Here is a 57671-nt window from a genome sequence, read left to right as displayed (position 1 = left end):
CCAAGCGGATGTTGAGGAAGCCGGGTCCGGCGATCTCGGCGGATTCGATTCCGTCGGCAGCGGTGAGGGCTTCGGCGATCCAGCCCGCCAGCTCGCGGGGATTCGTGCCGACCTTCTTGGCTACCTGCATGGCAATGTTGGTGGCGTAATCGCCGTGCTCGGGGTTGCGTGGTCGCTCGACGGTGAGGGTTTCGGGTAGCACGGATACGTCGAGGCCACGATCGGCTAGGACGCTCGCTGCGGTTCCGCGGAGCAGTTCGGCAAGGTCAGCTGGAGTCACAGGTATTCATCCTATTGCCTGTACACCGGAAGTGGAGACTCGCCTCACGCCTCACTCACCGTAAACCTGTCCGAGGCCGCTGTGGCGTGTCGCACGCCACTCTCAAAGTTTGCCCTCAGACTCGGAAAGTACAGTGGTAATGCCCGAGCTACCACCGCGTACCTTCATGCGCGGGCGCGCTACACCTCAAGCCCACACACCGAAAGAGCCCAATCGATGCCAAGCGGTTCCGATAGTCGCGGTCCCAACAAGAACTCCGGGGCCAAATCAGCCAAGGCCATCAAGGCCGCCAACAAGAACAGTCGGCCGGCCAAGAAGGGCAAGGGTGGCGTCCCCGCTCCCCGCCAGATCCCCTGGCTGTCGATCGGTGCCGGTGTGGCTGTGCTCGCACTCATCGCCGTGCTCGGTATCAATCTGTGGCCCAAGGTCGAGGAGCGGCAGGCGCTCGAGCCGTACAAGTACAGCTCGGAGAACAAGGATCCGTCGGACAAGATCGACGGCGTCCTCAAGATCGAGTACCCGGCCGGCCAGCACGTCGATTCCACTCAGCGCGTGGCGTACGACCAGACTCCGCCGTTCGGTGGCCCGCACGACGCCACCTGGGCTAACTGCACCGGAACGGTGTACGCCGACCCGATCCGCACCGAGAACGCCGTTCACTCGCTCGAGCACGGCGCCATCTGGATCACGTACAACCCCGATCTCGTCGACCAGGACCAGATCGACAGCCTCGCCGGACGCGTCAACGGCAAGTCCTACATGCTGATGTCGCCGTTCCCCGGCCAGAGCAGCCCCATTTCTCTGCAGTCGTGGGGCCATCGCCTCGAGATCGACAAGGCCGACGACGATCGCATCGATCAGTTCATCACCGCGCTGAACCAGAATCCGAACGTCTACCCCGAGGTCGGCGCGAGCTGCACCAACCCACTGTTCACTCCGTCGACGTCGCCGTTCGATCCGACTCCTCCGGGTCCCGACGCCATCCAGATGGACGGCACGGGCGCTACCCCGGCCACCGACGAACAGATTCCCGCCGGTGGATAGTCCGGTGAACAGTTCAGAGACCACCGATCAGTCTTCGAAGCCGAGTCAGCGCACCGCACTGCTGATCATCGGTCTGATCGGCGCGATCGCCGTCGGTTTTGCGCTCGGCGCACTGACCAATCTTCTGGGACCCGACGCGAAGTCGTCCCTGACGGTTCCGGCATCGGATTCGGTGGACGTCGGCTTCGCGCAGGACATGAGCGTGCATCACAGCCAGGCTGTGGACATGGCGTCCATCGCCCTGACGAAGTCCACCGACAACGACGTACGCACGCTGGCGTTCGACATCTTGACCACGCAGCAGAACCAACTCGGTCAGATGCAGGCGTGGCTGACCATGTGGGATCAGCCGCTGTCCAAGGTGGGTCCGTACATGGAGTGGATGTCGTCCGATTCGGGCTCCGGCCACGGATCGCACGGGACTTCGGCCACGATGGACATGGCTCATTCCGGTCCGGTCGACACCATGCCCGGCATGGCATCCCCCGAGGATCTTGCGGCTCTCCGCGCGGCGGAAGGCCTGCAACTCGACACATTGTTCCTGCAGCTGATGCTTCGTCACCACGAAGGTGGGCTTCCGATGATGGAGTACGCAGCAGCCGACGCCACCGAGGGTCCGGTGCGCAGCCTGGCACAGACCATGGTCAACACGCAGCAGAGCGAGTCCAAGCTGATGACCGACATGTTGGCAGCTCGCGGCGCGGCGCAGCTGCCCATGAATTGAACTGAGAACTCGGACCCGACTGGGCCTGGTCCTGAATTTTCAGGACCAGGTCCAGTTTTCTACCTCCGGCATGTCTTCGAGGTGCTCGACGATGTAACGCGAGTGCTTTTCGAGCTGTGTGCGGCAGAACTCCGCCAACTCGGACGCCCCGGCCGGCCGACGCTTGGAGCGTCGTAGCGCCTCGATCACCAGGTGGTAGCGGCTCATCTTGTTGAGGACAACCATGTCGAACGGTGTTGTGGTTGTTCCCTGTTCACTGAATCCGCGAACGTGGAAGCGCTCGGGACTCGGACGCCCGTGAATCAGTTCGTGCACCGCACGCGAGTACCCGTGGAATGCGAACACGACGTCGGTCTGAGCGGTGAACAAATCGAGGAAGACCCGCTCCCCGAATCCGTGGGGATGCTCGGTGGGGGTCAGCAGGGCCATCAGGTCGACGACGTTGACGACACGGGTGATCAACTCCGGCGTGTGATCGCGCAGCAACTGTGCAGCAGCCAGGATCTCCTGTGTCGGTACGTCTCCGGCCGCGGCCAGGACCACGTCCGGTTCCTGTCCGCGAGCTTCGGTTCCGGCCCATTCCCAGACCGAAGCGCCCGCCGCACAGTGCTCGTGCGCTTGCTCGAGCGTGAGGTATTGCAGGTGCGGTTGCTTGTCCACGACTATCAGGTTGACGTGGTCGGTACTACGCAGGCAGTGATCCGAGATCGAGAGCAAGGTGTTGGAGTCCGGCGGTAGCCACACGCGGATCACACTGGGGGCCAAGGGAATAACGGCGTCGATCATGCCGGGTCCCTGATGACTGAATCCGTTGTGATCGTTGCGCCAGCACGTACTGGTCAACAGCACGTTGAGCGAAGCAACGGATGCCCGCCACGGCAGGTCGACAGAATGTTGGAGCCACTTGGCGTGCTGGATGAGCATCGAGACACTCACCATGGCAAACGCTTCGTAGCTCGCGAACATCCCGTGTCGGCCGGACAGCAGATAGCCCTCGAGCCAACCCTCACAGAGGTGCTCACTGAGGACCTCCATGACACGACCGTCCGCGGACAGTCCGTCGTCGTAGTCGGTGATCGGCAATTGCCAGCAGCGATCGGTTGTCTCGAACACGGCCCCGAGTCGATTGCTCGACGTCTCGTCCGGACAGAAGAGTCGGAAGATCCCGCCGCTGTCCTCGGTTTCGGTGGCGGCGTAGATGTCGCGCAGAAGCTCGCCGAGCACTCGCGTCGTCTCGTGGAAGGTCGAGCCCGGGGATTGAATGGGAAGCGCGTACTTTTCGAGCGGCGGCATCGGGAGATCGACGCGAAGTCGTCCACCGTTCGCGTAGGGAGTGCTCCCCATGCGCTTGTCCCCCGCCGGCGAGAGCGCCGCGAGTTCCGCGACCAGTGATCCGTTTGCGTCGAACAACTCGTCCGGACGGTACGACCGCATCCACTCCTCGAGTTGCCGCAGATGTGATTCGTTGGTTCGCACGCCGGACAACGGCACCTGGTGCGCACGATGTGTGCCCTCGACCAGGATTCCGTCGACGGTGTGTGGACCGGTCCATCCCTTCGGCGTTCGCAAGACGATTGCCGGCCACGAACCCGACCACTCCTCGCCACGGCGTGCGGCACCCTGTCTCTCGCGGATCTTCTCGTGCGCCTGCGAGATCGCTTGATACAACTGAGGAAACACCGCGTCGGGATCATCACCGGAGACGACGATCGGCGCCCACCCCTGGCCGCCGAGGTAGGCCTGGATGTCTTCGTCGCTGCTGCGTCCGTACACGGTCGGGCCAGCGATCTTGGCGCCGTTCACGTGCAGGATCGGCAGCACCGCGCCGTCGCGTCGTGGATTCAAGAATGCCGGTAGCTTCCACGAGCCGGACAACGGCCCGGTCTCCGCTTCGCCGTCGCCGATCACACAGGCCACCACGAGATTCGGATGATCGAAGGCAGCACCGGCCGCATGGGCAAGGGCGTAGCCGAGTTCGCCGCCTTCGTGGATGCTTCCGGGTGTCTGCACGCTCACGTGGCTGGGCACCCCGCCGGGAGCCGAGAATCGCCGACACATCCGATGGATGCCCTCGGCGTCGTCCGAGACTTCCGGATAGATCTCCGAATACGTTCCCTCGAGATACGTCGACGCGACCAGCGCCGGTCCCCCGTGACCCGGACCGGTGACGTACAGCCAGTCCGCATCGGTGGCGACGATGTGCCGATTGAGGAGCGTGTAGATCATCGACAAGCCGGGGCTGGTCCCCCAGTGCCCGAGCAATCGAGGCTTGATGTGCTCTGCACGCAACGGTTCACGCAGAAGCGTGTTGTCCTTCAGATAGATCTGCGCAACGGTCAGGTAGTTGGCCGCTGCCCACCACTTCAGGTCGAGCGCGAGCTGGTCTTCGGAATAGTGGTGATCGGTCATCAACGACTCCCGTACCTCACGAGGGTGCCCGAGCAGTCCGCCCGAGCCTGTGCTCAGAGCCGAGCCTAGGCGTAAAAAGCATCCGAGTCAGTCGGTACAGATGATTCGACGACCATGGTCCCCGGTCGCATCCTCGACTGCCTCCCGCGACGACGCCATGCCGAGACGGGGACCGGTTTGGTCTTGTCCCCCCGTGATGCGCTACGCTAACGCAGCCCAATCGGCACACCGAGTATTCGGTGCGCCCCCGTAGCTCAGGGGATAGAGCGTTCGCCTCCGGAGCGAAAGGTCGCAGGTTCGAATCCTGCCGGGGGCACCACGAAAACGCAGGTCGGCGACAGATTTTCGACCTCGTTACGGTGCCATACCAACAGATCCAGAGTCTTCTCCCCGACTACTGTCGATCTCATGCCTCGCGTCGATCCCGCTCCCACGTACACGATGCGTCAGCTGGCTGCGTTTGTCGCGGTGGCCGAGACCGGAACGATCAGTGCCGCAGCCGAGCGCCTGCACCTCTCTCCTTCCGCCCTGTCCTCGGCGCTCACCGAACTCGAACGCGCGCTCAAAGTTCAACTGTGCGTTCGCCGTCGCTCATTCGGCATTCAACTGACCCGCACCGGCGAATCCGTTCTGGTGCGCGCCCGCGCGCTACTTCAGCAAGCCGGGGAACTCGAGTCCGACGCACTCGGAACCGGCGGAAGCGTGTCAGGGCCCATTGCGATCGGCTGTTATCCCGCTCTGGGGCCGACGGTTCTGCCGTCGATGATCGCCGGGTTCACCCGTGAGAATCCCGACGCGCAGGTGGAGTTCCGCGAGGACACTCAGAATCGACTCCAGACACATCTCGAGAACGGCGAGTTGGACCTCGCGATCGCGTACGACCTGGACCTCTCGCCACAATTGCGCACGGTTCCGTTGGCCGTCCGCGAACCCTTGATCGTCCTGGGTGCCGAACATCCGCTCGCGCGGTCCGAGCGACCGATCCATCTTCCGGACCTCGCGGAACACCCGATGGTTCTCCTCGACGCTCCGCCGAGCACCAAACACGCGCTCGATGTCTGTCGCGCAGGCGGATTCATCCCGAAGGTTGCCTACAGAACCGCGAACTTCGAGACGGCGCGAGCATTTGTCGGGCGCGGACTCGGCTGGACGCTGTTACTCCAGCGCCCCAAGATGGACGTCACGTACGAGGGGCTCGAGGTGGTCGTCAAGACCATCGCTTCCCCTGTCGTGCCGTCGGTGCACGTAGTTCTCGCGTGGCACCAGAACACTCGTCTCAGCCGCGTAGCACGCGCTTTCATAGAATTCGTTTCACCCACGGAACCTGCCCAATAGTCCCGCTACCACGCAGCAGAGCTGGTTCCACGTATTTTCCGTGCAAGAACCTCCAATTCTTTCGCTTTTCAATTGTTGTGGCGCACGTCATTGTTTCTTCAAGCCACATTCATCTCGAAAGGCACTTCATGACCTCCATCGCCTCACCGACCGCTACGCGCACCGCCGCGACGGTCAAGGCGCGCAAGGCCGCCCTCGGCAGCTTTGTCGGCACCGCCATCGAGTGGTACGACTTCTTCATCTACGGCACCGCCGCCGCGCTCGTGCTCGGCAAGCAGTTCTTCCCCGGCACGTCCGATCTGGCCGGCACCCTGGCCGCCTTCGCCACCCTCGCCGTCGGATTCGTCGCGCGACCCATCGGCGGAATCGTGATGGGACACTTCGGCGACCGCATCGGACGCAAATCCATGTTGGTCACCTCGTTGATGCTGATGGGCTGCGCCACCGTTGCCATCGGCCTGCTACCCAACTACGCCGCCATCGGCGTCTTTGCCCCCATACTCCTGGTGGCTTTGCGATTCGTTCAGGGACTCGGCGTCGGCGGCGAGTGGGGCGGCGCAGTTCTGGTCGCCACCGAAAACGCACCGGAGGGCAAGAAGGGGCTGTACGGCAGCGCACCACAAATCGGTGTTCCCGCAGGCGTACTGGTGGCCAATCTCGTCTACCTCCCCCTCGCCGCCTTCATGGACGACGATGCATTCAACTCCTGGGGATGGCGAATCCCGTTCCTGCTCAGCGCAGTTCTCGTAGGTGTTGCGATGTGGATCCGTCTCGGCCTCGAGGAAAGTGACGAGTTCACCGCTTCGAAGTCCGAAGCACCGGCGGAGTCCATGCCGATTCTCGAGGTTCTCACCAGACACTGGAAGACAGTGCTCCTCGCCGGCGGAACCTTCATCGCCACCAACGGAATTGCGTACGCGTACATGGTGTACGTCCTCAAGTACGGCGAGACCGAACTCGGCTTCGGCAAAACCACGATGCTCTTCCTCCTCATCGCATCCTGCCCGTTCTGGATGGCGGGAATGGCTTTCAGCGCTCACAAGTCGGACACTCTCGGACGCCGAACCGTCTACATCCGCAGTTCGACCGCGCTGGTAGTGGCGGCAGCGGTGTTCTTTCCGCTGATCGACACGGCGATCGTCCCGGTGATGCTCGTATCGATGATCGCCCTCGGCTTCACGCTCGGCTGCTGCGCCGGGCCACAAGCGGCACTGTTCGCCGAGTTGTTCCCCGCACATATCCGCTACAGCGGAGCGTCACTCGGATACCAGATCGGCGCAATCCTCGGCGGCGGTCTGGCCCCGATGATCGCCACTGCGCTCTACGCCGCCTTCGACACCTCGTTCGCCATCACCGTCTACTTCGTGATCATTGCCGTGATCAGCCTGGTTTCCATCCTGCTACTCCCGGAACCTCAACTGATCCCGAAAACCACTGCCGCACAGAAAGCCTCGTGACCATGTCGACCTACTTTCATCCGAAGAAGTACGCACCCGAGGATTTCGCTTCCACGGTGCCTTCGGCCGACGCACTTCCCGTCGTGATCGTCGGAGCCGGCCCCGTCGGCATGGGCGTAGCCATGGGCTTGGCACAGCGCGGCATTGCCGTCACGATTCTCGAAGCGGCCGATCAGGTCTCGTTCGGCAGTCGCGCGATTTGCGTGTCACGGCACAGCCTCGAAGTTGCCGAGCGTCTCGGCTTCGGCGCCGAACTGGAAGACATCGTTCTGCCGTGGGTGGGTGGCCGGAGCTACTACCGTGATCAGGAAGTGCTGCACTTCCGCATGGCGTCCGCCGATCACGACGCACGCGGTCCGATGGTCAACGTGTCGCAGTCCGAGTTCGAGCAGATCATGACGGACAAGTTGCTCGCTCACCCTCTGGTGAACTTCCACTGGTCGTCGTCGATCGCGGGCATCGTGGCCGGCGATGACGAGGTGACGCTGACCGTCGACACCGCGTTCGGAACTCGCGAACTGCGTGCGGCCTGGGTCGTTGCCGCCGACGGTGGCCGTAGCAAGATGCGCGAACTCAGCGGAATCCGCTTGCAGGGCAACAGCTACGAGGGCAACTACGTCATCGCGGACATTCATTGGGAATCGGAACTACCGGCCGAGCGTCTGGTGTGGTTCGACGCGCCCAGCAACCCGGGGTCCACGATCATCATGCACCGCCAACCACGGGACATCTGGCGCATCGACTACCAGCTCGACGCGTCGGACGATCCCGAGGCAGAGACGCAAGAAGATCGCATCCGCGACCGCATCACCCGCCACCTCGAATGGCTGCAGAGCGATATCCCCTGGACCCTGGAATGGTTCGGTTTCTACCGCGCCCATGCACTCGCCCTGGAAGATTTCACTCACGGCCGTGTGCTCTTTGCCGGCGACGCCGCGCATCTTGTTCCGATCTTCGGTGTTCGCGGCCTCAACTCGGGTATGGAAGACGCCGAGACCTTGGTGTGGCAACTGGCCGCCGTCATCAACGGAGCTGCCGATACCGCCATCCTCGACGCGTATTCGAAGGAACGTCGCAGCGCGTGGCAGCAGAACGTCGACAACGCAGGCAAATCGACGCTCATCATGTCGCCCGGCAGTCACGGCTACCGAACCACCCGCGACGCCGTACTCGAACTCGCCACCAAGCGAAGCGAATTCGCGCACCTCATCAACCCGCGCCAGTCGAGTGCAACGCACGCCCGTCTCTCGCCGCTGACGTGGCCCACAGCTGCGGGCACCGAGGGCGTCCTACCCGGGGATCCGCTGGAAGACAGGATCGTCCAGGTCTCGGCGGACGGTTCGAAAACCTCCTTGAACAGTCTACGCGGTACTGGATTCGGCCTGCTGGCTTTCGGACTGTCAGCTGAGCTGGTATCCGAACTCGACACGCAAGCCGAAATCCTTGGTCAGGCGATTGCTCCGGAAACCGTACGGGTGATCACTGCGGGAACTAACGACTCCACGATTCGCGATGCCGAAGGCAATCTCGCATCTGCCCTCGATGCTCGTGTCGGCGAGATCATCGTGATTCGGCCCGACGGATTGGCGCTCTGCCGCATCAGCGATCCCACGCAATTGAACGACGTGGCCAAGCACCTGACGGCCGGTACTGCGCCCACGCACTTCGATGCAGCACCGTCGGCGACTACTGCGGTGATCGACGACGAGGGCCGCCGCGAACACGTCTGGTTGGCACTGTCGAACGCACTCGATCAGGCTGATCCGTCCGACCGCGAAGCCATGTTGGTGCGGCTGGCGCTGATTCTCGGTTCGCAAGCTACGTCGACAAGCTTCGATGCGGCCTTGAAAGACGCAGCCCCGAAATCTGCTGCTCGCTAGTTCAGACACAGCAACTCGGCCGCGCAGGATTGTCTCCTACGCGGCCGAGCGCATTCGCGGATGAAGCGAGTATTCAGTTGACCTCGGCCAATTCCTTTTCTTCCTCAGCGCGCCTGTCACTCGCCGAGTTTCCCCGCAGCGACCTTCCACGTACCAGCGGCGAGACGGTGATCGCCAAGCCCACCAGCGCGACTCCGGTAACCAGGATCAGTCCGGGATGGAACTGTTCGAATCCGGCGGTACCGGCACCGGATGCGGTGTGCGATCCGGCGGTCACGAGGGCGGTAGTCAGAGCGAGCACGAGCGCCGCACCGACCTGAGCGGACGTGTTCACCAGCCCGGACGCCAAACCCTGCTCCGAATCGTCGACGCCGGAGGTGGCCTGGGCCATGATCGAGGTGTACCCCAAGGCGAATCCGAGTCCGAGCAGGATGACGCTCGGCAGAATCGCCACGACGTACGACGGTGAATCGCTGCCCGCGAAGAGGAACCAGAGGTACCCGACGCTGAGCGACGTCAGTGCCGCGATGATGAGCTTGGCACTGCCGTACAGGTCGACCAGCCGTCCGACGAACGGCGATCCGAATGCGACGATGATGCCCGCGGGGAGCAATGCCATCGCCATCTTCAGGGGCGACCAGCCGAGGGCCGACTGCAGGAAGATCGTCATCATGAACTGGAAGCTCAGGTAGGAACCGAAGAGAGCGATGATGGCCAGATTCGCACGAACGATGGTGCCGACGCGCAGAAGCCCAAGTCGCACAAGTGGATGAGCCACCTTCTTCTCCACGAAGAAGAACGTCGCAAGAAGCACGGCTGCGACGGCGAACGAACCCAGCGTCGTCGGGTGTGCCCACCCACGGGTCGGAGCCGAGACCATCGTGTAGACCGTGAGAAGCATTCCCGTCACCAGGGTTACGGCGCCGACGAGGTCGTGTCCCCCGGTATCTGCGGGACGGTCCCGCGGAATGAGGAAGTACCCACCGATCAGTGCGATGACGGCGAACGGAACCGGCATCAGGAACGTGAATCGCCAACCGGCACTGGTCAACAGCCCGCCAAGGATCAGGCCCGACGAGTAACCACTGGCACCGAACACTGAGAACACCGACAGCGCACGGTTACGGGCCGGGCCCTCTTTGAACGTCGTGGTGAGAATGGACATTGCGGTCGGAGCGGTGAAGGCCGCAGCCAACCCCTTCACGAATCGTGATGCGATCAGCAGTGTTCCGTTGTCGACAAGGCCACCTACCAGCGAGGCGATGGCGAACACGGTCAGTGCGATCAGGAAGACCTTCCTGCGTCCGAGAAGATCGGCGGTACGTCCACCGAGTAGCAACAAGCCGCCGAACCCGAGGACGTAGCCGTTGATGATCCACTGCAGCGAAGTAGTGGACAGGCCCAGTTCATTGCCGATGGACGGTAGAGCGACGCCCACCATCGACACATCGAGACCGTCGAGGAACAACACGAGGCAGAGCACCGCGAGGATGCCCCACAGCTTGAGGGACCAGCCCTCCCCTGTGGCCGGGTCCGTGGATTCCGTAGAACCCGGGGTTTCCGGCGAATCGAATGGTTTGAGTGTCGAGTCTGTGCAAGTCACGTCAGCGAGAATAGATGCACATGCACATAATGCACAAGCATTTAATGCAATTGCACGTAATCGAGTCTTCAACTAGAATGCGGTCGTGACGTCGGAATCCGAATTGCGCAACACCTGGCGCTCGCTGTCGACCAGCTACAACGACATCGCGTGCGAACTCGATCGCCAGATGCAGTCGGCGCATGGGCTGAGCATGAGCGACTTCGAGGCTCTCGACCGGCTCATGGACGCCACGTGCGAACGTCCACGCATGCAGGAGCTTGCCTCGGAGATGTACCTGAGTCCCAGCGCGCTCTCCCGTAGCGTGGCCCGTCTCGAGAAGGCCGGACTGGTTCAGCGAGCACTGTGCGAAGCCGACCGGCGCGGGGTGTTCGTCGACGTCACCGACAAAGGACGTCAGGTACACGCGGACGCCAGCAAAATCCAACTGGCCGTATTGGATTCACGCCTGCGCGAGCAATAGCCGTACGGCGGAGGAGCACCGCACCGCGCCCGGCCACCGGGCCCGGACCGTTCCGGACTAGACTGAGCACATACCGACGCGCCTTTCTGTTGCCGTCGGCGATCGACAGCAGCGCAGCCGGCACGCTTTCACGCGATCCTGGCCGAGGCAATCTGCCAGCGTTCCTGCGGCTTCTGCTAGTCCCTCAGGCGCCTGCCTGACATCTCTACCTGCTCCTATCGAGAGATACACAATTGAACAACGCACGCACCCTTGGAGTCATCGGACAGTCGAGCAAACCGGCAGAACGCCGGTTGCCGATCCATCCTGCGCATTTCGATCGCATCGATGCCGAACTACGTTCTCGGATCTACCTCGAAGAAGGCTACGGCCACCCCTTCGGTTACTCCGACGACTACCTCTCGCGCCTGGTGGCCGGAATCCGCACGCGCAAGCAGATTTTGGCGGAAACCGATGTGGTTCTGCTACCGAAGCCGTTGGTGCGTGACCTCGCCGAACTCCGATCGGGTCAAGTGCTCTGGGGCTGGCCCCACTGTGTCCAGGACACCGAGCTGACACAGATCGCGATCGACAAGAAACTGACCCTCATCGCCTTCGAAGCCATGAACTTCTGGCACAGCGACGGATCGTTCAATCTGCATGTGTTCCACAAGAACAACGAGTTGGCCGGCTATTGCTCGGTACTGCACGCCCTGCAGTTGATCGGTTCCACCGGAGACTACGGCCGCCGTCTCACTGCTGCCGTGATCGGTTTCGGTGCCACAGCGCGCGGCGCCGTCACTGCACTCAAGGCGCACGGTATCCATGAAGTCGACGTACTGACTCAGCGCGGCGTCACCGCCGTCAGCTCCCCTATCCACTCGGCGCGCATGGTTTCTTTCGACAACGACAACGGTGACGTCCGCGGCAGCCACGTCATGCTCGACAATCACAGCGTTCCGGTGCCGGGTTTCCTGGCCGAGCACGACATCGTCGTCAACTGCGTACTGCAGAACACGGATGCCCCGCTGACGTTCCTGACCGAGGAAGATCTCATGGACTTCCAACCGGGAAGCCTCATCGTGGACGTCTCGTGCGACGAAGGCATGGGGTTCAGCTGGGCTCGTCCCACCTCGTTCGCGGATCCGACCTTCATCGTCGGCGACAACATCACTTACTACGGCGTCGATCACAGCCCGTCGTACCTGTGGAACTCGGCGTCATGGGAGATCAGCGAATCACTTCTTCCCTACTTGCCCACTCTGATGGCAGGAGAGACGGCTTGGAAGGCAGACGAGACCGTCGACCGCGCCATCGAAATCCGTGACGGCGTCATCGTGAATCCCGCCATTACGCGTTTCCAGCACCGCTCGGCGGACTACCCGCACGCTGTCATCGCGGAGTAGGCGCCTCGATCAGGCCTGGCCGGCTGCCGCGTTGATCGGCGCCATGTCGAAATAGTCGCGCCAGGCACTGATCTTTCCGTCCTCGACTTCGAATACCCCCATGACCGGGAGTGCTACCTCGGCACCGTTGATGGTGAAGACGTCGACGCGCTCGTTCATGACGGTGTTGCCGTCCGCAACCTGACGCTTGATCTGAAAGTCGATGTTGCCGAAGGCACCGACAAATTGCTCGATGAACGCCCGGACGGCCTCGCGACCGACCACGGGCTCCATCGGGATGTTGTGATAAACGACGTCATCGGTGAAGTGCTCGACGATCTTCGCGACGTCGGCGTTCGCCCAGAGTGCACAGAATTCGGTGATCAGCTTGTCCGGTGTCATTGTGTGCCAGCCTCTTTCGAATCGTTTTCGTGGGGTTCGATGATTGCCAGGATGCTTTCGATCTCGCCTGCCGGTATCCCGAAGTACTCGGTGACGAAAACCGTACTGGCCGGGGCTTGGCCAGGTTTTCCGAGGTCGAGCAGGTACCGCGCCACGACGCTCTCGCCCCACTCACGCAGCGCGAGCTCACGTATCGCCACGATTCCGCGATATTGCTGCCCCTGTTCGAGTTCGTTGCTGATGAAAGCGCCGGTATCACCCGTTCGCTGACCGTTCTCGACCCGCCAGGCGTCGGCGGCGAATCGGACCTTCGTTGCGTCGTGAGTGAGCAATGCGTTCACGTATTCACGCGCCATGGCGACGCGTCCGCTGACCGCAGACTCCGTGGAGTGCTTGGCAATTGCGCCCAGGATCGACTCTGACAACTCCGGTCGGCAGATCACGAGATCCGGTAGGTAGGGATGTGATTCGTTGTAGAGCAGCGGCGAACCGTCGATGCGGCTGCAATGCAGTCCCGCCGCCTGCGCAACTCCGACCGGTGCCGCCGAATCCCATTCCCACTGCCCACCGGCGTGCAGGTACGCGTCGACCTCTCCGCGCACCACCGCCATCGCCTTGGCGCCGGCCGATCCCATGTGCACGACCTCTGCGCCGAGTTCGGCCGCCACGGCTTCGGTGAATGCGGGCGGTCGCGAGCCACTGACGACTACTCGGAGCGGCGAGTTGGCAGCAACCGAGACTGCCTCGTCGCCACTGGAGTACACCGCTCCGAGCGCCGGCTGCGACACCGCCGCTGCGGTAATTCCACGACCGCGTTCCCAAAGCGCCACGTGCACTGCCCAATCCGCATGATCCGGCAGGCCGTATTCCTTGGAGCCGTCCAGCGGATCGATGATCCAGACCCGGGATGCCTCCAGACGATTGCGATCATCGGCCGACTCTTCCGAGAGCACGGAATCTTCCGGCCGCTCGGCGGCCAACCTGTCGAGGATGTAGGAATCCGCTGCCTTGTCGCCTCGTCGGCCCAGCTCACGACCGTCGTCGACACCCAGGCCCTCGGCTCGGATCCCCAGGAGGATCGCACCAGCGGCCTGCGCCAATTCCGCCGCGAGTGCCTCGTCGGCGATTCTGCTGTGTGTGGATTCGCTCACCGGTCCAACACTTCCATAATTCGCAGCGCAAGTTCGGTAGGCGTTCCGTCTTCGGGTCTGATCACCAGCTCGGGGCTGGCTGGAGCCTCGTAAGGATCGTCGACCCCGGTGAAACCCTTGATTTCCCCGGCCCTGGCCTTGGCGTACATACCCTTGGGGTCTCGGGCTTCACATTGCTCGATCGGGGTGTCGACATAGACCTCGACGAACTTCAGTCCAGCAGCCTCGTGGGCCGCCCGAACTCGATCGCGGTCCTCGCGGTACGGACTGATCAGGCAAGCCACTGCCACTGCACCTGAATCAGCGAACAACTGCGCCACGGCGCCGACTCTGCGAACGTTTTCCGCTCGGTCCTCGGCACTGAACCCGAGATCCGCATTCAGGCCGTGCCGGAGGTTGTCGCCGTCGAGGCGGTACGCCGGGATACCCGCGGCCACCAACCGGCGCTCGAGTTCCACCGCGATCGTCGACTTACCCGAGGCCGAGAGTCCGGTGAGCCACACAGTCCCACCGGTGGTCGCACGCTCCTCGCGAGAGACCTCCGAACTGTGCCAGACGACGCGCGACTCCTTGAGCGTCGGACCGTTGATCATTCCAGCAGCAACGGTATTGCCCGTGGTCTCGTCCACGAGAATGAAGCTGCCCGTCACCCGGTTGCGGCGGTAAGGATCGAACATCAACGGTTGCTGCGTCTTGATCGAGATGCGTCCGATCTCGTTGAGGGACAGAGATTCTGCCTTCTCGTCGCGGTGCAGAGAATTGACGTCCAGGCGATAGTCGAGCTTGACGATCTGCGCTTTCGTGGAGCGCGTGGTGTGCAGCAACGAGTAGCGGTTGTTCTCCGACAGGGTGGTCTGTTCAGTCAACCAACAGACCATCGCATCGATTTCCTGCCCGACCTGCGGCCGGTTGTTGAGCCGACACAATTGGTCCCCGCGGCTGACGTCGAGATCGTCGGTCAGCTCGATACATACGGCCGACGGCGCAAATGCCTCGTCGATCACGTCACCGCCCGGCCCGTGGACTGCCTTCACCGTCGAGGTGAATCCTGAAGGTAACGCCACGATTTCGTCACCAGGCTTGAAGACACCACTGGCAACCGTTCCGGCGTATCCACGGAAATCGTGGAGGTCGGCATCTGTTTGCTTCTGCGGACGGATCACGTACTGCACCGGAAACCGAGCGTCGATCAAGTTGCGATCCGAAGCAATGTGCACCTGCTCGAGATGGTGCAGCAGAGAAGGCCCGTCGTACCAGGACATGTTCTCGGTCCGGGCAACGATGTTGTCTCCCAACAGCGCCGACACCGGAATGAACGTCAGGTCGTGGACGTCCAACTTGATCGCGAACTGTCGAAACTCTTCCTTGATCTCCTCGAACCGTTCCTGAGACCAGCCCACCAGATCCATCTTGTTCACGCACAGCACGAGGTGCGGAATCCCCAGGAGCGTGGAGAGGAATGCGTGCCGCCGCGTCTGTTCGAGCACGCCCTTCCGTGCGTCCACCAGGATCAGGGCAAGATCGGCCGTAGACGCGCCGGTCACCATGTTGCGGGTGTACTGCTCGTGCCCGGGAGTGTCGGCGATGATGAACTTCCGGTGAGGGGTCGCGAAATACCGATGTGCCACGTCGATCGTGATGCCCTGTTCACGCTCAGCGCGCAATCCGTCGGTCAGTAGCGCGAGGTTGGCGTACTCGTCTCCGCGCTCTCGACTGCTCCGCTCCACGGCCTCGAGTTGGTCCTCGAAGATCGACTTGGAGTCGTAGAGCAACCGGCCGATGAGTGTCGATTTTCCGTCGTCGACGCTGCCCGCCGTGGCGACTCTCAGCAGTTGCGGCATCAGAAGTACCCCTCTTTCTTACGATCTTCCATGCCGGCTTCGGAAATTCGGTCATCAGCTCTGGTTGCGCCACGCTCCGTAATACGGCTCGCTGCAACTTCTTCCACGACAGCAGCCGGCGTTTCGGCCGACGATTCGACGCATCCGGTACACGTTGCGTCGCCGACCGTACGGAAGCGCACCAACGCCTCGTAGGACTCTTCGCCGTCGCGAAGCTCGAGGAAGCGGGTGCGTGCCAACAGCATTCCGTCGCGTGGAACCACGTCGCGACGATGGGAGTAGTAGATGCCGGGAAGGTCGATCTGTTCGCTCTCGATGTACTGCCAGATGTCGAGCTCTGTCCAGTTGGAGAGCGGGAAGATCCGAATATGTTCGCCCTTACGGTGTTTGCCGTTGTACAGGTTCCACAGTTCGGGTCGCTGCACCTTGGGATCCCACTGCCCGAACTCGTCCCGGAAGCTGAACACCCGCTCCTTGGCGCGTGCCTTCTCCTCGTCTCGGCGAGCACCACCGAACACGGCGTCGAACTTGTTGTCGCGAATTCCGCGCAGCAACGCGTGTGTCTGCAGGCGATTGCGACTGGAACCGACTCCGGTGTCCTCGATGACGCGACCGGCGTCGATGTCGTCCTGCACGCTGGAGACGACAAGACGCAGGTTGAAGCGATCGACCGTGCGGTCGCGAAATTCGATCACCTCGTCGAAATTGTGACCGGTGTCGACGTGCATCACGGCGAACGGCAATGGGGCAGGCCAGAATGCCTTGGCCGCTACGTGCAGCATCACGACGGAATCCTTACCTCCGGAGAACAGGAGGACCGGCTTTTCGAAAGTCGCTGCGACTTCGCGGAATATATGGACCGCCTCCGCTTCGAGTGCTCGCAGATGCGACAACTCGTAGGCGGGCGGGGTCTGGAGTGTTGCCATGTCTTTCGCTCCTGAGCATCACGTACTCCGTGCGGAACACCATTTCCGCATCGGTACATTTATGTACCGGACTGGTTCTAATTTGAACGCAATCACAGAATAGAACTCGTTCTACCCAAAGGTCAATGACCGGCAATCAGACGTCACAGACCGCGAACCGGACTCCGGCCACCAACTTCCGCCGTCACCGCATCCGCTGCCGCAACCAGCGCCGCGGCCCTTCGCTCGATCTCGGCGCCCGTAATCGCCCCACCCACATACAGCGTCAACACAAGCGCCTGATTCCCCTCGGCGTCGTAGGTCGGGGCAGCGATGAGACTGACGGGATGCTCGTCGTCGGAACTGATGTCGCGTCCGAGGTACACCCTCTCGCCCAGGCTCGAGACCATCTCACCGAGCAGTTCACGCACCTCGGGCGGGAGATCATGCGTCGCAACACCCGCCATCAGCGTGTGAAGTCGCTGCCCGACGGGGTCCAGACTCTCGACCAGGTACCCCGCGGCGCGGCACTCGCGGACCACGTTCCACAGACGCTCGCGATCCAGGCGCACCGGCAGGCTCGGCTCCTTGGTGAGCCAACTGTCCATGTCGTGATCCGAACCCCAGAGGACGTACATCAGTCCGACCGGCGGAGCGAACGGATACACCTGCCCGACCTTGGCAGAGCGACGGGCGCCGATCGGTCCGGTCACTTCGAGAACACTGATCTGGTCACCGATCACGCCGGACGCCGTGCACGTCGTCCCGAACTCCGCACTCACCTTCTCCAGATGGGTGCGGGCAATAGGGCCGACGGCAAATCCTCGCTGAGCTGCACGTCCGGCCGCAATCAAGGCCGGACCGAGCCCGTAGGTCTTCGACACCTCGTCCCGAGTCAGGTATCCACGATCAGCCAGTGCCGTGAGGATTCCCAGGCAGGTGGGCTTGCTGATCTCGAGCGCGCGGGCCAGTTCCGACAGCCCGAACCGCTGATCAGGGCGGCCGACGAGGTAATCGAGTACCTGAACCACCCGCTCGGTGGGAGGCGATTGCCTCCCCCTCGGGCGACCATCTTCAGGCGCCTTCTCCGGTCCACCCATTGACCACTCCCTAGAACGCGTTCTATTGTCGGAATACCCAACATCTACCAAATAGGTACATATTTGTACCACGACGCTCTGGACCGGCGACATAGTCGGGACTGTGAGGAGCCAGCGTGCTGACGGACCCGTTTGCCGAGGCGATCGCCGAAGCCGAGAAATTGATCGAGACTGCGCCGCACATCAGATCCGAACAGGATCTACTGGAGGGATACCAATATCTGGCCGGCGGAATCATCGCGACGACGCATGCCGCCTGGGCCAGCGAAAAGACTCATCCGAGTTTCATCCAGGGCACCGGGCCGTTCACCAAGATGGGTCTCGACAACCCGGACACCCTCTACTTCGGCGCCCGTATCAACGACGACAAAGAATACAAGGTCACCGGAAAGCGCGGCACCACAGCCGATCTCAGCTTCCAGGTGTTGAGCGGGAACTACACCAACTCGAATGTCCCCGGAAGCGAGATCGCCTTCGACGACCGCGAACTGGAGATAGACGACGACGGCAACTTCGTCGCTTGGTTCGGCCCCGGCCCTGCCGACGGCCGAGCCAACTACTACACCCTGGCGCCCGGTTCCTCGCAGTTGGTCGTTCGCGAGGTCTACAGCGACTGGAGTCAGCAGCGCGGCGTGATCCGAATCGAGCGCACCGATTCGATCGGGATCGCACCGCCACCGCTGACCGCCGAAGAGACCGAGAAGCGGTACGCACGGGCCGGAAAGGCACTGGTCACGCGGGTCAAGACGTGGCTGCAGTTTCCGGAGTGGTTCTACCTCAAGCTCACGGTCAACACCATGACCGAACCACGTCTGACGCCGGGCGGACTGGCGACGCAGTACTCGTCGGTGGGACATTACGAACTAACCGACGAGCAGGCGATGATCATCACGGTTCCGGCGTCGGACGCACCGTATCTCGGCTTCCAACTCGGTAGCCTCTGGTACATCTCACTCGACTACGTCAATCATCAGACCTCCCTCAACAACGGCCAGGCACAGGTGGATCCGGACGGGATGGTCCGGATGGTGGTCAGCGAGAAGAACCCCGGTGTCACCAACTGGATCGAAACCGTCGGGCACCCGCGCGGCATTCTTCAGTTCCGGTGGCAGCGGGTATCGCGCGAGCTGACGCCCGAGGACGGCCCCACCGTCGAGATCGTTCCAGTGGAAGACATTGCGAAGCACCTGCCGCATTTCGACACCAACGCCATCAGCGCCGAGGACTGGGCAGCGCGAATTGCCCAGCGCCAGGCCGCCATCGACAACCGAATGCTGGGGTAAACATGACCGCCTTGCTCGAAGACCGCGTAGTAGTCATCTCCGGGGTCGGCCCCGCTCTCGGCCGCGCTCTGGCGCTTCGCTGTGCATCAGCCGGCGCGAGTCTTGTTCTCGCAGCGCGCACGCAATCGCGGCTCGACGACGTCGCGAAGGAAATAGTCGATGCCGGTGGGCGCGCCGTCACCGTTGCCACCGACATCACCGACCAGGCTTCCGCCGAGAATCTGGTGGCCGAGTCCATTGCCGCCTACGGCAAAGTCGACACTCTGATCAACAATGCCTTCTCGATTCCGTCGATGAAGCCATTGGCTCGCACCGATTACCAGCACATCCGCGACAGCATCGAACTGACCGTACTGGGTGCGCTGCGCCTGACTCAGCTGTTCACGCCGGCACTTGCCGAGTCGGACGGCTCCGTGGTGAACATCAATTCGATGGTGTTGCGGCATTCGCAAGAGCGTTACGGCAGCTACAAGATGGCGAAGTCGGCCCTGCTCGCCATGTCGCAGTCCCTGGCCACCGAACTCGGCCCGCAGGGAATTCGTGTCAATTCGATTGCACCCGGCTATATCTGGGGCGACACCCTCAAGGGTTACTTCGCGCACCAGGCGGAGAAGTTCGGCATGACCGTCGAGCAGATCTACGAGCACACCGCGTCGAACACCGACCTCAAGCGCCTGCCGACGACGGATGAAGTATCCGATACGGCGATCTTCCTGGCGTCCCCCATGGCCAGCGCGATCACCGGCCAATGCATCGACGTCAACTGCGGCGAATTCCATCACTAGGAGCACCATGACTGAACGCACTCACGTCGGCACCGTCGAGGATCTCCATGCCTCGGCGACAAGGATGACCGGCCTGACGGACTTCGGCGTCGACGACTACACCGAAGCTCTGTCAGTCCTGCTCGAGTCGTACGACCGCGACGAGGATCTGACACCCTTCGGCAGCAAGATCTCTCGGGTATTCCTACGCGGCGCCCTGGTGGCACGTCTGCTCAGCGAATCCGCATGGAAGGAACATCCAGAACACGCCGACGTCAAGATCGAGCGGCCGATCTTCGTCACCGGATTGCCACGCACCGGCACCACAGCGCTACACCGCCTCCTCACGGTCGACCCGGCTCACCAGGGTCTCGAGATGTGGCTGACCGAGTTCCCCCAGCCGCGTCCACCTCGCGATACCTGGGAATCGAACCCGGTCTTCGCCAAGATCGAGGAGACGTTCGGCCAACACCACGTCGAGCATCCCGAATTCATGGGCGTGCACTACATGTCCGCCAGTGAAGTCGAAGAATGTTGGCAACTCTTGCGTCAGACGTTCAAGTCCGTGTCGTACGAGTGCCTGGCAAATCTACCCACGTACTCCGCATGGCTGAAGGACCAGGAGTGGTCGAACGCCTATGCACGACACAAGAAGAACCTGCAGCTGATCGGTCTGCCCGATCAGGATCGACGGTGGGTCCTCAAGAACCCGAGCCACCTGTTTGCGCTCGACGAATTGATGGAGGCGTACCCCGACGCTCTCGTCATCCAGACTCACCGCTCCCCCACCACAATCATTCCGTCGGTATGCAGCCTGGCCGCCCAGGCGACAGAGGGTTGGTCGAACACGTTCACCGACAAGGTGATCGGCGAAAGTCAGCTCGAATTGTGGGCCAGGGGACTCGAGCAGTTCGACAGTGCACGCGCACACCACAATCCGGCTCAGTTCATCGACGTCGACTATCAGGACTTCGTCACCGATCCGCTGGGAACCGTCGAGAACATCTACGCGCACTTCGACATCCCGTTGACATCTACCGCCCAGCAGTCGATGGAGGCCATGCACGAGGAAAGCCGCTCGGGTGCTCGCAAACCTTCGCACAAGTACACGCTCGAGGAGTTCGGTCTGACGAAGGAGCAGGTGGAAGAGCGATTCGGAACTCGTTGAGAACCGCCGGCCGACGACCTTGCTGACAACTGAAGCCCCGCCGATCGGCGGGGCTTCAGTGATCGAAACGCGGTCAGCTGCCGAGATGCTCGCCCAGCAGTCGGTCCAACTCGTCCGGCGCCTCGTCCGGAATCCAGTGGCTCACGCCGCTGAGAACCTCGAACCGGTACGGGCCGTCGACAAACGCGGGGGTGAGCGCAGATCCCTTGGGCCCGATGGCAGCATCGCCGTCGCTCCAGACGTGCATGGTCGGCACGGTGACCCGGGCAGTTGCGGGGTTCGGCTTGGTCATCCACATCGCGCGATACCAGTTCAGACCACCCCGCAGGCGGCCGGGAGCCAGCATGGCATTCAGATCGCGTCGTGCGTTCTCCGGCGTCTGCCCGCTCGAGATCAGGAACTTCTCACCCGCCGACGTGGAGGACAGAACCTTCTCGGGAACGAAGGGCAATTGGAACGCCCCCATGTACCACGATTTCAGTCCCTGCGTGCTGGTCACCATCGCCTTGACGAACGCCAGTGGATGCGGAACCGACACCGCGGTAACGGTGTTGAGCAAATCGGGCCGCTCGGCAGCGACCTGCCATGCGACTGCGGCACCCCAGTCGTGGCCGACCAGGTGCACCTTGTCCACCGCGAGCGCGTCGATCAGTGCGACAGTGTCAGCGGCGAGTTCGGACCCGCGGTACGCCCAGCGCGCTTTCGGCCTGGCGCCGGGTGAGTACCCTCGCTGATCCGGCGCCACCGTGCGGAAGCCGCGGGTGTGCAGGAGCGGTGCGAGCTGATCCCACGAGCTCGAATCCTGCGGAAAACCGTGCAGGAGGACCACAACCGGACCGTCTGCCGGACCTTCGTCGCGTACGTCGAAGGTCAGCCCGGACCGGGAGTACGAGGTGAGGCGATCCGCCGGTGTAGTCATAGCGCCACGCTAGCCTTCGTGACCCCTGTGATCGGAGCCTTTTCACCAGCGCGCAGGAACTGGCCTGTCTTTTCGATTCCGAATCCCGGGGCGAATTCGCCGTCCCGGTAGACGAGTCGGCCGTTGATCACCGTCGCGACGGCTGCGTCGTCGCTGCGGTTGACCATTCGGCTGATCCCGCCGTACTCGGGGACCTTTGCCTCGAACAGGCCGTCCACCGACTCGTCGAGCCCGGCTGGATCGATGACAACGAAGTCCGCGCGGTCACCCTGGCGTAGATGCCCGGCATCGATGCCGTACCAGTCCGCCAGCTCGCCGGTCAGGCGATGAATTGCCCGTTCGACCGTGAGGAACGGTTTGCGGTCACTCTGGGCGTCCTTGACACGCTTGAGGAGTCGCACCGGATAGTTGTAGAACGCCATGTTGCGCAGATGCGCACCCGCATCGCCGAAGCCCATCTGCACGCCGGAACTCGCGGCGAGTTTCTTGGCGAACTTGGGACGATGATTGGCAATAGTGGTGCGCCAGCGAAGTTCTCGTCCGTACTTCACCACCAGATCGAGGTATGCGTCCACGGGGTGCACTCCCCGGACGTCGCCGACCTGACCGAAGTTCTTGCCGATCAACGTCTCGTCCGGGCAACCGACGATGACGGCGTCGTAGAAATTGCGGTGCCAGATGCGAGGAGAGAACTTGTTGTCGTAGTCCTTGCGGAATGCGCGGCGGTACGACTCGTCCTGGAGCAGTTCGTTGCGCTCCACCTGGTCCTTGAGGTGCAACGCGGCGGCGCCGGCACCGAACTCCTCGAATACGACAAGGTCGATTCCGTCTGCATAGACGGTGAACGGAACCGGAAGGTGCTGCCACTTGAAATCGGTCTTGGCGAAGCGGTTGAGCAGCGGGGCCGCAGCGAGCATGAAGTACACGATCACCGGGTAGGCCTTCGAATCCGCACCGGAGAGCAGCGACGTCTTGAGCGGCTTCTTGCGTCCGATGGCAGAACTCTCGGCGAAGAACGCCGCGACGTTCGGATGCAGGTTGATGGTCGGAGCGCTCTGCAAGATCTTGCCGCGATCACGAAGGATGCGGTTGAGGAATCGGAACTCCTTCCACCGTGCATACGTCGACGGCAAAGAGCGGGAACGGTATTCGTCGCCGTCGATCTTGTCGAGGGCGTTGGTCATCGACGACAGGCCCAACATCCCCGCATCGATGGCGTCCTCGAGCATCGAGCCCATCCGGCCGAGTTCCGAGCGGGTCGGCTTGACCTTCTTGTCGGTGCCGCGCCCCAATCCGAGTACGTGCGTGCGGATGTCGGAATGGCCGATGAAGGCCGCGACGTTCGGTCCGAGGGGAAGGGCTTCGAGTGCAGCGGTGTAGGCCGCGGGACCGGTCCAGGTCTTGTTCCCTTCGAGGATGCGCAGCACCGCGTCGTGGGGCACTGCTTCGACCCGGCTGAACAGGTCCGCAATTTCGCGCGGGGTCGAATACACCGTCGACAACGAGCAATTACCGAGCACGACCGTCGTGACGCCGTGGCGAACCGATTCCGGAAGCCCTGGACTAACCAAGGCCTCGGCGTCGTAGTGCGTGTGGACGTCGACAAAACCCGGGAGCACCCACTTGCCGGCCGCATCGATCACCTCGGTGTCCGGCCCGATCTCGAGGCCCGTCGTGGACACCTCCGCGACCACGCCGTCTCGAATTCCGAGATTGCGACGCAGACCTGGAGCCCCCGTCCCGTCGAACCACAACCCGTCGTTGACCACGATGTCGAAAGCAGACACTGTCGGACTCCTCGCCTCACGTATGTGTTACCTCACGTTATAGACAGCGTTGAGTAAAAGTCAATGAACCTTACGGGCCAATACATAAGATGTCGGAATGGCTGCAGTCCCTCGCTCCCCCGAAGACCGTCAGAGGCAAATCCTCGAGGTGGCAGTACACATGTTGCGGACCGAGCCTTTCGACCAACTGTCGATGGACCGAGTTGCCGCCGAGGCCGGCGTCTCACCGCCACTGCTGTTCCACTACTTCAAGAACAAAAAGGGCTTCCAGAACGCCATCCTCGAGGCTGCCTCGGCCGATCTCGAAGATCGAATGCGACCTGACCCCGAGCTACCCATCACGTCCCAGCTGCGTTCAGGTATCGAAACTTTCGTCGACGCCGTTATCGAGCACCCCACCATTTACCTCGCCGTGATGCGGATGGCCGGCAGTGGCGACGTCCGGATGCGCACGATCTACCGTGGGATGCGCCGCACTTTCACCACGTGGATAGTCGCTGCGCTCACTAATCTGGGCATCGAATCGAACGCGACCGTGGAGGCGACAATCGCCGGGTGGCAGGCGTTCATGGAGGAAATCGTCGTCAACTGGATCGACGAGCCGACGCTCGAGCGAGGCGAGATGGTCGACCTCTGTGAACGAATTTTCTACCACTGCCTACCGGCAGCAGGCATCAGCGTGGAGCAAATAGTGGCAGCCACCGTCGTCGCGACGGCCAGTGAGTCCGGCGCAACACAACTGTGATCTTCGCGCCGGGGTTTCACAGGTGGTCACGATTGGGTATCTTGCTTGCAGTGGCACTGGACCACGACCCCAACACATGAAGGATCCAACATGGAGTCTGTCGAAAACGTATTGCCCGAGGGTGTCAAGCTCGAAGACGTCTTGAGTGTCCTCAAGGTCGCAGTTGCGGGCATCGGCCTCATCAGCGCACTTTCGGCATTCAGCTGATCGCAAAGCGTCATCGACAGGCCGGACTTCGGGGAGTCCGGCCTGTTTTTTGTTTCCATTCCTGAACAAACCGTGAACTTTTCAGCAACTTCAGCGCAAAGCGGTCATTTCAACCCAAACAAGCGTCCAGTTTGCTAACTTGTGTCTGCGACACAAGGTCGTACAGAAACACCACGCAGACACAACCTTGTACATACAAACCTGTACATACGACACGGAGGACCGAAACATGGGTTCCATCAACACCCTCAGCGCCGTCATCGACATCATCAAGGTCGTCCAGCCGTTGATCGCCAAGCTCAACCTCAGCTGATTCGCTTGCACCACACCCCTGCCAGGGCGTAACTCGAAATGGGGCCGACATTGTCGGCCCCATTTTCCATAGGTGCACTATCTCAGCCGAGGGCCTTCTTGATCTCTCCTGCCAGTACCGACGCCAACTGCGGCGGCACCGCATTGCCGATCATCGTGCGCACCGCTCCCCACTTGCCTTCGAATACGTAGTCGTCGGGAAAAGTCTGGAGGCGAGCAGCTTCTCGAACGGTCAAGGATCGCGTGTGTTTCGGGTGTACGTTGCGGGAAGCCGAGATCATCCCGAAGGTGGTTCCGACCGTCGACGCCGGCTCGTCCCACCGCAATCGCTTGTACGTCGTGTTGTATCCGGACGACGGTCGCATGGCCGGATCTTCGTTGTCGTGAGCCGACATTCCTTCCGGCACATCACGCAGCCACCGCAGGACGTGCTCGGGATGCTCGACGGCCCAGTGCAGCGGGTCCGTTTCGCAGGCCTGTCCGGATTCCAGCGGAGCCAGGTCGACGGTGGCATCGCGGAAAGTCCTCAGCGGCGCAACACCATTCACGCCGTGAGTCTTCGGCGGAAAACGCAGCGGACCGATACCACTGTCGCGGCGGGTCGCCACGATGAACACTCGTTCCCGGAACTGCGGGACGCCGTAATCCTGCGCATTGACCGTGTTGACCGACGCGTCGTAACCGCGTGCAGCCATCTCGCCGAGTATCCGGTCGACGACCATCCCACCGTCCGGGTCCTTCATGCTGAGCAGCAATCGCACGTTTTCCATCACCACGACCTTCGGCTTCACCAGGTCGGCGAGCTCGAGCAGGTTCCGGAAGAGATGGTTGCGCGGATCGTCGCGGTCGCGTCGGCCGGCGAGGCTGAAGCCCTGACACGGCGGTCCCCCGGCCAACACATCGATGTCCACTTGTGCCAGAAGGTCTTTCACACGGGCTTCATCGATTGCCCGGATGTCCTCGCCGAGGCACCTCGCACCGGGGAAGTTCCGATCGAAGGTCGCGCGCGCCTCAGGAACGACTTCGATGTATCCCTCCACCGAAAACCCCGCCATCCGAAAGCCTTCGGCCATACCCCCACAACCGGAGAACGCCGTCAGTACGGTGGGGGCTCCGCTTCCTGCCGCCGCGACCGCACGCCTGGCCACCGAGGCGGGGACGTTGACCGGTGTCGCTCGACGCGCACGGCTACTACCACTCGATCGCTTCCGCGGGGCCGCGTACGTGCCCTCACGCTTTGCCGCTTCCAACGCGGAGAGGGCTGTGAGAACTGCGCGCGCCACCGGTGGCTTCGGATACGCCTTGTCGAGTTCCCACGCGGAGACGACGGCTGACGAGACTCCCGCTCGGCGGGCGAACTGGAACTGACTGATCCCCACGTCCAAGCGCCGCGATCGCAGGTCCTGTCCCGAAATCAATTCAGTGCCTCACTCAAGTGGTCCGCTCGCTCCGGCAGCCCAGACTATCGCAGCCGACACCGCGAACCAGGACCGCACAAGAGAGACCGGCAGGCGGTATGCCTGCCGGTCTCCGACACGAGCGGATGACGGGATTCGAACCCGTGTGAACGGCTTTGCAGGCCGGTGCCTAGCCACTCAGCCACACCCGCGTCACTGACTGACTCCGCTGGCAGAGACATTGTCGTACAGACGAACTGAGAGGCAACGGGTGGCCGGTACCTCCCCCGTACCTCCAGTCCCAGCAGCAAGATATATTCGGGCCACAACAAACTGGAGGGTCTCATGTCCGAGCTCGCGCTACTCGAAGATGTATTCAAGGTTTCCGGTGTGCCCACCCATACCTTCGTCAGCCCCAGCCACAGTGACCGCCTAAAGGTTGCACTGAGGACCAAAGGCCGAGGCGTAGTCATCGAAGGCCCCAGCGGCATCGGGAAGTCAACAGCGGTCTTGACTTCGCTTCGAGACCTGGGCCTTGAACAACAAGCTACTCAGCTTTCAGCACGCAGCTTGAGCGATATTGAAGTGATCCGCGAATTACCTACCATAAGAGATTTTGGCGTAGTCGTCATCGATGATTTCCACCGCCTGCCCCTTGAAGATCAGAATTCAATATCCGATCTTCTCAAGATACTCGCAGATACGGAAGCCGTCGCGAGCAAATTGATAATAATTGGAATTAATCAGGCCGGCGTAAACCTGATATCATTCGCACCCGATCTCGCAAACAGAATCGATCGAATAAAATTCGAGTCCGAACCCGATAGCAAGATTCGTGAAATGATCAAAAAAGGCGAGACCGCCTTGAATATCAATCTAATCGCGGCTGAGAATGTAATCAATGGAGCGCAAGGGAGTTTCTACTTAGCGCAACTCCTTTGTCACGAAATTTGCACCCAACAAGGAATTTTGGAAGAGCAGCAAGAGACAACCGAGATCAAGACCCTCTATGCGTCGGCACGCAGACAAGTAATGGAACGCCAGCGGACGAGATTCGGTTCCGCCGTGAAAGGTTTCGTGCGTGGAACCAGGTTCAGAACCGGTGGCCGAGCAAACTATTTCCATATCTTACGGTGGCTGACAGATTCGCCTGAGTGGAGCATCGACCTCAACGAAGAGGCGAAGATGCACCCGAACGAAAAGTACAGCGTAAAACAGGTGGTCGACAAGGGCCACCTTCAACGCTTGTGCGAGACGCCGGAAATTTCAGCAATTTTGCACTATAACGCGGATTCTCGATCATTGTCCGTTGAAGATCCCCACATAATGTACTATCTCAAAAATCTCGATTGGACAGAATTCATTCGAGAAGTAGGATTTACAAACGTTGATTCCAAGAAGCCATACGACGTCGCGCTCTCATTCGCGGGAGAAGATCGGGCTTTTGCCGAAAAGCTTCAAAATCACCTTGAAGAGTTCGAACTTGCCGTCTTCTACGACAAGGCAGAAGAATCAAGAATCATGGCAAATGATGTTGAAGCCATCCTTGGGCCAATCTACGCCAGCGATAGCCGATTCGTCGTTCCAATATTGGGCGAGAAGTACGGAATTAAGAGATGGACACTCTTCGAAGCAGCGAACTACAAGCATCGGATTGAAAAGAATGAAGTAATACCAATTTGGTCTGTGAGGATGCCACAAGGTGCATTCGATATTCTGCAGTCAAAGGGCGGCCGAGGGTACGATCCGGAAGGCGATCTCGAAGAACAGGCTGAGGACATTGCCAAGGCAATTGCCCGAAAACTCGGCGAGCACGGCTAAGGATAGGACACCAAAACACGGTCCTCACCGCCGCGCCAGACACGCGTATATACCAAATACACGAACGTGCTACTTCGGTTGAGGAAGCCCGTCAGACGCATCGTCACCCGTAGCGGCTGCCCTGGAGAAGTCCGAGCGGGACCGCCTTGCCCGCGAAGCAGGGATTGCGAAACTGCAACGGTCAGCGGCACATATCAACTCGCGTCCGCGAGGTGTGTGATGGCCCGTCGATCGTCCAAACGCGACAGTAAAGGACGCTTCTCACGTGTAGCTGGAGCAAAAGGCGCGGCCAAGGCCGCGACTCGCACAGTTGGGCCGCAAAGCCACGAGGAAAGCCCGCCAGTCCTACGTGAGGGCACCTTTCCGCCGGCCAGCGCGGTGACTACAAGGCTGCGAAGGCTGGAGCGGAGTTCCGCACTGCGACCGGGCGGGGCCTTCTCGTGAAGGGCACGGTCGTTTATCACGGAAAACATGGTCGTCTGCTGGACGTAACGCCCAGACTAGACAAGCCCAAGCGAGAGCTCGCGGTGACCGTTCGCAAGAATTCAGCCGGAACCAAGGTCAGCAGCGAGCCCAAGGCGCCACCTCGATCAGCAAGTTCGGGCACCAAGGTACGCCGATAGCCGCTTGAGCATTGTTTGCCCCGCCCCTGGCACCCCGCCACTTGCAAATGCTTGCCCTTTGCCGCGATCCGGCAACGAGACACCAACCAGCGCCGCGCACCAGCGGCAACCAAACCCCAGCGGGCCGGAAGTCCTTTCCTCCGGCGGCAAAAGCGCATCGGACGTGAACATGTTCTGGCGATGAGCAGACCACGACACCAACGATTGACTTCTCTCGCGGTGGATGTGGGAGTTGTCCTGGTACCGCGCAGAACGCCTCGGCTCAGCAATTGAGAGCCGGGGCGTTTCTGTGTTCAAACGCCACCCGCACAGTCGTTCGAATTCGTCTCGCTGGTACCTCCGTGGTACTTCCACATGAAGTAAATATGTACCCTTGCGCACCCAACACGACACGTACACACACCCTTGCGCATTTCGCATGCAACATCGAATTCAGTTCCCTAACCTGCAAATATGAATCGGGGCCGACCATGTTGGCCAGCCCCGACGCCCGAGCGGATGACGGGACTCGAACCCGTGTGAACGGCTTTGCAGGCCGGTGCCTAGCCACTCAGCCACACCCGCGTCAGTGAGTAACTCTGCCCCGAGTGACAGCGCCGAACCACAGTTCCGCTCAGCATGATTCGAGCGCAATCCCACAAGGCGTTCCAGTCTCTGGGAAAACTGCGAGCTCTTCGGGAACAAATCGGTCAGTCTCGATGCTGACTCCCTCGGTGGGCGCAGGTCATACGAAGTGCGGCCCGAATTTCGCCCGAACGACCGAGCAGTTCGCCAGACCCAGACAACCCAGAAGGTTTCATGAGTGCCGAGAACACCGCCATCGCCCCGCCTGTGAAGGCAGCTCCGCCCTTGGAGGCGGCCCCGCTGGAAACGAGCAGTGTCGACCGCAAGCCGAGTGTCGGAAAGATCCTGGCCCTCGGTTCCATGACGGCACTCGGCCCCTTCACCATCGACATGTACCTGCCTGCGCTACCGGATATCGGCGCCGATCTCGGAGTCTCGTCGTCAACGGTTCAGCTGACGATCACCGGAACCCTCCTGGGCCTCGCGCTCGGCCAACTGTTGGTCGGGCCGCTCTCGGACACGCTCGGCCGCAAGAAGCCGCTGCTGGCCGGAATCGGCGTCCACATCCTGGCTTCGCTGCTGGCGGTCTTCGCACCGAGCATTGCGGTCCTCGGAATCCTGCGGGTCTTCCAGGGCATGGGCGCGGCGGCCGCGGCAGTGGTCACCATGGCGATCGTCCGCGACCTCTACAGCGGCAACACCGTTGCCGTCGTGATGAGCCGGCTGATGCTCGTGCTCGGCGTTGCGCCGATCCTGGCGCCCAGCATCGGTGGCGCCCTCCTCGTCGCCCTCGACTGGCGCGGAATCTTCGTCGTCCTGGCACTGATCGGCGTCGGCACGGCGATGATCGGTGCGTTCGGACTGTCCGAAACACTGCCGAAGGAAAAGCGTCGCCCGAGCGGATTGACGTCGGTTCTCCGCACCTACGGCTCGCTCCTCGGCGACCGCACGTTCATGGTCCTGACGCTCGTCTCCAGCGTCGGCATGGCGTCGTTGTTCGCGTATGTCTCCGGGGCGTCGTTTGTCTATCAGGACCAGTACGGCCTCAATCAACAGGAGTTCGCGCTGCTCTTCAGCGCGGGCGCGATCGCGTTGATCGGTGCTTCGCAGGTCAACGTCCGACTGCTCGACCGGTGGACTCCTCAGCAGATCACCAAGTGGGCCCTCGTGGCTGCGGTTGTCTCCGGCGCTGTAGTCATTACTGTCGCGGTCCTGGAACTGGGCGGGCTCGCCGGATTCGTGATCGCGCTCTGGATCATGGCCGGCGCAATCGGGTTCGTTCTCCCCAACGCCCCGGCACTGGCTCTCGCTCGTCACGGCGAGGCGGCCGGTACTGCGGCGGCGATGCTCGGCGCCTTCCAGTTCGGTGTCGGCGCGGCGATCGCACCCGCCGTCGGCCTGCTGGGAAACACGAGCACAGCCCTGGCCGTCACGATGACGGCGTGTGTGTCGCTCGGTCTGATCGCTCTTCTGGCTACGACCCGAAAGAGCGATCCGACCCGAACGAGCGAATCGGTCTAACCGGCAGCGGAGAACCACTCGCTGTAGAAGGTGGCAAGTCCCAGGACGCACGAGATCGCGACGAAGATCCAGAATCTTGCAATCACGACGGTTTCCGGCCAGCCGAGTAACTCGAAGTGGTGGTGGATCGGGGCCATCTTGAACACGCGTCGACCGGACGATCGGAAGACCAGAACCTGGATGATCACCGACAGGATCTCAGCCACGAACAGGGCTCCGATGATGACCATCAGCAGCTCGGTGTGCGTCGTGACGGACAGGCCGACCACCAGGCCGCCGAGCGCCAAGGAGCCGGTGTCGCCCATGAAGATCTGAGCCGGAGCGGCATTCCACCAGAGGAAGCCCAGGCACGCCCCACCTGCCGCGGCAGCGACGATCGCGAGATCGAGAGGGTCACGAACGTCGTAGCAACCGGCGGCAGGCTCGAGGACACACGAGTTCCGGTACTGCCAACCGGCGATGACGACGTAAGTCCCCAGGATCATGCCCATCGAGCCGGCCGCGAGACCGTCGAGGCCGTCGGTGAAATTGACGGCGTTGGACCAGGCGAACACCAGAATGCAGAAGAAAACCACAAAGCCGATGGCACCCATCGAGAACACCGAGATGTCACGAACATGGGACAGGTACTGGCTTCCGGGAGTGACTCCGTTGTTGTTGGAGAACTGCAGGAACAGAATGCCGAAGATGATGGCGCTCGCCAGCTGACCGACAGTCTTTGCCGTCTTGTTCAGCCCGAGATTGCGCTTCTTGCGGATCTTGATGAAGTCGTCGAGAAAGCCGACGATTCCCAGTGACGTCGCCAGCGCGAGAACCAGCCAACCGGATGCAGACAACCGCGGTAGCCGCGAGCCGAAACCGATGATGTGTGCCGCCAGGTAGCCCGCCCACATGCCTGCGATGATCGCGATGCCGCCCATCGACGGGGTGCCACGCTTGCCCTGATGGCTCTGCGGACCCTCGATCCGAATCTCGTGCCCGAGCCCCTGCCGCGAAAGCACACGAATGAGAAACGGAGTCAGGAAGAGCGCGACGAACAACGAGACGCCACCCGCTACGAGGATTGAAATCACCCGTGGGACTCTACAGACGTAAGCGGCTGCGACACACAATCAGACAAGGCACCCGACCGCTTCGCAGCATGGGATGATCGAACCTATGTCTCCCCCCGCGCCGCTCCCCCTCGACCCCATCGAAGAGGCGCATCGTCAGTGGACGGAGCACGGTTGGAGCGATGTCGCCGACGGCATGGCTGCGGTCACGTCGGTGATGCGTGCGCAGCAGATCATGATGGCGCGGGTCGAAGAGGTTCTCAAGCCTCTCGGGCTGACCTTCGCCCGCTACGAACTGCTGACGCTTCTCACCTTCACCAGGTCGGGCGCACTCCCGATGGCCAAGGCCAGTGCCCGCCTCCAGGTTCACCCCACCAGCGTCACCAATGCCGTCGACCGCTTGGAGAAAGCGGAGCTGGTTCGGCGGGTCCCCCATCCCAGCGATCGACGTGCGACGCTCATCGAGATCTCCGACGCGGGTCGCGCGCTCGCCCTCGAAGCCACCGAAATGCTCAACAGCAAGGTGTTCGCACACCCCGGACTCCAGCAGGACAAGCTCGAGCAATTGGTGACGATCCTCACTGAACTTCGCAAGACTGCGGGTGACTTCGACACCGGCGGCGCACCCACCAAGTGGTGAACCGACCACCCGTACACAAAAAAACTGCCCTCACACTCTCGACGAGTGTGAGGGCAGTTTCAGCTGTTTCGGAACTCAGCGGTACCCGAATTCAGCGGTGCTTGAATTCTGCCGACCGCTTCTCCACGAACGCGGTCATGCCTTCCTTCTGATCCTCCGTCGCGAAGGTCGAGTGGAACACCCGACGCTCGAAGCGGACGCCCTCGGCGAGGGTGGTCTCGAAGGAGCGGTTGACTGCTTCCTTGGCCATCATCGCAATCGGCAGCGACATCTCGGCGATGGTGGTTGCGGTCTTCAATGCGTCGTCGAGCAGATCGGCAGCCGGAACGATCCGAGCCACCAAGCCGGCGCGCTCGGCTTCTTCTGCATCCATGTTGCGGCCGGTGAGGCACAGTTCCATGGCCTTGGCCTTGCCCACCGCGCGCGTAAGACGCTGCGAGCCACCGATACCCGGAATGACACCGAGCTTGATCTCGGGCTGGCCGAACTTCGCGGTATCCGAAGCGATGATGAAATCGCAGAGCATCGCCAGCTCGCAGCCACCACCGAGCGCGTACCCGGAGACGGCGGCGATCAGCGGCTTACGAGCTGCTGCGACGCGGTCCCACGGGGTGAAGAAATCTTCGACGTATGCGTCCATGTACGTCTTGGACTGCATTTCCTTGATGTCGGCGCCGGCGGCGAAGGCGCGCTCGGAGCCGGTGATCAGGATGGCTCCGATGCCGTTGTCCGCTTCGAGGTCGGCGACCGCGGCGACGACCTCGTTCATCAGCTCGGAGTTCAGCGCGTTGAGAGCCTTCGGGCGGTTGAGCGTGATGACGCCGACGCGACCCTTACGCTCGAGGATGATGGTGTTGAAGTCGGTCACTGCTGTCCTTCGGTCGAACGGTCACGGATGTCGTTGATGATGGCAGAGAAGTCCTGACCGCCACCGCCCGCGGCATGGAAGCGACTGTAGAGTTCGGCGGCCTTGAGCCCGATCTCTGCATCGACGCCGTTGGTGCGCAGCGCATTTGCAGCCAGACCGAGGTCCTTGTCCATCAGTGCGACGGCAAAGCCTGGCTGGTAGTCGTTGTTGGCCGGGCTGGTGGGCACCGGTCCAGGCACCGGGCAGTTGGTGGTCAGTGCCCAGCACTGTCCCGAAGCGTTGGACGCCACGTCGAAGAGCGCCTGATTGCTCAGGCCGAGCTTCTCGCCCAGCACGAACGCCTCGCTGATCGCGATCATCGAAATGCCGAGGATCATGTTGTTGCAGATCTTCGCAGCCTGGCCGACACCGGCGTCGCCGCAGTGAACGACCTTGCGGCCCATCACGTCAAGCAACGGTGATGCTGCCTGGAAGTCCGCTTCCGAGCCGCCGACCATGAAAGCCAGCGTGCCGGCTGTCGCTCCGACGACTCCACCGGAGACCGGTGCGTCGACGCTGCGGTGACCGGCTGCTTCGGCTTTGTCGTGTGCCTCGCGGGCATCAGCGACGTCGATGGTGGAACAGTCGATGAACAGCGTGCCTGGTGTCGCCACCGGCAGCAGTTCCTCGTACAGACCGAGAACGTGCTTACCGCTCGGCAGCATCGTGATCACGACGTCGGCACCGCGAACGGCGTCGACCGCCGAATCCGCTACCGATGCACCGTCTTTGACTGCCTGCTCCAGCGCCGCAGGTGCAAGGTCGAAACCGACGACCTTGTGTCCGGCCTTGACGAGGTTGGCCGCCATCGGGCCACCCATGTGACCGAGTCCGATAAATCCAATGGTGCTCATTAGTGATGCTCCTTCGGCGGTGATCAGTTGCCTTGCGGTTGGGGGGTGAGTCCGAGCTCGTTGTCGCCCAGCGGGGCGAAGTAGGCATCGACGGATTCTGCCGTGACCTCGTCGAGAGTTGCCGGCGACCACTTCGGGTTTCGGTCCTTCTCGACGACCTGAGCGCGAATGCCCTCGACCAGATCGTGTGAGGCGAGCGCAGCCGTCGAGACCCGGAACTCCTCGTTGAGGACCTCCTCCAGGCCTGCCGCTTCTTTGGCGTGTCGCAGGGATCGCAGGGTCACCGACAGTGCGATCGGGGACTTGCCGAGAATCTGCTCTGCCGCCTTCTCCGCCTCGGGGATTCCACTCGCGCGAAGACGCTCGACGATGGTGGAGACGTCGTCGGCCGAGTACGCGGCGTCGATCCAGCTCTGCTGGGCCAACAGCTCCGACACCGGAGCCGGCTCCGCGTACTGCGCCACGGCGTCGGCAACCGAGGACGACGCGAGAGCGGCGATGAACGTCTCGATGTTCTCCGACGGGATGAAGTGATCCGCGAAGCCCGCTGCGATGGCATCCCCGGCGCTCAGTCGCGCCGTGGTGAGCGCGATGTGCGTTCCGAGTTCACCGGGAGCACGCGAGAGCAGGTACGTTCCGCCCACGTCAGGGATGAAACCGATTCCGGTCTCGGGCATTCCGATCATCGAACGCTCGGTCACGATGCGAATGTCGCCGTGTGCAGACACTCCGACGCCACCACCCATGACGATCCCGTCCATGATCGCGACGTACGGCTTCGGGTAGTTCGCGATCTCGGAGTTGAGGATGTACTCCTCACGCCAGAAGTCGAGCGAACCGGTCTTGCCGTCCTTGGCGTCGTGGTAGATCGAGACGATGTCACCGCCCGCGCACAGACCGCGTTCGCCGGCGCCCGTGAGTACGACCGCCTTGACGTCGTCGTCGGACTTCCATTCCTCGAGTGCCTTGGCCATCGCCTTGACCATCGAATGGTTGAGGGCGTTGATCGCCTTGGGCCGGTTGAGGGTGATGAGCCCCAGTCCGTCACGCTTTTCGATCAATACCTCGAGCTCGTCGCTCATGCTGCTCCCTGCTTTCCCTGACCTGATGCGACCACGCTGCGCGCGATGACCACCCTCATGATCTCGTTGCTGCCTTCGAGGATCTGATGAACCCGAAGATCGCGAACGATCTTCTCGATCCCGTACTCAGCAAGATAGCCGTAACCGCCGTGAAGCTGGAGAGCCTTGTTGGCAACGTCGAATCCGGTGTCGGTCGCGAAGCGCTTGGCCATCGCACACAGCTCCACGACGTCGGACGCCCCGTCTTCGAGTGCTGCGGCGGCGCGCCACAGTAGTGTCCTGGCCGCTTCGAGTTCTGTGCGCATGTCGGCGAGCTGGAACTGCAGGGCCTGCGACTCGATCAGCGCCGAACCGAAAGCCTTGCGGTCCACCAGATATGCGACGGCTTTCTCCAGCGCAGCTTGAGCTCCACCCACCGAGCAGGCGGCGATGTTCAGTCGGCCGCCGTTGAGACCTTTCATGGCGATGCGGAATCCACTGCCCTCTTCACCGAGCATGTTGGCAGCGGGAACGCGCACGTCTTCGAAGATCACCTGACGAGTCGGCTGTGCGTTCCAGCCCATCTTGACCTCGTTGGCGCCGAACGACAGTCCGGGTGAATCCTTGGGCACGATGAACGCCGAAATGCCCTTGGCACCTGCAGATCCGGTGCGCGCCATCACGACGTACACGTCGGAAGTGCCTGCGCCGGAAATGAACTGTTTGACGCCGTTCAGGATGTAGTCGTCACCGTCGCGAACGGCCTTGGTGCTCAGGCCCGCAGCATCGGAGCCCGCACCGGGTTCGGTGAGGCAGTAGCTGCCCAGTTGATCCATCGAGCAGAGTCCGGGCACCCACTTGTGGCGCTGTTCGTCGTTGCCGAACTGGTCGATCATCCACGTGACCATGTTGTGGATGGAGATGTATGCGGCGAGCGACGGATCGCCCTTGGCCAGTTCTTCGAAGATCCGGGCAGCGTCGACGCGGCTCAGTTCACTGCCACCCACGTCTTCACGAATGTAGATACCGCCCATCCCCAGGGACGCCGCCTTACGGAGGACGTCCACCGGGAAATGCTTGGTCTGATCCCACTCCACTGCGTTGGGCGCCAGATGCTCGGCCGCGAAGTCGCGGGCAGTGTCACGAATCGCCCGCTCGTCATCGGTCAGAGTAAACATGGAAAGTGTTCCGATCAGTTCATCGTGGGGATGACGAAGTGGTTGGTCTCTTCCTTCTTGCCGGAAGGCCAGCGCTGCGTCACGGTCTTGGTCTTGGTGTAGAAGCGGAAGGAGTCGGGACCGTGCTGGTTCAGGTCACCGAATCCGGAGCGCTTCCAGCCACCGAAGGTGTGGTAGGCGATCGGGACCGGGATCGGCACGTTGACGCCGACCATGCCGACGTTGACGCGAGCGGTGAAGTCACGTGCGGTGTCGCCGTCGCGGGTGAAGATGGAGACACCGTTGCCGTACTCGTGTTCGGTCGGAAGACGCAGCGCCTCTTCGTAATCGGCAGCGCGGACCACCTGAAGGACGGGTCCGAAGATCTCTTCCTTGTAGATGCGCATGTCCGAGGTGACGTTGTCGAACAGGGTTGCGCCGGCGAAGAATCCGCCTTCGTGGCCTTCGAGAGTGAAGCCGCGGCCGTCGACGACTGCAGTTGCGCCCTCGTCGATGCCGATCTGCACGTAGTTGTTGACGCGGTCGAGGGCATCCTGGCAAACGAGCGGGCCGAAATCGACACCTTCGTCGTCACTGCGACCGATCTTGAGCTTCGCGACGCGCTCCTTCAGCTTCGCGACAAGAGCGTCCGCGGTCTCCTCGCCGACGGGAACGGCAACCGAGATGGCCATGCAACGCTCACCGGCACTGCCGTAGCCTGCACCGATCAGTGCGTCGGCAACCTCGTCGAGGTCGGCGTCCGGCATGACGATCGCGTGGTTCTTGGCGCCGCCGAAGCACTGTGCGCGCTTTCCGTGAGCTGCGGCCGTCTCGTAGATGTACTGAGCGATCGGCGTGGAGCCGACGAAGCCGACGGCCTTGATGCGATCGTCGGTGAGCAGGACGTCGACAACTTCCTTGTCACCGTTGACGACGTTGAACACGCCCGCCGGCAGGCCTGCTTCGAGGAACAGTTCAGCCAGGCGCAGCGGGACGGAGGGGTCACGCTCGGAGGGCTTGAGAATGAAGGCGTTACCGGCGGCGAGGGCCGGGCCGGCCTTCCACAGCGGGATCATCGCGGGGAAGTTGAATGGCGTGATGCCGGCAACGACGCCCAGCGGCTGACGCATGGAGTACACGTCGATACCGGTGCCGGCACTCTCGGTGAATTCGCCCTTGAGCAGGTGCGGAGCGCCGACGGCGAATTCGATGACCTCGAGGCCACGCTGAATGTCACCCTTGGCGTCGGCGACGGTCTTGCCGTGCTCGGACGAAAGGAGGCGCGCCAGAGAATCCATCTCGGCCTGAGCGAGCTGGAGGAACTTCATCAGCACACGGGCGCGCTTCTGCGGGTTGAACGCCGCCCACACCAGCTGCGCCTCTTCGGCATTGGCGATGATGGCTTCGGTCTCGGCCTTGCTCGCGAGGGGGACGCGGGCCTGCACCTTGCCGGTGTTGGGATCGAACACGTCCGCAAATCGATCAGATGTCCCGGGAACACGCTTGCCACCGACGAAGTGCGTCAACTCGTGAACCGTCGCATTTTCAACCATTGTGCTAACCCGTTCCTTGCTCGTATGGACCGCCCAGGAGGCAGCAGTGAATATGTCTACCATCCTATAGTTGGATGTCCATGTATGTCTAGAGCCGAACGGCCGTGAGTGGTTAAGGAGTCCCAGGGCTCTCTAAGCACTCACAGCGCGGAGCGCTGACGCCGCATCCTGCGCGACGTCGGCATCGGTGACGTCGTAGCCATCCGATCCCCCGCCAGGGCCGCCGGACACCGCGACGACCTTGCGTGCCGAGAGATGCACCGCATCGACGCCGACGGCAGCGATTGCCGGGATGTCGTCGACGGTGATTCCGCCACCGGCCATGATCTGGATCCGGCCCGCGGCATGTTCGACCATTCGACCGATCTCGTCGAGACCCTCACTGCAGGTATCCGCACCCCCGGACGTCAGCACGCGGGTCACGCCCAACTCGATCAGTTCGTCCAGCGCGGTCAGACGGTCGGCCACCACGTCCATCGCACGATGTACCGTCACCTCGACCCGCGCACGGTCCATGCATCCGATGATGCGACGCAGCACGACGGTGTCGATCGTATTGTCTTCTGTCAGCGCACCGATCACGATGCCGGAAGCTCCTCCGGCCACGGCAGCACGTACGTCGTGCTCCATCACCCACACTTCGTCGGGTGAGAACACGAAACCTCCGGCGCGCGGACGAATCAGCGGGTGAACCGCGATCCCCACTTCCGACGCAGCCTCGATCACTCCGATGCTGGGCGTCAATCCCCCCGTCGGGCCGAGTGCCGCACACAACTCGACTCGAGTCGCTCCTACCGAACGCGCGATCCTCGCCCCCCGCACGTCCTGCACAGCCAGCTCCAGAACCGTCATGTCAGAAGGACTGCCACGACGGCTTGTGTTCGAGCGCATACCGGTAGTAGTCGGCAAGTTTGAGCGAGCTGGCCGCAGCTTCGTCGATGACGACGGTGACATGGCGATGCAATTGCATGACCGAGGCCGGGCAGAACGCAGACAACGGACCTTCGACGGCGGCGGCGATCGCATCGGCCTTCCCTTCGCCGGTCGCGATCATCACCAGATGCCGTGCATCGCTGATGGTTCCGAGCCCTTGGGTGAGCACGTGGTGTGGGACGTCGTCCACGCCGTCGAAGAAGCGTGCGTTGTCGATCCGGGTCTGCTCGGTCAGCGTCTTCACGCGGGTTCTCGAGGTCAACGACGATCCGGGCTCGTTGAAGCCGATGTGGCCGTCGGTACCGATGCCGAGCAACTGCACGTCCACTCCCCCGGCCGCCGCGATGCTCTGGTCGTACCGGGCGATCTCCTGCTCCGGGCACGGCGCTTCACCGTTGGGGCTGGACACCATCGCCGGATCCAGGTTGACGTGATCGACGAACTCCGCCCGAATCACCGAGTAGTACGACTGCGGATGGCGTTTCGGCAATCCGAGGTACTCGTCGAGCAGGAATGCCCGGGCCAGCGAGAAGTCGAGTTCGGCGTCGCGATGCCGCGCTGCCAATTCACGATAGGTTCCGATCGGCGACGACCCCGTTGCAAGCCCAAGCGTCGTCGCCCCGGCTCTGACATATCCTTCGACGATGTCCGCGACGGTCGAGTCGACCTCCGCGGGTGTCGGCTGAATTACGATTTCCATGATTGTTCCTTTCCGGCGGCTTTTCCGCCGAGTAGTACACGCCCCAGGCGCAATTGACGATCGGTGACCAGGATGTCGGCTCGGCAGCCCACGGCCAGCGTTCCGATCAGGTCGCCAAGCCCCAGCAACCGCGCTGGGCTCCGAGTTGCCGCTGCGACAGCGTCTTCCATCGCAACTCCGCCGTCGAAGACGGTGCTGCGCAGTACGTCGAGCAGCCTCGCGGTTCCTCCTGCGATCGCGCCGGCCGAGCCGTCGATTGTCGCGAGCCGTGCGACTCCCCCGTGAACCGTGACGTCGAGGGCACCGAGTTGGTAGTCGCCGTCGTCCATTCCGGCAGCGGCCATGGAATCACTGACCAAGGCGATCTGGTCCGGGCCGACAGCATCGAAGACCATCGACACGGTCTCGGGTGCAAGATGCACACCGTCAGCGATCAGTTCCACCACCATCTCGCCTCTCGCGGCAGCCGCCAGGCACGCTGCGACGGGCCCCGGTGATCGATGATGCAGCGGCGGCATCCCGTTGAAGAGGTGGGTCGCGCTGATCTGACCGGCCCAATCCCCGTGCACTGCAGCACCGATGCGCGCCGACGTCGTTGCCGCATCCGCATCTGTGTGACCGAAACTCGGCACGATGTTGCGATGACGCATGATCGCGAGCAACTCTTCGAAGTTCTCGGTCTCGGGCGCCAGAGTCATGGACCGTACGGTCCCCCGTGCGGCGTCACACACGGCTTCGAGCAGAACCGGATCGCCGGGAATGATCGCCGCCGGATCCTGGGCACCGCAGCGGACGCCGTTGATGAACGGCCCCTCGAGGTGAATACCCAGAAGTTCTCCGCGTTCGACCAGATCGGCGAGCATCGTTGCTTGTCGCACCAGATCTGCGCGCGGCGCGGAAACAAGGCTGGCCAACATCCCGGTCGTGCCGTGCTCGCAATGGTGCGCCGCCGCGCGACTCGCTCCCTCGGCGTCGGTGTTCGGGAAACCGGCACCCGCTGCGCCGTGACTGTGTACATCGATCAGCCCAGGCATGATCACAGCGTCGGTCCGATCCGGAATAGCCACGACCGGTGCGGACGCCACGTAGTCCGCAGCCGAGCCGACCCAGCTGATCTTCTCGCCGTCCACGACGACAACCCCGTCGTGAATCTTCCCGATCGGAGCGCCGATCACCGTTCCCCGCAACACGATCGGATCGTCTACAGCGCCCGAGCCTGGCGTACTCATACGGACTCGCGAATCCGGGCGACGGCCGCTCTACCCTCGATCGGGTTTCGTGCGCCCCGTGCCGCCGCGGCCATGTCCTTGCACACCGCCAGGTCGAGAGAGGCCAGTTGCGCGCGAACGGCACCCAACGCGGGGACCGACATCGACAGGCTCGTGATGCCCAAACCGACCAGAACCGGCGCCAACAGCGGATCCGACGCGGATTCACCGCACACACCGACCGGTTTCCCGGCGTCGGCGCCCGCCTGACCGACCATCGCGATCAGATCGAGGACCGCCGGTTGCCACGGATCGAGTAATTGCGCCAAGCTCCCGGCCATACGATCCACCGCGCAGGTGTACTGGCTCAGATCATTGGTGCCGATACTGACGAAATCGAGATGCTCCAGGAGGTCTCTCGCCCGCAAAGCTGCGGCCGGAATCTCGATCATCGCTCCCACCTTGCCGATCCCCCGCGAACGCGCAAGTTCTGCAAAGTCTTTCGCTTCGTCGGCCGTGGCCACCATCGGCGCCATGACCCACAACTCGGCGCCAGACGTGTTTCCTGCGGCAGCAAGAGCGTCGAGCTGACTGATGAGCGTGTCGGGATAGACCGTGCCGACACGGAGCCCGCGGATACCAAGGGCCGGGTTCTCCTCGACCCCGAGATCGAGAAACGGCAACGGCTTGTCCGAACCCGAATCGAGAGTGCGGACCACTACCTTCTCGCCGGCGAAGTGCCCGAGCACCGACGCGTATGTCTGTGCTTGCTCCTCCACCGAAGGTGCGTCGTGGCGCCCGAGGTACGAGAATTCCGTACGGAACAATCCGACGCCCTCACAATCGGCCGCCCCGGCCCGCGCAGCGTCCTCGAGGGTTCCGATGTTGGCCGACAACCTCACCGCGAACCCGTCACGCGTGCGTCCTGGGCCATGTGCCGAAGCCGACTGCTCTGCCACGAACGATGCTTCGAGGACAGCGCGCTCGCGCATTTCTGCCGAGGGATCGATGGTGACCGTCCCGGTGGTGCCGTCGAGGATGAGGAGTTTCCCCTCCGTCAGCTGATCGGTTCCCGAGCAGTTGACGACGGCCGGGATTCCGAGCGACTTCGCCAAGATCGCCGTATGGCTGGTCGGACCTCCTTCCGAAGTCAACAGTCCGACCACGTCACTGTTGCCAAGCGTCGCTGTATCCGCCGGCGCGAGGTCGCGCGCCACCAGGATGTACGCGTGACCGGGGGTGGGGATTCCGGGCATCGGCTCCCCTCGAAGAACGGCTACGGCTCGCTGCCCGAGATCGCGCAGATCGGTTGACCGTTCGGCCATGTACCCGCCGAGCGCCGTGAGCTTTTCGCAGAATGCGTCGAAGGCAACTGCGACGGCGTGGGCGGTCGGCAGCCCGGATTCCAGGTTCGCCTTGGCCGCCTTCACGATGCCCGCATCGCGCGCCATCGCAGCCGACGTCGTCAGAATCTCCGCGGAGACGCCCTCGACTGTCTTTGCACGCGAGAGCAGTTCCTCCGCGACGGCGTCCAGTGCCTCACGGATCCTGATCAGCTCCGCCTCGGGGCTGCCCGTGATCGGGTCCGACGCCGAGGTCGGCTCAGGCGTGGAGAATCGCAACCACGGCGCACAGACCGAACCCGCGCTCACTCCGATACCCGCGATGCGGTTGTCCACACTCGCCGTCATCAGGCTTCGTCCAGTTCGGATGCGAGAAGCTCTGCGAGCGAACCGAGCGCAGCATCGGCGCCGTCACCGTCGGCACGCAAGGTCACCGAATCCCCGAATGCGGCACCGAGAGTCATGACAGACAACATGCTGGAGGCATCGACGGGTTCGCCGTCGCCGAGCGCAATGGTGACGTCTACCGGTAGATCGGCTGCGGCGCGCGCGAAGAGCGCTGCGGGTCGTGCGTGGAGTCCGACGCGGGATCCGATTGTCGTGGTTGCGATCGCCATGTTCAGCGTCCTTCCAGTTCCTTGTCGAGCTTGTTTTCCAGTTCGGCGACGAGCGGGGCGTCGGTGCGGCTGTCACCTTCGGCAGCCAGCGCCAGTTCGGCCTCGAGCAGCGCGGGGTCGGGCTCACCTGCGGCCACCTCGACCTCTTCTTCTCGTCCCGGCGTGCGCAGATTCCACTTCTTGATGACGAAGCTGAAAAGGAAGTAGTAGATCACGGCGTAGCCGAGTCCGATCGGGATCAACATCCATGCGTTGGTTGCCTTGCCGAAGTTCAACACGTAGTCGAAGAAGCCTGCGGAGAACGTGAATCCGTCGTGAATCCCCAGCGCATTGACCAAGGCCATCGACGTTCCGGTCAGGAGCGAGTGGATGACGTACAGGGGCCACGCGACGAACATGAAGGAGAATTCGAGCGGCTCGGTGATACCGGTGAGGAAGGCGGTCAGGCCGGTGGAGAGCATGATGCCGCCGACGAGCTTCTTCTGAGAAGGCTTGGCGTTGCGCCAGATTGCGAAGGCCGCAGCGGGGAGGGCGAACATCATGATCGGGAAGAAGCCGGTCATGAACGTACCGGCGGAGGGGTCACCGGCGAAGAACCGGTTGAGGTCACCGCGAACGATCTGACCGCTCGCGTCCTGGTAGTCGCCGATCAGGAACCACACGGCGGAGTTCAAGATGTGGTGCAAGCCGGTGGGGATCAGGAGACGGTTCGCTGCGCCGTAAATGCCGCCGCCCACAACGGTATTGGAAGCAACTGCTTCACCGACCCAGTTGAGGCCGGAGTTGAACAAGGGGTACACGAATGCCATCAGGACACCGACGACAAGACCGGTGATCGCTGTCAGAATGGGAACGAGCCTGCGCCCGTTGAAGAATCCGAGATAATCGGGAAGTTTTGTTCGATAGAATCGCTGCCACAAGATCGCCGACAGCAAGCCCATCACGATGCCGGCGAGCACACCGTAGTTGATCAGGGATTGATCCCCGTTCGGGTCCGTCTTCCCTTCGAGGACGATCGGCGACATCGCCTTGAACACACCGTCGATCACCATGTAGCCGACGACGGCGGCCAAGGCAGTCGAGCCGTCGGCCTTCTTGGCCCAGCCGATCGCGATACCGACCGCGAAGATCAGCGGCAGCCACGTGAAGACTGCTTGTCCTGCCGCAGAGATCACTGCCGCAGCGCTGTGCATCGAACTGAATCGCCCGAGCAGATCGTCCTGGCCGAGGCGGAGCAAGATTCCCGCAGCCGGCAGAACGGCGATCGGAAGCATCAAGCTTCGGCCGAGGCGTTGAACCCCGGCGAACACTTTCGATTCCTTCTTCGGGGTGTCTTCGAGAGTCATCAAGGACCTTCTTCGTTCGCCGGGCCGCGTCGCGATCGGCCGCTGGTTCTGGAAATTCGGGTGTCGTACACGTGCAGGTTTCGTGAAAATGCAGGTCACGGTTCTTGCTCGCAAGTGAGGGCAAAACCGTTTTGTCGAAACTGTTGTGGAGCCGGACTTCCAACGGGTACTGTCCGGTCATAACCAGTTGTAGTTTTACCTGGTGGAGGCGAGTTGTCAACACCCAAATGTGACATACGTAACCGGGATAGCCTTGACCAGCAACTAGTCAGCCCACCTGTACGACCGTTCAACGATCACGACCAACCCGACAATCAGGAGCAGCAAATGTCGAAAGCGGAAGCAATCATCAAGGGCCTCGGCGGCGCAGAGAACATCGTCGAGATCGAGGCTTGCATCACCCGCCTGCGTACCGAGGTCAAGGACGGAGCGAAGGTGAACGAGTCCGCTCTCAAGGCTGCCGGCGCACACGGCGTACTCAAGGCCGGAACGGTTGTCCAGGTCATCGTCGGGCCCGAGGCCGACACCCTTGCCGAGGACATCGAGGACATCCTGTGACGGTCGTCCTCGCCCCGCTGCCCGGCCGGGTCGTCGCACTTGCCGACGTACCGGACCCGGTGTTCGCTCAGCAGATGGTCGGCTCGGGCGTCGCGATCGAACCCGCTCGCGGTCAGGGCCCGCTCACGGTCGTGGCGCCGATCAGCGGAAAGATCCTGAAACTTCACCCTCACGCATTTGTGATCTTCGGCGAGAAGGCCACGGGCGTGCTGGTCCACATCGGCATCGACACGGTCAAACTCGAAGGCGACGGATTCACCCTCATCGCCGCCGAGGGTGACACCGTCAATGCCGGTGATCCCGTCGTCAGCTTCGATCCAGCGCACATCGACACGACCGGTTACTCGGCGATCTGCCCGGTAGTCGTGATGGATTCCAAACCGGACACCGTCGAATCCCCTTCCGTCGGTAGAGGCGTCGCCACCGGCGACACTCTGTTCGACTGGTCGGCGTAACACAAAGGGCGGGCACACCGGAAGGTGTGCCCGCCCTTTCGTTTCGAACGATGACTACTGGTCGCCGCGTGTCTTGGGCCGCGCTTGGCCCTGGACTTCCATCTGTAACTGGTAGCGGTCGGATCGGTACCAACTTCGAGTGTGCTCGACCGGTGCGATCTCGCTGAACGACACTCGATCGAAGTACAGAACCGGGGCGCCTTTACGAGTACCGAGGAGAGTCGCGATCTCCGTACTCGCACCGTCTGCACTGACCGTCTGTTCGGCCCGATCGATCGGCTTGTCGTACTTGTCGGCGGTCGCTCGGTAGATCGAACCCGTCAAGTCCATGTCGAGTAGACCCGGCAACAGTTCGGGATTGAACCAGCCGTCGTCCACGCTCACGGGCTCGCCGTCGGCGAGGCGCAAGCGCTTGACGTGGTAACCATCGGAACCCGGTCGCATATTCAGTGCGGCAGCAGTGCTTTCGGGGACCGGCCCCTGCTCGCTGACCAGGACCACTGTCGTGGGGTGATGCCCCTGGGCGCGCATTTCCTCGGTGAAGGACGCAAGGTGCAGCTTGGACTGGACGGCACGGTGCGCAACGAAGGTGCCCTTGCCACGCACGCGAACGAGGTGTCCGTCATTTACCAGTTGTCCGATGGCCTCGCGAACGGTGATCCGACTGACGCCGTAGTCCTGCATCAGGTTTCGCTCACTGGTCATCAAGTCGCCAGGCTGGAGTTCTTGGGTGCACTTGCGCAGGAGAATGGTGCGCAACTGTTCGTGTTTGGGTATTGCGCTGTCGCGCAAATGAACGGGCATCACAGCGACTGTCCCTCCGAGAAATGAATAGTCGTCTATTCGCCAACGATATGAAATCGCAGGCAGGTCCCGACCGGACCGGTCCAATAAACGATACTGGAATTCACGACAGGAAACTAGCACCAGTCCGGAGTTGTCCGATTTCAACCGTCCAACCGTCGGTAGATGGACCGTATTTCATCCAAGGCGACGTTCTGCTGAGCCATGTCCAATCCCAGTGCCGCAACCACCTCGCGCAACCGCCGGATATCCAGATCGTCGATCGCCGCACGAAAAGGCACCTTCGGTAGCGCCGGCAGGGCAGCCGCGATTCCGAACCAATTCTCGACGTCCACCGCAACGGTCGACTCGTCTTCCACTCCCCCGATCAACTGCTCAAGGTCGACCCCGCGAAGTCTCAGCAACCTCAGCGGATCGGTGTCGATCCGCTCGGCGGTCAAGAACGCCACGGCCGCAGCGTGTTTGCACGGCCACCCGTCATCGGGGCAGGTGCAGTCGAAGCGGAAAGCCGACGGGCCGTCCGGTATCAGTTGGGCGGCAAGCATGTCCGGGACAGTGCCGGACACCAGTGCGGCAAGGCTTCCCGGCACTCGGCGGATCTTGGTGATGATGTCGTCGATATCCGATTGATCGAGGGTGTCGATCGACAGCGTGGAAACGAACGGCTGAAGTTGGCTGCCCTGAACCTCGGCCGTCACCACTCCTGGTTCGATGTCGAGCGCCAAGACCTGACCCGAACGCGCATACGTACGCCCACGCGTGACGCGAGGTTTGTCGCCGATCTCTTCGACGACGCGGACAAAAGCCTTGCCCCAGAACGTCCTCCCGAACGCTGGACGAGGCTTGACCGGCGCGGGTGCCCGCCGCCGAGGCCCGGTGTACTCGCTGAAATCGGGACCCTTACCGCGCGGACTCATTCGCCCACCGCGTCGTCGCCGAGTCGCAACAACTCGTCCAATTGCTCGACGCTCATCTCCGTCACCCAGTTCTCACCGGTCCCGACTGCAAGTTCGGCGAGTTCACTTTTACTCGCGATCATCGTGTCGATTCGCTCTTCCAAGGTTCCGACGCACACCATCTTGCGGACCTGCACGTTCTTTCTCTGACCGATGCGGAAGACACGGTCCGTCGCCTGGTTCTCCACCGCGGGGTTCCACCATCTGTCGAGGTGAACCACATGGTTGGCCGCTGTGAGATTCAGGCCCGTGCCGCCGGCCTTGAGCGAGAGCACCATGATGGGCGGGCCGTCTTCACCTTGGAACGCCTCGACCATGGCGTCGCGCCCGGCTTTCGACACTCCGCCGTGGAGGAACGGAACTTCGGTGGTGAACCGGTCTGCCAGGTACGGCACCACCAACTCGCCGAACTCACGAAACTGTGTGAACAACAGAACCTTCTCGTCGTCGCCGGTGACCGACTCGACGATGTCCTCGACCAGTCCGAGCTTTCCCGAACGGTGTTGCCCACGTCGCATCACCGGCGATCCGTCGCGCAGGAAGTGCGCCGGATGATTGCATACCTGTTTGAGTTTGGTCAGCGCAGACAGGACGGCGCCCTTACGCTTCATACCTTCCGTCCCCTTGATCTGCGCCATCATCTCGTCCACCACCGCGCGGTACAACGCGGCCTGTTCCTCACTGAGATTCGCTCGAACCGTCATCTCCAACTTCTCCGGGAGATCCGCGATCACGGCGGGATCGGTCTTCACGCGCCGCAGCACAAAGGGGGACGTGACGGCGCGCAGTCGCGAGACGGCAAGTTGATCCTTTTCCCGCTCGATCGGTACGACGAACCGTTTGCGGAACATCTGCTCCGAGCCGAGTACACCGCGATTGGCAAAATCGAGGATGGACCGCAACTCGTCCAGTCGGTTCTCCACCGGCGTTCCGGTCAGAGCAACGCGATGATCCGCGGGGATGCTGCGAGCAGCTCTCGCCTGAGATGTCTTGGCGTTCTTGATGTGTTGAGCCTCGTCGAGCACTACGCGCCGCCAGTCGAGTTCCTTGAGGGCCGCGACGTCGCGGGTCATGAGCGCGTAGGTGGTGATCACCAGATCACTCTCACGAACAGCGTGTTCAAGCTCCGTCCCGGTAGCGCGGTCCGAACCGTGATGAACGTAGACGCGCAGGCTCGGCACAAATCGCGCCGCTTCACGCTGCCAGTTTCCCACGACTGACATCGGACACACCAAAAGTGTTGCCGTCTTGGACTTCTCATGGGCAAGTAACGCCAACAATTGCAGCGTCTTCCCCAGCCCCATGTCGTCGGCCAAAACCGCGCCGAGACCGAGTGCACTCATGTAGGCCAACCAGTCGAGACCGCGTCGTTGATACGGACGCAAGGTCGCGTTGACCGTCGACGGCACCGCGACCTGCCGCGGGGCCACCGACTGGTCGAGTAGTGCGGATGCCCATCCGGTCGCCTTCACTTCCTCGACCGGTAGGTCTTTGAGGTCGTCGGCAATCAAGTCCTTGATCAAATCGACAATCGCTCGATCCCCGCTCGAATGCCGCTGACTGACAAAACGAGCCGCGCGGGCCAGTACGTCTTTGTCTGCCTGCACCCACTCGCCGCGCAACTGGACCAGATCGGACTTCGCGTCGACGAGTCGGGTCATTTCCTCGGCGGTGAGCACCTTGTCTCCGAGCGCCAATTCCCAATCGTATTCCAGCAATTGATCCATACCGACCGTGCGATTCTCCGCAACGATCGGAGACGACGCCGAGGTCACCCGCACACGCAGCGAAGGAGACACCACGTTCCAGGCGCGGGGAAGCAGCAGCGTGATTCCCCGCTCTCGCAAGACAATCGCGCCGTGTCCGACCAGGTCCATCACGACCGGCGTGGGCAGCAACAGATCGAGACTGTCTTCGTCGCGCGGCACGTCGCGAAAACGTGGGTACGCCTTGATCGCCTCTTCGAGCTTCCGACTGCCGAGCTGGATGCGTTTAGGGTCGGCCCGGTGCAGTCGAACACGCTCGGGCGCTTCGCCTTCGGGACGCAGGCACACCTGCAGACGCCACAGCGCATCGTCGTCCGGATCGGAATTGTCGTCGAGTTCCGGCTCGATCAGCCGCAGAACCAGGTCCGGCTCTCCGGCGGTGAACGTGGATCCCCATTCGGCGAGTCCCTCGGCCGCTCGTACCGACACGTCGTCGAAAGGGTCCCCGGACAACACGGCCTGCCAGAGCGAGGTCTGCACCGCCGGCACCGAGCCACCGAGAACACGGCGGACGATCGGGTCCGTGAGTTCGTTGGTGATGTCTTCGATCATCGCCCTCGGCGAGCCGACGGCCCGCTGTACCGGTGGCATGGCCACGACCAGTTCACCGATCCACGCGCGCTGGCGTTCCCCCACCGACAACTGCCAGCGTGGCCACCAACTTCCTTCGGCCCGCGTCAGCGCCGGCACCACCCGCCCGGCACGAACCCAGCGGTCGATTCCTCGCGCCACGTGCACGAGAAAATGCAGGTCGCCCGCGATTCGCTGGTCATCAGCCTTGAACCGCAGCAGGAGATCGACCGCGTCCGGTGGTGCCAACGCAACGGCTGCGTACTCACTCTGCAAAGGCCCGCCAGGCACAGGCGGCATGGGGACGTTGACACGATGACGGAACTTGCGGTGCAGGACAGCACTGACCGGATCACGGGGATCGTCGGTCCCGGCACCGTCGTGCCCGTCGACCCACAGTTTGAGCCCCGATCCCGGTGACCAGAGTCCATGCAGCATCCGACCATCCAATCAGGTGCCACCGACACCGCTGTTCGTCACCACCCTTCCAGACCGCCCTTCCGGCATGCCGGGGCAATAGGCTGGCAGGCATGACGACGGCATACGGCTTCACCGAGTACGGCGGCCCCGACACACAGTCCTACTTCGACGTCACCCTCCCACCGCCCGGTGCTGGACAACTGCTGGTGTCGGTCCGAGCTGCGGGCGTCAATCCAGCCGATTGGAAGGTTCGCGCTGGTACGCGGAAAGACACCGTGCCAGTGACGCTGCCTGCGGTTCTGGGCCGCGAAGTGTCCGGTGTTGTCATCGGAGTGGGTCCGCGGGTCACCGAGTTCGAGGTCGGCGACGAAGTGTTCGGCGCTACCGCGACCGGCTTCGGCGGCTACGCCGAGTCGACCATGCTCAACGTCTCGTCGACAGCACACAAGCCGCCTGCCGTGTCGTGGGCGGATGCCGCGGTGTTGACGGTTGCGGCGGGGACGGCCTACGACGCGCTCCACGGCCTCGGACTGAAGCCCGGGGCAACACTCCTGCTCCTCGGCGCGGGTGGCGGCGTCGGCCGCAGCACCATCGTGCTTGCATTGGCACAGGGTGTCAACGTGATCGGTGTCGCGAGCGAATCCAAGAGAACCGCGATCGAGGACGCGGGAGCACGCTGGGTCGAGTCGGGAGACGGATTCGCAGACGAAGTGTCCGCGCTGTCCTCAGGCGGAGTGGACGCGGTTTTCGACCTTGTCGGCGGGGACACTCTCGCTCGCGGTGCTGCGCTCACCCGACCGGGTGCGCCCATCCTGAGCATCGCCGATCCCCTGGCGGCGAGCCGACTCGGCGGCGGTGGTGTCGAACGCCGAAGGACCACAGCAGTATTCACGGAGGTCGCGGCGCTCGTGAGCGACGGGACCCTCGACCCTTCCGTGTCCGGCCGCTACCCGTTCTCCCGCGCCGGGGAAGCGCTCGCTGCAGTCGAAGACGGCCATGCTGCCGGCAAGGTGGTAATCGAGTTCGGCTGATCTCTGTCGGACGCCGATGGTTCAATCACCGTCTACGACGGGCGGGGGCACAGGTGGTTGCACGGTTGACTGCGATCCTTGCAACGCTCGTGCTCGTATGTCTCGTTGCCTCCTGCGGATGGTTCGGGAACGCGCGTCTCGATTCTGCCCCGGGCAGCCCGACTCGATCGGAACTGGAGGAGCTCCTGTCCCGGACCGCGGTCGTCGACAACCGACCACATCCGGGTGGATACGAGCGCGGCTGCGGTAACGGCGAGGCCTGCGTCTTCGGCCCCGCGTGGTCCGACGACCAGGACGCACCAGGTGGCCACGACGGGTGCGATACCCGCAACAACGTTCTGGCCCACGATCTATCGGACGTGGTGTTCAAACCGGGAACACGTGACTGCCTCGTATTGTCCGGCGTGATGACCGACCCGTACTCCGGTGACCGCGTCGAATTCGAACGAAGCCGGGCCAAGTCCGTCCAGATCGACCACGTCTTCCCACTCGCCGCGGCCTGGGACTTCGGCGCGAACTCCTGGACGCCCGAGCTTCGGATGAGGTTCGCGAACGACACGTCACTGAACCTGTTGGCCGTCAACGGCCCCGACAACCAGTCGAAAGGCGACAGCACGCCCAGCGACTGGTTGCCGCCCAATCCTGCGTACCGATGTTTCTACGCAGGCAAGTACTTGACCGTCGCGATTTCCTATGGCTTACCGGTCAGCCGGGCGGATCACTCGGCGTTGACAGAACTCGCCACTCGCTGTTGAGCTACCGGCCGTCCTTCACCACTCGACCGCTCTGAACGACGAGTGCGATGCGCTCACGATCAGCGAAGATGGACGGATCCGTCAACGGATTGCCGCGGAAGGCAACGAGGTCGGCGAACTTGCCGACTTCGATGGTGCCGACCTCGTCGGCGATGCCGAGAATGTCGGCGTTGATCCGGGTAGCGGAAACCAATGCGTCCATCGGGGTTTCGACCTTGGCGCGCAGGACAAGCTCCATCCCCCGACCTGTTTGATCGGTACCGATAAGGTCCGATCCCAATCCCACTCTGACGCCGGCATTTCGAGCGGCGAGGAGTCCGTCGATCTGCCCCTGCATCATCTGGCCGATGCGCGCCGAAATCGATTCGGGTAGACCCGCTGACGCCGCGCTGTCCGAGAGCGCCTGCACCACAGCCAAGGTCGGCACCAAAGCGACGTCGTGCTCGGCCATCAACTTGGCCGTCTCGTCGTCGATGTCGGAACCGTGCTCGACGCATTTCGCGCCGGCGGTAACCGCGTTCCGGATTCCCTCGTTGTTGTGAGCGTGCACCGTGACATACGTACCGCGCGCATTGGCTTCCTCGACGGCAACTCCGATCTCGTCGACCGTGAACTGCGTGTCGGTGAGCTTGTCATGAGTGGATACCACTCCCCCGGTGACGCACAGTTTGAGGAAGTCGGCACCTCTGCGGAACGTCTCACGAACGTTCTTTCGCATTTCGTGCGGGCCGTCGGAAAGCAGAGACATACAACGCAATCCGGGGATGTCGTGATCGGACCAGTCCGAAGTCGGCTCCCACTCGGCCGCCAGGTGTCCGTGTCCGCCGGTCTGGCATTGGATCGGGCCACACTGAATGATCCGCGGCCCCGGAATCTTGCCCGAGGCGACAACTCCGGCGAGTCCACCGTCGATTCCGCCGCAGTCACGAACCGTGGTGAATCCCCCGTCGAGAGTAGACGCGCAGGTCGCGAACATGTCTGCGGCCAGTTCGGCTACCGATATCTGACGCCGCAGGCTCGGGGCGAGATCACTCGATCCACCGAGATGAACGTGTGCGTCGATCAGTCCGGGCGTGATCGTCAACCCGGTGCAGTCCAACACCTCTACCCCCTCGGGCGGCGTGCCACCGATCGCACTGATGCGTCCGCTTTCCACAGCAACAGCACAGTTCTCGATCGGTTCGGCTCCCGTACCGTCGATGATCGTTGCACCGGTCAGCCATACGACAGACATATTGAATGTTCCTCCGACGTGTACCGATCGCCGGAAGAATCCGCCGACATACCGAATAGGGTTCGGTTAGTATGATGCATGTCGGCTCCTGAAATCAAGGAGTTGTCATCAATCGATCGAGTCCGAGATTGCCGACGAATCCCTCACCAGGAGAATCGATGCCGCGCCCCACCCAGCCGATACTGTCCACGGGCAACATCACCGACGCGGCCCTGGATGCTGTCGACGCGACCGGTGACTTCACCATGCCCGGAATCGCCAAGCAATTGAACGTGACTCCGTCTTCGCTCTACACACACGTTTCGGGTCGATCCGAGATCGTCGAACTCATGCGCATCCGCGTGATGTCGTCGATCTCGGTCCCGCAACCACCCGCAGGATGGAGCGAGCGGGTCAGCGCGTGGGGGTGGGCCTATCGCCGAGCTGCGGTCGAGCATTGGCGTCTCATCCCGCTGCTCATGACGCGAAGCGTCCGCACCGAGGTGACTTTCGATATCGATACCGCACTGGTCCAAGCATTTTCGGATGGCGGGTTCGATCCGATCGACACTCGTCACGCAATTTCCACGCTGGACAGTTTGGTCCTCGGATCAGTCGTCAAGCTGTCGACGCCGGATGTCGCGTGGACTCAATCCTCGAACCCGAGCGAGATCACCCGTGAGGCCACGACCCCACTGCGAACCGACGACACCTTCGACTTCGGCCTGAGAACGCTGATCGCCGGATGGATGGCCCAGTGCGTCGTCCGCCTGTATACCGAATCCCATTCGGATCTACCTGTCACTTCACCGTGAACGACCTCGTATGCCATCCCGTGGCGCCACCGGGAATCGGCGGAGTGCGCTCTTCCACCTGAACGTTCCCGTCCAAATCCGTCGCCCTGACCTGCACGGTGTGCAAACCTGAGCCTGCATCCCACATCCACGACCATTGCCGCCAGGTGTCGATCGAGTACTCCTGCGCCAGTGTCGCCGGTTGCCATTCGCCGTTGTCCACGCGAACCTCGACCTTCTCGATTCCACGATGCTGGGCCCAGGCAGTTCCCGCCACCAGCACCTGGCCCGGCTCGATCGGCGCCAGAGCTGCCGGTACCTCGATACGCGACGACGTCTTGATCGGTGCCTGCGCACCCCAACCGCGCTGGGTCCAATAGGCCTCGACCTTGTCGAAACGCGTGAGTTCCCACTCCGTCACCCATTTGGTGGCGGAGACGAAACCGTACAGGCCGGGAACCACCTGCCGAACGGGGTAACCGTGCTCGAACGGCAACGGCTCACCGTTCATCGCCACGGCGAGAATCGCGTCACGACCATCGGTGACTATCTCGACGGGAGTGCCGACCGTGAAGCCGTCGACGCTGGTCGAGAGAAGCATGTCCGCGTCGGGATGGACACCGACTTCGTCGAGCAGGTCCTTCATGGGATAACCGATCCACTTCGCGTTCCCAGCCAGGACACCACCCACCTCGTTGGAAACACACGTCAGCGTGATGACCCGCTCGATGGGCGTTCGCGCCACCAGGTCGTCGAACGACAACGTCATCTCGCGGTCGACCATGCCGTGAATCCGCAGTTCCCATGAGTCCGTCGTCAATTGCGGAACGAGGAGAGCGGTGTCGATGCGATAGAAGTCGTCGTTGGGCGTGATGTACGTCGACGCACCCTCAATCCCGATGTCCGCACCCGCCGGAATCGGCGGCGCCGGGTCAGCGGCGGTGGGCACGACGAAATCTTCACGATTCGCGACTGCTCCAGCGATTCTCTGCCCCACGAACTTCCCGGCGGCACCCGCTGCCGCAGCCACTGCCAACGCCGCACCTGCCAGCAGAAGGAACTGACGACGAGGCAACCACGAGTCGGCGACGCCCGGCGCGAGCGGCACCTCCAGCTGTGTGATCAGCAAACGCAGTGTTGCGACGCCCGCCACCACACCGACCAGCGTCGGGAACACGTACATCGCATCGGCAGTCGGGCGCTGCATCGCCGCATACACACCAACCGCGCCCAGAAGAACGAGGATGACACTGCCGATCGGGCGGCGTCGCCGTTCCAACAGCCCGGCCACCGCACCGAGCAGAACGATCAATATCGACATTCCGATGAACAGCGCCGGCTTGTCATTGGTGCCGAAGGTGTCGATCGCGAACTCGCGAGCCCACGCCGGGGTTCGGTCGACGGTGGTTGCACCGACTGCGTAGAAGGGCGACGCGTCCGGGTTGATCGGCAGCGCCACCAGTTCACCGACGCCCAGGACGACAGCCGCGGCCAAGACCCCGGAGATCGCGTGAGCAGCCCATCTACGACGCGGTGGACGAGATTCGGTGCTCGGGTGCTCGTCGATGTTCTGTGTGACCATGTCGTCTCGGCTCTGTCGGTGCGAGTGGTGCTTCGATCGGATACCCGACATTCGGCGCTGCGGGACATCCGGATGGGTGCACTCGTCTATCAAGAACTACGCCGAACTCGCGATTAGAGTGGGGACAATGACCGTCGACCTCAACAAGGACACGCTCCTGTGCATGTCGCTCTCCGGGCGACCGAGCAACATCGGCACGAGGTTTCACAATTACCTCTACGAGGAATTGGGCCTGAACTTCGTCTACAAAGCCTTCACCACCGAAGACGTGCCAGCCGCGATCGGCGGCATCCGAGCACTCGGGATTCGAGGCTGCGGGGTGTCGATGCCGTTCAAGGAACAGGTCATCGAGCACATCGACGTCATGCACGATTCGGCCAGCGCCATCGACTCCGTGAACACGATCGTCAACGAGTCCGGAGTGCTGCACGCCTACAACACCGACTATCAGGCGGTGGCCGATCTGCTGCGTGACAACGACGTCGACACGAGCCTGTCCGTCGCTGTCGCCGGCAGCGGCGGCATGGCAAAAGCAGTCGTCGCCGCGGTACGCGACACCGGATTCACCGACGTCACCGTAATCGCCCGCAACCAGGAAGTAGGGTCGGCGCTCGCCGAGCAGTACGGCTTCGACTGGCAGGCCGAACTCGGTCCGCTTCGTCCCGGTGTGCTGATCAATGCGACCCCGATCGGAATGTCCGGCGGTGCTGAAGCCGATGCACTGTCGTTCCCCGAAGAAGCAGTTCGCGCAGCGGAAGTAGTCTTCGACGTCGTCGCGATGCCCGCGAACACTCCTCTGATCGCGTTGGCGACCGAACTCGGGAAGACGGCGATCACGGGAGCGTCGGTCATCGCTCTTCAGGCAGCCGAGCAGTTCGTGCTCTACACCGGCGTTCGTCCGAGCGCGGAGCAGATCCAGCAAGCGTCGGAATACTCACGGACGTAGGAACCACGTCATCGTGAACGAGACCGGGGAGACTCCACCTCAACAGCTGGCGCGGAATTTCAACGAGTTGTTGCAAGAACTGCGCGTTGCACTCTCGGGTGTTCAGATCCTGTTCGCCTTCTTGCTGGCCGTGGCATTCACCGAACGCTACGAGGAGGCCTCGACGTATATCCGCGGCATCCACTTGGTGACGGTGATACTTGTGGCCGTCTCCTTCGGGTTCCTGATGGCGCCCGCGGTGTGGCATCGTATGCTCTTCCGCCGTGGGCACCGCGAGAACATCTTGCCCATCGCCAACCGATTCGCGCTGTGCGGCATAGCTTTTCTCGCCGCCTCCATGACCGGCACGGTCCTGCTGATTGCCGAGGTCGCCGTCGGCGGAGTTGCCGCAAAGATCTTGGCTGCGTGCGCCGCTATCATGTTCACAGCACTGTGGTTTCTCGTGCCGTCATTCATCGATCGCGCCAAGGGCTGACTCAGGCTCCGGTTTCGACAGCGCGAGTGCCGTCGTTCGACCACTGCGACCACGAGCCCGGAAACAGGGTCGCGTCGTACCCGGCGATCGCGAGTGCGGCAATCTCGTGCGCTGCAGTCACTCCGGACCCGCAGTACACCGCCACCTTGTCCCCGACGCCCAGGCCCGCGAACCGTTCACGCAACGCGGCCGCATCCAGGAATCGACCGTCGCCGGTGATGTTCTCTGCGGTCGGTGCGCTGACCGCACCGGGAATGTGACCCGCGACGGGATCCATCGGCTCGACCTCGCCGCGGTACCGCTCCCCGGCTCGGGCGTCGAGCAGGACACCGCCCTCGCTCGTCCAGTTGCCGACGCCGTCGATGTCGACGGTCGGCATGTTGCCTCCGGTGAAAGTCACATTGCCCGGGCTGACGGACTCGCCGATACCGGCCGCCAACGGCAGTCCCGCGGACTCCCAGGCCTGCAACCCGCCGTCGAGGAGTCGTACGTCCGAGAGTCCGGCCCACCGCAGCAGCCACCAACCGCGGGCAGCGGCGGTATTGCCGGTGGCGTCGTAGAGCACCACCGAATCACCGTCGTCGATTCCCCAACGCCGCGCGGCCTCCTGCAGGTCTTCGAGTCCAGGCAGCGGGTGCCTTCCCTTGTCCGTCGACGGCGTCGAAGCCAGTTCGTCGTCGAGGTTCACGAATACCGCACCGGGAATGTGTCCGTCGCGAAAATGCTGCTCGCCGTCCGAATCACCCAGCGCCCACCGGACATCGAGCAATCGCGGCGCAGCTCCGGCCTCGATGAGAGCGGACAGTTCTTGGACGTCGATCAGCACGGGAAGTGTCATGAGCCCATCCTGACACGACCTCTCACGCAACCCCGAAGAAGGCACCGAGACCCACCAACAACACTCCA

52 protein-coding genes and 3 tRNA genes (2 of these 55 running past the window's edge) are annotated in these 57671 nt (G+C 62.5%); 23 read left to right on the top strand and 32 right to left on the bottom strand.

Annotated elements, in window-relative coordinates:
- A protein-coding gene (gene argS, locus ABWI03_RS23920; RefSeq protein WP_003941360.1) for an arginine--tRNA ligase crosses the window boundary here: on the bottom strand, positions 1-280 show its 5' portion. The gene continues 1373 nt to the left of window position 1, outside the view; the window shows 280 of its 1653 coding nt (coding positions 1-280); the start codon lies at positions 278-280; its stop codon lies beyond the left edge, outside the window.
- 216 nt (positions 281-496) lie between these two features.
- Here argS and ABWI03_RS23915 point away from each other — a divergent pair, with 216 nt between their 5' ends.
- Both ABWI03_RS23915 and ABWI03_RS23910 read left to right on the top strand, forming a co-directional pair.
- Positions 497-1324 (top strand): thioredoxin-like domain-containing protein, encoded by an 828-nt coding sequence (locus ABWI03_RS23915; RefSeq protein ID WP_095971602.1) that lies wholly within the window; start codon positions 497-499, stop codon positions 1322-1324.
- 4 nt (positions 1325-1328) lie between these two features.
- Positions 1329-2048, top strand: coding sequence for a DUF305 domain-containing protein (locus tag ABWI03_RS23910; RefSeq protein WP_298773137.1), 720 nt, complete (start codon positions 1329-1331; stop codon positions 2046-2048).
- A 39-nt stretch (positions 2049-2087) separates the two neighbouring features.
- Here the strand turns inward: ABWI03_RS23910 and ABWI03_RS23905 are convergent, their stop codons facing one another.
- Positions 2088-4457, bottom strand: a complete 2370-nt coding sequence (locus ABWI03_RS23905) for a phosphoketolase family protein (RefSeq protein ID WP_298773134.1) — start codon at positions 4455-4457, stop codon at positions 2088-2090.
- Between the two features lie 243 nt (positions 4458-4700).
- Between ABWI03_RS23905 and ABWI03_RS23900 the strand changes: the two genes are divergently transcribed.
- From ABWI03_RS23900 to ABWI03_RS23885, 4 genes are all read left to right on the top strand, one after another.
- Positions 4701-4776, top strand: a tRNA-Arg gene (locus ABWI03_RS23900).
- Between the two features lie 89 nt (positions 4777-4865).
- On the top strand, positions 4866-5792 hold the full coding sequence (locus ABWI03_RS23895) for a LysR substrate-binding domain-containing protein (RefSeq protein WP_298773132.1): 927 nt from the start codon (positions 4866-4868) through the stop codon (positions 5790-5792).
- A 128-nt stretch (positions 5793-5920) separates the two neighbouring features.
- A complete protein-coding gene (locus ABWI03_RS23890; RefSeq protein WP_200314736.1) occupies positions 5921-7249 on the top strand; it encodes an MFS transporter in 1329 nt (442 codons plus the stop codon).
- A gap of 2 nt (positions 7250-7251) precedes the next feature.
- Entirely contained in the window at positions 7252-9129 is a 1878-nt protein-coding gene (locus ABWI03_RS23885) for an FAD-dependent monooxygenase (RefSeq protein ID WP_298773128.1), read from the top strand.
- Positions 9130-9202: 73 nt separating this feature from the next.
- Here ABWI03_RS23885 and ABWI03_RS23880 read toward each other — a convergent pair whose 3' ends face one another.
- A complete protein-coding gene (locus ABWI03_RS23880; protein ID WP_298773126.1) occupies positions 9203-10732 on the bottom strand; it encodes an MFS transporter in 1530 nt (509 codons plus the stop codon).
- Between the two features lie 85 nt (positions 10733-10817).
- Here ABWI03_RS23880 and ABWI03_RS23875 point away from each other — a divergent pair, with 85 nt between their 5' ends.
- Positions 10818-11195, top strand: coding sequence for a MarR family winged helix-turn-helix transcriptional regulator (locus ABWI03_RS23875; protein ID WP_003941367.1), 378 nt, complete (start codon positions 10818-10820; stop codon positions 11193-11195).
- Between the two features lie 233 nt (positions 11196-11428).
- The gene (locus tag ABWI03_RS23870) at positions 11429-12580 is read left to right on the top strand and encodes a N(5)-(carboxyethyl)ornithine synthase (RefSeq protein ID WP_298773123.1); all 1152 of its coding nucleotides are present in this window, start codon (positions 11429-11431) and stop codon (positions 12578-12580) included.
- Positions 12581-12589: 9 nt separating this feature from the next.
- Here ABWI03_RS23870 and ABWI03_RS23865 read toward each other — a convergent pair whose 3' ends face one another.
- The 5 genes from ABWI03_RS23865 to ABWI03_RS23845 form a co-directional block, all read right to left on the bottom strand.
- Positions 12590-12961, bottom strand: a complete 372-nt coding sequence (locus ABWI03_RS23865; RefSeq protein ID WP_095971590.1) for a limonene-1,2-epoxide hydrolase family protein — start codon at positions 12959-12961, stop codon at positions 12590-12592.
- Positions 12958-14112: a 3'(2'),5'-bisphosphate nucleotidase CysQ gene (locus ABWI03_RS23860; protein WP_166812977.1), complete on the bottom strand. Its 1155-nt coding sequence runs from the start codon at positions 14110-14112 to the stop codon at positions 12958-12960. The genes ABWI03_RS23865 and ABWI03_RS23860 overlap by 4 nt, the downstream gene beginning before the upstream one ends.
- Positions 14109-15953, bottom strand: a complete 1845-nt coding sequence (gene cysC / locus ABWI03_RS23855; protein ID WP_124569479.1) for an adenylyl-sulfate kinase — start codon at positions 15951-15953, stop codon at positions 14109-14111. Before cysC ends, ABWI03_RS23860 begins: the two co-directional genes overlap by 4 nt.
- Positions 15953-16879: a sulfate adenylyltransferase subunit CysD gene (gene cysD, locus ABWI03_RS23850; RefSeq protein WP_298773120.1), complete on the bottom strand. Its 927-nt coding sequence runs from the start codon at positions 16877-16879 to the stop codon at positions 15953-15955. The genes cysC and cysD overlap by 1 nt, the downstream gene beginning before the upstream one ends.
- A gap of 143 nt (positions 16880-17022) precedes the next feature.
- Complete coding sequence (locus ABWI03_RS23845) at positions 17023-17958, bottom strand: helix-turn-helix domain-containing protein (RefSeq protein WP_298773118.1); 936 nt, start codon at positions 17956-17958, stop codon at positions 17023-17025.
- A gap of 116 nt (positions 17959-18074) precedes the next feature.
- Here ABWI03_RS23845 and ABWI03_RS23840 point away from each other — a divergent pair, with 116 nt between their 5' ends.
- From ABWI03_RS23840 to ABWI03_RS23830, 3 genes are read left to right on the top strand one after another with little or no spacing between them, the layout of a single operon-like run.
- Positions 18075-19241: a hypothetical protein gene (locus ABWI03_RS23840; protein ID WP_095971585.1), complete on the top strand. Its 1167-nt coding sequence runs from the start codon at positions 18075-18077 to the stop codon at positions 19239-19241.
- Positions 19242-19243: 2 nt separating this feature from the next.
- Positions 19244-20026, top strand: coding sequence for an SDR family oxidoreductase (locus tag ABWI03_RS23835; RefSeq protein ID WP_298773115.1), 783 nt, complete (start codon positions 19244-19246; stop codon positions 20024-20026).
- A 7-nt stretch (positions 20027-20033) separates the two neighbouring features.
- Positions 20034-21173 carry a sulfotransferase family protein gene (locus tag ABWI03_RS23830; protein WP_124569481.1) on the top strand — a complete coding sequence of 380 codons (1140 nt, stop codon included), beginning with the start codon at positions 20034-20036 and terminating at the stop codon, positions 21171-21173.
- Positions 21174-21246: 73 nt separating this feature from the next.
- On the opposite strand, the gene ABWI03_RS23825 is transcribed toward ABWI03_RS23830, so the two are convergent.
- Together ABWI03_RS23825 and ABWI03_RS23820 are read right to left on the bottom strand one after the other, a co-directional pair.
- A complete protein-coding gene (locus ABWI03_RS23825) occupies positions 21247-22092 on the bottom strand; it encodes an alpha/beta fold hydrolase (RefSeq protein ID WP_298773112.1) in 846 nt (281 codons plus the stop codon).
- Positions 22089-23879 carry an N-acyl-D-amino-acid deacylase family protein gene (locus ABWI03_RS23820; RefSeq protein ID WP_095971581.1) on the bottom strand — a complete coding sequence of 597 codons (1791 nt, stop codon included), beginning with the start codon at positions 23877-23879 and terminating at the stop codon, positions 22089-22091. The genes ABWI03_RS23825 and ABWI03_RS23820 overlap by 4 nt, the downstream gene beginning before the upstream one ends.
- A 97-nt stretch (positions 23880-23976) precedes the next feature.
- Here ABWI03_RS23820 and ABWI03_RS23815 point away from each other — a divergent pair, with 97 nt between their 5' ends.
- Entirely contained in the window at positions 23977-24624 is a 648-nt protein-coding gene (locus tag ABWI03_RS23815; RefSeq protein ID WP_042923173.1) for a TetR/AcrR family transcriptional regulator, read from the top strand.
- A gap of 394 nt (positions 24625-25018) precedes the next feature.
- A complete protein-coding gene (locus tag ABWI03_RS23810; RefSeq protein ID WP_255246884.1) occupies positions 25019-25144 on the top strand; it encodes a hypothetical protein in 126 nt (41 codons plus the stop codon).
- Between the two features lie 82 nt (positions 25145-25226).
- On the opposite strand, the gene ABWI03_RS23805 is transcribed toward ABWI03_RS23810, so the two are convergent.
- Positions 25227-26561 (bottom strand): DNA cytosine methyltransferase, encoded by a 1335-nt coding sequence (locus ABWI03_RS23805; protein ID WP_298773106.1) that lies wholly within the window; start codon positions 26559-26561, stop codon positions 25227-25229.
- Between the two features lie 120 nt (positions 26562-26681).
- Positions 26682-26752, bottom strand: a tRNA-Cys gene (locus ABWI03_RS23800).
- 133 nt (positions 26753-26885) lie between these two features.
- Between ABWI03_RS23800 and ABWI03_RS23795 the strand changes: the two genes are divergently transcribed.
- A complete protein-coding gene (locus ABWI03_RS23795) occupies positions 26886-28361 on the top strand; it encodes a TIR domain-containing protein (protein ID WP_298773104.1) in 1476 nt (491 codons plus the stop codon).
- A 1116-nt stretch (positions 28362-29477) separates the two neighbouring features.
- Here the strand turns inward: ABWI03_RS23795 and ABWI03_RS23790 are convergent.
- Positions 29478-29548: transfer RNA gene (locus ABWI03_RS23790), tRNA-Cys, on the bottom strand.
- Between the two features lie 234 nt (positions 29549-29782).
- Here ABWI03_RS23790 and ABWI03_RS23785 point away from each other — a divergent pair.
- The gene (locus ABWI03_RS23785; protein ID WP_298773103.1) at positions 29783-31069 is read left to right on the top strand and encodes a multidrug effflux MFS transporter; all 1287 of its coding nucleotides are present in this window, start codon (positions 29783-29785) and stop codon (positions 31067-31069) included.
- On the opposite strand, the gene mraY is transcribed toward ABWI03_RS23785, so the two are convergent.
- Complete coding sequence (gene mraY / locus ABWI03_RS23780) at positions 31066-32142, bottom strand: phospho-N-acetylmuramoyl-pentapeptide-transferase (protein ID WP_003941316.1); 1077 nt, start codon at positions 32140-32142, stop codon at positions 31066-31068. The genes ABWI03_RS23785 and mraY overlap by 4 nt on opposite strands.
- A gap of 85 nt (positions 32143-32227) precedes the next feature.
- Between mraY and ABWI03_RS23775 the strand changes: the two genes are divergently transcribed.
- On the top strand, positions 32228-32761 hold the full coding sequence (locus ABWI03_RS23775; protein WP_054825961.1) for a MarR family winged helix-turn-helix transcriptional regulator: 534 nt from the start codon (positions 32228-32230) through the stop codon (positions 32759-32761).
- A gap of 91 nt (positions 32762-32852) precedes the next feature.
- Here ABWI03_RS23775 and ABWI03_RS23770 read toward each other — a convergent pair whose 3' ends face one another.
- From ABWI03_RS23770 to ABWI03_RS23720, 11 genes are all read right to left on the bottom strand, one after another.
- Positions 32853-33629, bottom strand: coding sequence for an enoyl-CoA hydratase (locus tag ABWI03_RS23770; protein WP_003941374.1), 777 nt, complete (start codon positions 33627-33629; stop codon positions 32853-32855).
- A complete protein-coding gene (gene mmsB, locus ABWI03_RS23765; protein ID WP_095971578.1) occupies positions 33626-34522 on the bottom strand; it encodes a 3-hydroxyisobutyrate dehydrogenase in 897 nt (298 codons plus the stop codon). Before mmsB ends, ABWI03_RS23770 begins: the two co-directional genes overlap by 4 nt.
- 23 nt (positions 34523-34545) lie before the next feature.
- Positions 34546-35604 carry an enoyl-CoA hydratase/isomerase family protein gene (locus ABWI03_RS23760; RefSeq protein ID WP_124569486.1) on the bottom strand — a complete coding sequence of 353 codons (1059 nt, stop codon included), beginning with the start codon at positions 35602-35604 and terminating at the stop codon, positions 34546-34548.
- On the bottom strand, positions 35601-36761 hold the full coding sequence (locus ABWI03_RS23755; RefSeq protein ID WP_298773097.1) for an isobutyryl-CoA dehydrogenase: 1161 nt from the start codon (positions 36759-36761) through the stop codon (positions 35601-35603). Before ABWI03_RS23755 ends, ABWI03_RS23760 begins: the two co-directional genes overlap by 4 nt.
- Before the next feature lie 14 nt (positions 36762-36775).
- On the bottom strand, positions 36776-38293 hold the full coding sequence (locus tag ABWI03_RS23750; RefSeq protein WP_095971576.1) for a CoA-acylating methylmalonate-semialdehyde dehydrogenase: 1518 nt from the start codon (positions 38291-38293) through the stop codon (positions 36776-36778).
- A gap of 132 nt (positions 38294-38425) precedes the next feature.
- Complete coding sequence (locus ABWI03_RS23745) at positions 38426-39145, bottom strand: copper homeostasis protein CutC (protein WP_166812963.1); 720 nt, start codon at positions 39143-39145, stop codon at positions 38426-38428.
- Position 39146: 1 nt separating this feature from the next.
- Entirely contained in the window at positions 39147-39926 is a 780-nt protein-coding gene (nagB, locus tag ABWI03_RS23740; protein ID WP_200314724.1) for a glucosamine-6-phosphate deaminase, read from the bottom strand.
- Positions 39914-41155 (bottom strand): N-acetylglucosamine-6-phosphate deacetylase, encoded by a 1242-nt coding sequence (locus ABWI03_RS23735; RefSeq protein WP_298773091.1) that lies wholly within the window; start codon positions 41153-41155, stop codon positions 39914-39916. The genes nagB and ABWI03_RS23735 overlap by 13 nt, the downstream gene beginning before the upstream one ends.
- Positions 41152-42825, bottom strand: coding sequence for a phosphoenolpyruvate--protein phosphotransferase (ptsP, locus tag ABWI03_RS23730; RefSeq protein ID WP_298773090.1), 1674 nt, complete (start codon positions 42823-42825; stop codon positions 41152-41154). The genes ABWI03_RS23735 and ptsP overlap by 4 nt, the downstream gene beginning before the upstream one ends.
- The gene (locus ABWI03_RS23725; protein WP_095971572.1) at positions 42825-43094 is read right to left on the bottom strand and encodes an HPr family phosphocarrier protein; all 270 of its coding nucleotides are present in this window, start codon (positions 43092-43094) and stop codon (positions 42825-42827) included. The genes ptsP and ABWI03_RS23725 overlap by 1 nt, the downstream gene beginning before the upstream one ends.
- 2 nt (positions 43095-43096) lie before the next feature.
- A complete protein-coding gene (locus tag ABWI03_RS23720) occupies positions 43097-44440 on the bottom strand; it encodes a PTS transporter subunit EIIC (RefSeq protein ID WP_003941307.1) in 1344 nt (447 codons plus the stop codon).
- A 327-nt stretch (positions 44441-44767) separates the two neighbouring features.
- Between ABWI03_RS23720 and ABWI03_RS23715 the strand changes: the two genes are divergently transcribed.
- Together ABWI03_RS23715 and ABWI03_RS23710 are read left to right on the top strand one after the other, a co-directional pair.
- Positions 44768-44998, top strand: coding sequence for a PTS sugar transporter subunit IIB (locus ABWI03_RS23715; protein ID WP_003941324.1), 231 nt, complete (start codon positions 44768-44770; stop codon positions 44996-44998).
- Entirely contained in the window at positions 44995-45453 is a 459-nt protein-coding gene (locus tag ABWI03_RS23710; protein WP_298773087.1) for a PTS sugar transporter subunit IIA, read from the top strand. The genes ABWI03_RS23715 and ABWI03_RS23710 overlap by 4 nt, the downstream gene beginning before the upstream one ends.
- A 54-nt stretch (positions 45454-45507) precedes the next feature.
- Here ABWI03_RS23710 and ABWI03_RS23705 read toward each other — a convergent pair whose 3' ends face one another.
- From ABWI03_RS23705 to ABWI03_RS23695, 3 genes are all read right to left on the bottom strand, one after another.
- Positions 45508-46257, bottom strand: coding sequence for a GntR family transcriptional regulator (locus ABWI03_RS23705; RefSeq protein ID WP_095971570.1), 750 nt, complete (start codon positions 46255-46257; stop codon positions 45508-45510).
- Between the two features lie 143 nt (positions 46258-46400).
- Positions 46401-47174 carry an SWIM zinc finger family protein gene (locus ABWI03_RS23700; RefSeq protein ID WP_166812955.1) on the bottom strand — a complete coding sequence of 258 codons (774 nt, stop codon included), beginning with the start codon at positions 47172-47174 and terminating at the stop codon, positions 46401-46403.
- A complete protein-coding gene (locus ABWI03_RS23695) occupies positions 47171-49987 on the bottom strand; it encodes a DEAD/DEAH box helicase (protein ID WP_298773084.1) in 2817 nt (938 codons plus the stop codon). Before ABWI03_RS23695 ends, ABWI03_RS23700 begins: the two co-directional genes overlap by 4 nt.
- Before the next feature lie 92 nt (positions 49988-50079).
- On the opposite strand from ABWI03_RS23695, the gene ABWI03_RS23690 reads away from it, so the two are divergent.
- Both ABWI03_RS23690 and ABWI03_RS23685 read left to right on the top strand, forming a co-directional pair.
- Positions 50080-51000, top strand: coding sequence for an NADP-dependent oxidoreductase (locus ABWI03_RS23690; RefSeq protein WP_298773082.1), 921 nt, complete (start codon positions 50080-50082; stop codon positions 50998-51000).
- A 53-nt stretch (positions 51001-51053) separates the two neighbouring features.
- The gene (locus tag ABWI03_RS23685; protein WP_435054146.1) at positions 51054-51755 is read left to right on the top strand and encodes an HNH endonuclease family protein; all 702 of its coding nucleotides are present in this window, start codon (positions 51054-51056) and stop codon (positions 51753-51755) included.
- A 1-nt stretch (position 51756) separates the two neighbouring features.
- On the opposite strand, the gene ABWI03_RS23680 is transcribed toward ABWI03_RS23685, so the two are convergent.
- Positions 51757-52989 (bottom strand): metal-dependent hydrolase family protein, encoded by a 1233-nt coding sequence (locus ABWI03_RS23680; protein ID WP_298773080.1) that lies wholly within the window; start codon positions 52987-52989, stop codon positions 51757-51759.
- Between the two features lie 158 nt (positions 52990-53147).
- On the opposite strand from ABWI03_RS23680, the gene ABWI03_RS23675 reads away from it, so the two are divergent.
- Positions 53148-53783: a TetR/AcrR family transcriptional regulator C-terminal domain-containing protein gene (locus tag ABWI03_RS23675; RefSeq protein WP_235169783.1), complete on the top strand. Its 636-nt coding sequence runs from the start codon at positions 53148-53150 to the stop codon at positions 53781-53783.
- On the opposite strand, the gene ABWI03_RS23670 is transcribed toward ABWI03_RS23675, so the two are convergent.
- Positions 53770-55344, bottom strand: a complete 1575-nt coding sequence (locus ABWI03_RS23670) for a molybdopterin-dependent oxidoreductase (RefSeq protein ID WP_298773078.1) — start codon at positions 55342-55344, stop codon at positions 53770-53772. The genes ABWI03_RS23675 and ABWI03_RS23670 overlap by 14 nt on opposite strands.
- 127 nt (positions 55345-55471) lie before the next feature.
- On the opposite strand from ABWI03_RS23670, the gene ABWI03_RS23665 reads away from it, so the two are divergent.
- Together ABWI03_RS23665 and ABWI03_RS23660 are read left to right on the top strand one after the other, a co-directional pair.
- Positions 55472-56290, top strand: a complete 819-nt coding sequence (locus ABWI03_RS23665; RefSeq protein WP_298773076.1) for a shikimate 5-dehydrogenase — start codon at positions 55472-55474, stop codon at positions 56288-56290.
- 13 nt (positions 56291-56303) lie between these two features.
- Complete coding sequence (locus ABWI03_RS23660) at positions 56304-56765, top strand: DUF6328 family protein (RefSeq protein WP_095971548.1); 462 nt, start codon at positions 56304-56306, stop codon at positions 56763-56765.
- Between the two features lies 1 nt (position 56766).
- On the opposite strand, the gene ABWI03_RS23655 is transcribed toward ABWI03_RS23660, so the two are convergent.
- Both ABWI03_RS23655 and ABWI03_RS23650 read right to left on the bottom strand, forming a co-directional pair.
- Positions 56767-57603 (bottom strand): sulfurtransferase, encoded by an 837-nt coding sequence (locus ABWI03_RS23655; protein ID WP_298773074.1) that lies wholly within the window; start codon positions 57601-57603, stop codon positions 56767-56769.
- A 22-nt stretch (positions 57604-57625) separates the two neighbouring features.
- Positions 57626-57671, bottom strand: the final stretch of a protein-coding gene (locus ABWI03_RS23650) for a LysE family translocator (RefSeq protein WP_095971546.1). It continues 578 nt past the right edge of the window; the window shows 46 of its 624 coding nt (coding positions 579-624); its start codon lies off the right edge, out of view — the gene reads right to left on this strand; its stop codon occupies positions 57626-57628.

The sequence above is a fragment of the Rhodococcus baikonurensis genome, assembly GCF_040489275.1.
Taxonomy (GTDB): Bacteria; Actinomycetota; Actinomycetes; order Mycobacteriales; family Mycobacteriaceae; genus Rhodococcus_F; species Rhodococcus_F baikonurensis.
This window is presented reverse-complemented; position numbering and strand designations above follow the sequence as displayed.

Excerpts from the sequence above, each read along its gene's own strand:
- ABWI03_RS23895 (WP_298773132.1), top strand. The coding sequence starts at position 4,866 with ATGCCTCGCGTCGATCCCGCTCCCACGTACACGATGCGTCAGCTGGCT.
- ABWI03_RS23845 (WP_298773118.1), bottom strand. The coding sequence starts at position 17,958 with ATGGGTGGACCGGAGAAGGCGCCTGAAGATGGTCGCCCGAGGGGGAGG.
- cysD (WP_298773120.1), bottom strand. The coding sequence starts at position 16,879 with ATGGCAACACTCCAGACCCCGCCCGCCTACGAGTTGTCGCATCTGCGA.
- ptsP (WP_298773090.1), bottom strand. The coding sequence starts at position 42,825 with ATGACGGCGAGTGTGGACAACCGCATCGCGGGTATCGGAGTGAGCGCG.
- ABWI03_RS23665 (WP_298773076.1), top strand. The coding sequence starts at position 55,472 with ATGACCGTCGACCTCAACAAGGACACGCTCCTGTGCATGTCGCTCTCC.
- ABWI03_RS23750 (WP_095971576.1), bottom strand. The coding sequence starts at position 38,293 with ATGGTTGAAAATGCGACGGTTCACGAGTTGACGCACTTCGTCGGTGGC.
- ABWI03_RS23655 (WP_298773074.1), bottom strand. The coding sequence starts at position 57,603 with ATGACACTTCCCGTGCTGATCGACGTCCAAGAACTGTCCGCTCTCATC.
- ABWI03_RS23675 (WP_235169783.1), top strand. The coding sequence starts at position 53,148 with ATGCCGCGCCCCACCCAGCCGATACTGTCCACGGGCAACATCACCGAC.
- ABWI03_RS23775 (WP_054825961.1), top strand. The coding sequence starts at position 32,228 with ATGTCTCCCCCCGCGCCGCTCCCCCTCGACCCCATCGAAGAGGCGCAT.
- ABWI03_RS23815 (WP_042923173.1), top strand. The coding sequence starts at position 23,977 with ATGGCTGCAGTCCCTCGCTCCCCCGAAGACCGTCAGAGGCAAATCCTC.
- ABWI03_RS23865 (WP_095971590.1), bottom strand. The coding sequence starts at position 12,961 with ATGACACCGGACAAGCTGATCACCGAATTCTGTGCACTCTGGGCGAAC.
- ABWI03_RS23680 (WP_298773080.1), bottom strand. The coding sequence starts at position 52,989 with ATGTCTGTCGTATGGCTGACCGGTGCAACGATCATCGACGGTACGGGA.
- ABWI03_RS23745 (WP_166812963.1), bottom strand. The coding sequence starts at position 39,145 with ATGACGGTTCTGGAGCTGGCTGTGCAGGACGTGCGGGGGGCGAGGATC.
- ABWI03_RS23785 (WP_298773103.1), top strand. The coding sequence starts at position 29,783 with ATGAGTGCCGAGAACACCGCCATCGCCCCGCCTGTGAAGGCAGCTCCG.
- ABWI03_RS23760 (WP_124569486.1), bottom strand. The coding sequence starts at position 35,604 with ATGAGCGACGAGCTCGAGGTATTGATCGAAAAGCGTGACGGACTGGGG.
- ABWI03_RS23830 (WP_124569481.1), top strand. The coding sequence starts at position 20,034 with ATGACTGAACGCACTCACGTCGGCACCGTCGAGGATCTCCATGCCTCG.
- ABWI03_RS23825 (WP_298773112.1), bottom strand. The coding sequence starts at position 22,092 with ATGACTACACCGGCGGATCGCCTCACCTCGTACTCCCGGTCCGGGCTG.
- mmsB (WP_095971578.1), bottom strand. The coding sequence starts at position 34,522 with ATGAGCACCATTGGATTTATCGGACTCGGTCACATGGGTGGCCCGATG.
- ABWI03_RS23725 (WP_095971572.1), bottom strand. The coding sequence starts at position 43,094 with ATGGCGATCGCAACCACGACAATCGGATCCCGCGTCGGACTCCACGCA.
- ABWI03_RS23690 (WP_298773082.1), top strand. The coding sequence starts at position 50,080 with ATGACGACGGCATACGGCTTCACCGAGTACGGCGGCCCCGACACACAG.
- ABWI03_RS23720 (WP_003941307.1), bottom strand. The coding sequence starts at position 44,440 with ATGACTCTCGAAGACACCCCGAAGAAGGAATCGAAAGTGTTCGCCGGG.
- ABWI03_RS23915 (WP_095971602.1), top strand. The coding sequence starts at position 497 with ATGCCAAGCGGTTCCGATAGTCGCGGTCCCAACAAGAACTCCGGGGCC.
- ABWI03_RS23755 (WP_298773097.1), bottom strand. The coding sequence starts at position 36,761 with ATGTTTACTCTGACCGATGACGAGCGGGCGATTCGTGACACTGCCCGC.
- ABWI03_RS23705 (WP_095971570.1), bottom strand. The coding sequence starts at position 46,257 with ATGCCCGTTCATTTGCGCGACAGCGCAATACCCAAACACGAACAGTTG.
- ABWI03_RS23795 (WP_298773104.1), top strand. The coding sequence starts at position 26,886 with ATGTCCGAGCTCGCGCTACTCGAAGATGTATTCAAGGTTTCCGGTGTG.
- nagB (WP_200314724.1), bottom strand. The coding sequence starts at position 39,926 with ATGGAAATCGTAATTCAGCCGACACCCGCGGAGGTCGACTCGACCGTC.
- ABWI03_RS23695 (WP_298773084.1), bottom strand. The coding sequence starts at position 49,987 with ATGCTGCATGGACTCTGGTCACCGGGATCGGGGCTCAAACTGTGGGTC.
- ABWI03_RS23700 (WP_166812955.1), bottom strand. The coding sequence starts at position 47,174 with ATGAGTCCGCGCGGTAAGGGTCCCGATTTCAGCGAGTACACCGGGCCT.
- ABWI03_RS23890 (WP_200314736.1), top strand. The coding sequence starts at position 5,921 with ATGACCTCCATCGCCTCACCGACCGCTACGCGCACCGCCGCGACGGTC.
- ABWI03_RS23835 (WP_298773115.1), top strand. The coding sequence starts at position 19,244 with ATGACCGCCTTGCTCGAAGACCGCGTAGTAGTCATCTCCGGGGTCGGC.
- cysC (WP_124569479.1), bottom strand. The coding sequence starts at position 15,953 with ATGCCGCAACTGCTGAGAGTCGCCACGGCGGGCAGCGTCGACGACGGA.
- ABWI03_RS23905 (WP_298773134.1), bottom strand. The coding sequence starts at position 4,457 with ATGACCGATCACCACTATTCCGAAGACCAGCTCGCGCTCGACCTGAAG.
- ABWI03_RS23670 (WP_298773078.1), bottom strand. The coding sequence starts at position 55,344 with ATGGTCACACAGAACATCGACGAGCACCCGAGCACCGAATCTCGTCCA.
- ABWI03_RS23715 (WP_003941324.1), top strand. The coding sequence starts at position 44,768 with ATGTCGAAAGCGGAAGCAATCATCAAGGGCCTCGGCGGCGCAGAGAAC.
- ABWI03_RS23735 (WP_298773091.1), bottom strand. The coding sequence starts at position 41,155 with ATGAGTACGCCAGGCTCGGGCGCTGTAGACGATCCGATCGTGTTGCGG.
- ABWI03_RS23885 (WP_298773128.1), top strand. The coding sequence starts at position 7,252 with ATGTCGACCTACTTTCATCCGAAGAAGTACGCACCCGAGGATTTCGCT.